The following is a 57,671-nucleotide window of genomic DNA, read 5'->3' as shown; positions in this document are numbered from 1 at the left end:
GCCGTCACCAGCGCAGCACCGCCGTCCTCCCCCTTCTTTGCAGGGGCGGGAGCCACTTTGCCCGCACCGCCCTGCCAGACCAACCGGCACGAGAGCGGACAAAATGTCGCAAACGGTGTTCAGCAGGAGTCTGTTGCATCGGCTCCGTTCTCCCACTGAGCCCTTCTAATATGTACGCGAACGTGGTCCCTGTTGTGTTGCTCTTTTACTGCCTTATGAAAAGCTCAGCCCTGACCTGAATTATTCATGAAGCAGAACCGCACGCTCGTGAAAAGCAACAAAATTGGACGCGGATACTTTCGTGTGATCTGCGGATGTCCTTCAGCTTCGATCCCGTATGGCCCGCACGATCGCCGGGGAAATCAAGGCTGCGACGTCGGCAAGGGCCCTGGCCGAGCTCTCCCGCGATCTCTGCTTCAGCGCTTGCGCCGGATCTTCCGTTAGGGAGTATCATGTAATAATTGAATTGAACGGCGGCGCGGGGAACATCGGTATCGACCGATCAATCCCCATGAACCCAAAATGGCCGGTGACGACATGTCATCGAATTAACCAAATTACCGGATTGAGATGGCCGCAACCAAGAAAACACGAAGAAAAAAAACCGCTCCTCTGAGCATTGGCTTGACCGCACCTCAAACCCGGACGGTATCCGACGCCGGACTGGAAGAAATCCGGCACACCGTCGAAGCCGACGGAGGTGCAGTTCTGGGAGCATACTCGGAACCATTCGGGGGGAAGCCCGTGCTCCTGGCTGCCCTCCCCATCAACAAGATTGAACCGACGCCCTATCAGCGCGACGCGTCGGAGACACACATCAAGCGATTGATGGACGTCATCGAAAAGATCGGGCGATTCCTCGATCCGGTCATTGCGATCCCGCAGCGTGGCGGCGGTTACTGGACACCCAACGGGAATCATCGGCTTCAAGCCCTCCGCAAGCTTGGTGCGCGCTCCATCACTGCGCTCCTGGTTCCTGAAATGGAGGTGGCATTCAAGATCCTCGCCCTCAACACGGAGAAGGCGCACAACCTGAAGGAGAAGTCACTTGAGACGATTCGAATGGCCCGGGCTCTTGCCGGCAAGTCGGTTAGAGAATCCGATTACGCGTTCGAGTTCGAGGAACCCGCTTTCCTGACGCTCGGGCCTTGTTACGAGAAACGCCCGCGATTCAGCGGCAGCGCATACCTGCCGGTTCTGAAACGCATCGAGGAGTTTTCCGACAAGCCACTCGGGCATGCGATCCGAAAGCGGGAGGAGAGGGCGGCTGCGCTCCTGGCTCTCGACGATCAGGTTACGGCAATTGTGAAAAAACTGCAGGCCCGGGGCTTCACGAGCCCTTACCTGAAGGTGTTTGTAATCGCACGAATTAACCCGATCCGCTTCTCCAAGGCCCAGTCGTTCGATTTCGATGAAGTGCTGTCGAAAATGGAGGCTGCCGCCGGACGCTTGAACATCGACAAGGTCAGGGAAGAAGACATCGCGCGCAGCGGCGGCCCCGCAGGGGTCGATTGATCTTATTGGGAACAGCGGTAAATTTGCAGTTGCGTTTCGATGCCTGTCACCACATGAAATGGGAGGTGGCGTGATGTGGACAAACGATAGCCGTCGGGAGTTCCTCAGAGTGTCAACCGGGATCGGAGCCGGTCTGATCCTGATTGGTTGTGGAAGCGGCACCAGAACGGAATCCGGTGGTGAGACGAATCCGCCCAAGGCGGCTGGGGCAGAAAAAGGTGGCGAGGTTACTGCCACCGAAGATTTAATGCGGGAACACGGCGTGTTGCGCCGGGCGCTGCTCGTGTATACGGCCGTGGCGCCGAGATTACGAAGGAATCTCTCCGGAGTCCCGCCGGAAGCTCTTCAAAAGACGGCCAGGCTGTTTCGCGCCTTTGGCGAGGAATACCACGAGAGGATGCTCGAAGAGGCTTACATTTTTCCCGCGGTAAAAAAAGCGGGCGGACCGGCGGCGGCGTACACCGACATTTTGATTGCTCAACATCAGCGCGGGCGCGAGATCACGGATTACATCATTGCGGTCACCCAGGGAGCGAAACTGGACAAGGGCAAGGCGGACGTGTGCGCGCAGGCACTCGATTCCTTCGTGCTGATGTACCGCAATCACGCAGCGCGCGAGGACACGATTGTCTTTCCGGCATGGAAGCAGACGCTCACGGCGCAGCAGTTGGATGAATTCGGCGACAAATTCGAAGAGATCGAGCATCGGCAGTTCGGCGCGGACGGCTTTGAGGATGCTGTCAGGCAGATCAGTGATATCGAAGGCAGCCTTGGTCTGTCCGATCTCTCACAGTTCACGGCTCCGCCCCCGCCGAAACTGTGACGGCTTCCTGGCTGTTTCTTCTTTTTGACCACTACCCTGCGATTCTTGGCGCGCGCTATCTGGAGCTTCTGAAGCGCCATTGTGACATTCGTTTACCCAAGGGGTGATCCGCAGTCAGGCATCATGGTGTGCTTGATGCCGGATACGACAAGATGTCAACTCGATTCAATCCCTTGAAGCAAGCTCCAGCCCACTGGGCGGCTATCGTCAAAGAGATGGGCGCGTGTTCTCGGCCGAAAGAGAGTTCCTGCTACTACCCGTGTCTCATTTTTCCTTCAACACATTCACCGGGTAGAGGATGGTGGCATCCTGGTTCAGGCGCAGCATGAGCAGATTGACCGCGCGGGAAGCCGTGAATTTAAGCATGCGACCACCGTATTCCGGATAAAAATTTTCCACCAGAGAGATATACTTGGCGTAAGGGTTCAGATCCTCTGCAAGAGTGACTGTCTGTGTTTCCACTCCTTCCGGAGTCAGAAGCGAGGCCGTGATCTTTACGGATTCTGAATTTGGATTGATGATCGCAACGCCGTCCACGATCTTGCTCCATTCTTCAGGATAAACAAGGTACTCAGTTCCCGATTCCCTGTTTTCATTTACCTGTGCGGAGGGGCCTTCACCGGTTTCCACCTTGTAGGTCGCGGTCACTCTACTACTGTCCGGCCCGCAGATACTGAAATGGCTGACAGCCAGGTCGGGAAACAATTCAGCCGCTGAGAACTCCTGCAAGCCCTTCCCCTGGACCACTACCGTCTGATTGAGGAGCGCATTGCCGTTCTCGTCATACGGTCGGATCTCCACGACTGCAGGATCAGCGGCTAGATTATTAATCAGGAATCGGGTAGTGAACCCGGAGCCCACGGGAGTGACATGCGTGATCCAGCGGGTCTGGTCGCAATTGCCGTATCCGGTGTTCTGGTAGTTGATCCATGACAATGCCGCGGACGCCACTGTATCCCGCCCTTCAGCAACGTCGTGGGGTGCCAGCCAGACCGGAAAGTCCACCTTTAACTCTTCATGGGTCAGATACTGCCCTTTACGAGAGACCAGATAAGCATCGCTCGGGGCATTGCGCATGTACCAGCCCGCGAGAGTCGATACTGTGACTGGAGAATTAAAGGCGGCAGCAGTGGAGCGACCAAATAACTTGGCTCTCGGATGGAATGCCATCCGCAGCGCATTCTGGTCTCCGGAGCTGACGGCGCCAGGCCCCACGAGCACGGCGATTGGCTTGTCAAATGTGTTGTCCGGATTTCCGATAATGTCGTATCTAGGTTCGGTAGCCCAATTTTCGGCCATGGCATAATGATCAGTGCTGTTGGCCCGCTGCGCCCAACCAATGGTGCTGATGCGATCCTTAAACAAAAGCGGCAGCGTTGGATCGATCAGGAACATGTTCCCCCCGTAATTCGTCCGAAAATCAATGATCAAACCTTCAGTCCCGGGATTGTTAACAATCGTCTGCACTGCCGCGTATAAATCATTGGCAACGGTATTTCCGGACCAACCCATGACATAGATATAGCCGACATTAGTATTTTGGATGTATCCCCAGCTCACATATTTTCCAATGCTGACATCGTTTGCCGTCAGCATGGGAACTCCCGGGACGGGCAGCTGCTCCGTGGCAAAGACGTTCATGGTTTGGCCTGCCAGCATACTGGTCGGCAGATGCACGATTTCACCGGTATCCTTTTTCCGGATATCGATGGTATCGAACAGGTGCCAGTTATCTCCGGCACTCATCAGCAATGAATGTTCAAAGGCGGAAGGGCTGCTCCCCCACCAGGACCCGGTCACCGGCAACTCCGCTGCCAGCAACGCTGGATAGAGATCACCCCAGCGGATGCCGTCATAGCCAAGAACGATGTCTCCAGGTTTCAGCCCCAACGATTGGTTACTGGCCGTGTTATAGACCAGCAATGATTTGTCACTGAGAGGAGTCAGCCCGGCGCCGAAGTGTGAGTCACTTCCCCAGCCGCCAATGTAGAATAGGGGCGTGCCGGGAGGCAGCTGTGTCTGATAATTTACCAGCAGATCGGAGACCCTGGTATGGGATTCCTGAAGGCTGATAGAGAGCTGATTCATGATGGCAGCGAAACGGCCTCGGCTGACTCCGGCAGCGATCTCCGGGCGGTATCTGTCTCGCAGAGCATGCCAATCCACTGAGAGATGGTGAAAGCAGGCAAACTTTTCATCGATGGTCTGCCAGAACTGATCAAAAATCTGGAGTTTTTGATCCGTGGGCAGACCCGGACCCCATGTCTGGTCAATAAGGGTACTCCATTCGTTGCTTGAGGAAAACCTGATGGCGTTCATTAACTGAAGCTTCTGATCCACGTCCAGGCTGCGACTCCTTGCCTGATCGCCAATCGCTCGCAAGGCGCTGGTTCTGAAATAGAAACCAATGCCCGTCTGAGCCAGAGGCGGACGATAGGTCCGGGGGATGAATTGCCATGCGGCGAAATCATTGAGATCCGCTGGATTCTGGGCCAAAGCCGGGACGGCGGGAAGGAAGATCCACAGCAACAGCGCCCACAGCACCCAGCGGCAGCCCGATGCCGGTGCGCGTTGGTCAGAAGAGCTGTTGCTGCCAGGAGATTCATTACTGCGTTTGGATGCAATCCTCTTGAAGGCAGGCATCTCACATTCCTCCGATTCATTATCCGAAATGGGTGGCGTTCTCTGTTCGCACTGCTTCCGCTACGTTTGTCACAAACATGCCGTGTCTTGCTCCCACCATGTCATTGACTGCGGCATCGGGCATCACCGAGCATGGTGGACCGTCGGGCGCCCGGTCGGCCGCCATCTGCCCGGCCCTGGTTCCGGTGGCGATGTAGTCCAGTGTCGTGATGATTCTCCCGGATCTGGTCGGCTGGCGAACGTTTCGGCAACGGCATGTATGATCTTCCGACCAGCGTCCCTGATCTGTTTCTCAGAAAGGGAATTCTGGTTCAATCGTTTGGCCGGGGTCTTGCCCTCACTCGGCTGCTGGATCAGGAATCGCCACCCCACATTCGCCTCCAGCCCAGGAATCGGCGGACAGGAAAGACAAAAGCTGTGGTCGTGACGAAGAATGATCAGCCGCCGGACCAAAATGACAGAAATTCTAACGTCAATGGTTTTAGATGCCGGGAGGCCGTCCGAGGGTCACATTTCCATCGCAGAATAATGATGAAAAATCAAAACCGCAGAGCGATTAACTGGTTCACTTCGCAAGCGGGCCGACAACAGTCAGGCAATGAGGTCAGCAGGGAATTCAGGGACAGCCGCCAAAACCTCGAAATTCCATCACCGAGGCGGCAGCTTGGCGAAGCACTCTCAATGATGCAGCGAATTGCTCGAACCATCATCTCCGGTCGGCCGTACCGTCATGAGTTCCCGCGCCCCAATTTCGAGGTTATGGCGGCTGTCCCCTAGCCCGGATTGTTCATGAATGTGCAACCAAAATGCAGTTTTAAACGCGGAAAAACGCTGACCGGCGCCGCCCGTTCGGTTTCGGTCGGCGCGCCGTTCTGCTTCATTTGAACTCAGCAGGGTCCCTTACGGGTGAGCGAAGGCGACCGATTGGCAAATGCGGTCAAAGACGCGAAGGCGGTCCGGCAGGGGAGGGCGACTGGCCACGTACTGATTTGAATGGCGCGCTTCAGTCGAGGGCATCAAAGAGCCGGCCGGCGGCCTCCCAGGCAAGAAAATCGGCATCCGTTCCCAGCGTTGTGGAAACCCGGGGCGGCGGCAGACGCTCGGGTGGATGCCAGAGCTTGAGGTGGCGCAGGATTCTTTCGATGACGAGGGCAAGCTGGCGACGCTCCCATGTCTTACCGCTTAAGTCACACAACCCGAGTCGATGGGTAAACGCAGAATGGATAAGCGTCCCCGGGTTCCTACCTTTTTTTAAAGATGCAGGTCATTGAACTACCCTGATCTCTACTTACCAGGCAGCAATAGCTGAGGCTATCGTTCAAATACTGTTTTTCGCCATCGGTCATATACCTGCTTTCGATCCTTCCGGTGCGATTGAAATGGTCAATCATCGTCAATGTCGTATTTCCCTGGGCCGGTTCTGCTCCGTAGCCGTCGAGAAGAGAGGTATGCACATCCTCGATGATGTAGTATCCGCCCGGCCGGACATATGGGAACAGGAATGCAAAACTAACCTGTTGCTGCTGCATCGCGTGGCCGCCGTCATCGAGGATGAGATCGAAGTCCGACCCGTTCACATGTATGAATGCCGCCAGCTGTTTCCTGTCGGATTGATCGGCGATGAAGGTCTTGATTCTGCCTGAATTGAGATGGGATGCATCAAGGATATCGAGTCCATAAATGACGGCCTGCGGGAAATAATCTGCGAACATCTTCAACGATGCGCCTTCCCCAATTCCGATCTCGGCAATCTTTCGGGCCGACCGCTTCATGGGGAGAAAAAAGCGCTCGTAGGTTTCGGTGTAATGATGCAAAAGAGATCCCTTGTCCGTCTTGTACTTGTCTGCCAGCTGCGTCAGCTCATCGGACAGCTGTTGCCTGCTTGCGCACCCGCCAACTGACAAAACGCAGAGAACCACCCCAAGAATCCACGCAAGACTTGTGCTCGCTTTCGCATTCACGTGCCATTCTCCCTTCGATTGCCGATGGTTTACAACCTTATAGACCAGTTCGCAGCGCACTGTAAAGACAAGCTGCGGGAATTTTTGGGACTGGCTACTCGACTCCCAAATTCCTGCTGTTGCCGGTAAATCCCTTTTCAGCTTACGCGCAGGAATTCCCGAAGTATGAGTTCTTCGGCGGCGGTACTTTCGCCCGCCTGGGAGGGGCCAATTGGTTTGGCTATGATATATCCGGCGCTAAAAACCTGAATCGCTTCCTCGGCATCGCCGTGGATGTCGGCCGGTTCGATTGGTCGGATACGCAAAAGGGAAGCGGGTTAACCTGGAATCAGAAGAGGCACATCTATACCTTTTGGGCTGGTCCCCGCGTGACGAGCAGGGATGCGGGAAAACTGGCGCCCTTCCTTCACCTGATGCTGGGGGTCGCGCGCAATCATTACTCTTACCGCGAGACCCTGGGTACTCTGGTATTCGCCGACGCCATGACGGATACCCGGTCTGCAATGATGTTTGGAGGTGGGATCGATGTCAGGCTGAAGGGCCCGCTGGCCGTGCGCGCCATCCAGGCTGACTACACGGGATTACGCATGCCGGGAAGCACTTTCGCGCCGGCTCTATGGGAGAAGGGCCTGCGCCTCTCTTTCGGGCTCAACCTTCGACTCGGCAGCGCGCCACAGTAGCCCCAAAGCGCCCCGGGCTGTACTCCCGGTTCCGGATTTGTGGGTTCCCCATGACTCAACCAGCATGCAAGGAGTGATGCAGGCGTTGCAGGCCTTGAGCGGCACCGGCATCACTGCTCGCGGCTCAGGAGCCAGATCTCCGAAGAAACATCAATGCTGTTGGTGGTCACAAGCCACTTCCCATCCCGAGAAACATCGAATGGCTTATTGGTCCCGATCAGTTTCAGCGGAACAAGGACGCGCGTGTCGCCTCCCTCGGCCGGAACAAAACGGATCTGTTGGTTGCCATCAGGGCCCACTGCCACGAATCCGATCGATTTGCCGTCGGGTAGCCACACCGGCCAGCCGCCGCTCCGGGTGACACGGCGCTGGCCTGTTCCGTCCGGAGCAATTACGAATATACCACCAGAATACCCGCGGTCTGGACTGAACGCGATCAGTTGGCCGTCAGGGGACCATCGGGGCACGGCTGAAGGCGAATTCGTCACGCGCCGCGCCGGGCCTCCGGAAAGCGCTGTCACAAAGACGTGTGCAGTTCTTTGCTCTGTGCGGGTGAATGCCATCCATTGCCCGTCGGGCGACAAGTCCGCATAGGCATCGTCTTCCTGCAGTGTCGGAGTCAGGGCAACGGACGGGCCGCCGTTGCGCGGGACTTTCCAGATCCGATCGGGTCCCGGACTCCAGGTGTTGTAGGTCAGAGCGCTCCCATCGGCCGTGTAACGGGGATAGATTTCAGGCAGCGATCCTGAAGTAATCTGGCGAGGCGTGCCTCCTGACACAGGCATGGACCAGATGTGCCACGAACCGTCCGACTCGGAGCGAGTGAAGGCGATTTCCAGGCCATCGGGGGAAAATGAAGGAGCCCACAGTATCTCCGAGTATGTCAACAACTCCCTGGGCTCGTTCTCTTTCAATGCGCATACTAAAATGGCAGAGCGCGTCCGTGAATTGAGGAACGCGATGGTACCATCGCGCGCCAGGGTCGGAGAGCGGTCCTGCCCCGCTCCCGTCGTGAGCTGAACCGGCGAACTCCCGTCGAGATTCACCTGCCAGAGATTCGTCGCACCGCCGCGATTGGATTCGTGAACTATGGCTTTACCGTCGTATGTAAAGACCGGTTCGTCGCTGATCACTCCCGCGGGGTCTTGGCATATTCGTCGGGGGGGCCCGCCGCCGGCAGGCACAAGCCAGATTTCTCCATAGACTCCGCCGAGGCTGCGGACTACCGCCAGCTGTGTCTCGTCGGGGGACCAGGCAGGCGATTTCAGGAATGGGTAGTCTCCGTCCCCTCGCATTATGATGTGGATATCCGATCCATCGCGCGCCGCCGTGGCAAGGGCCGTGGGTTCGCCGGGTGCCATCAGGATAAAAGCCAACCTTTTGCCGCTTGGGGACCATGCGGGTTGCCTCGCATTGGGAATGAGGACGCGCGGTGCACCCCCGAGAGTGGGAATCACGGAAATCTCGGATTCCTCGCTCCCCTTGGGCAGGCAAGTGAACGCGACAAGTTCTCCGTCGGGGGAAAATGACGGTTCTGATTTCTGCGCGCCGTCGTCCGTGAGACGCACTCGCGCCCCGCCCGCGACCCTGCTTACATACAAATCCACGCGGCCATTTTCTTCCGCGGCAAAAGCCAGCATCTTTCCGTCAGGAGAAATTGCTGGGTCACGAGTTGGAGCCAGGGAGGAATAGAACAACGTAAGTCTTCCCCCGCGCCCAGTGGTCCTACGATCCGGCAGCCATCGTGTGAAAAATGAGATCATGACCACCGCAACCAGAATGATGACAGTGCCTGCTGCAAAATAGCGCAGTCTCTTCTGCACCTTATTTACCGGGTTTACCTGCGTACGGCGGAAAGAGATGTCGCCGGCAGCGGTTGCGCCCGAGCGTCTCTCTATGCTTAAGAGGTCCTGGTAAAGCTCAGCAGCGCTCTGATAGCGCTTTCGCTGATCCTTCTCGAGGGCCTTGTAAATAACCTTCGCCAGCTCAGGCTGAATTTGAGGATTCAGTGTTTCTAATGCCGCCGGATCCCAGTTCAGTATGGCATCGAAAGTGACTGCCGGAGTGTTTCCTGCAAACGGATGTTTGCCGGAAGCGAGCTGGTAGAGCACCGCGCCGGCGGAGAACAGGTCGGTACGCTGATCCACGTTGAGCCCGCGAGCCTGTTCGGGCGACATGTATGCGACGGTGCCGACGGCCATCCCCGGACTGGTGAGCGTTCCTTCCGGTGCTCCGGCCGTGGGGGTGGCCGATCCGAAAGCTGCAGCGGGATCGCAAGGTGAGGCGAGCTTGACCAGCCCGAAGTCGAGCAGTTTTATCTGACCGCGTCGCGTTACATAAATATTGGCGGGCTTGATGTCACGGTGAATTATTCCCTTGGCGTGGGCTGCTTCGAGCGCGTCGGCAATCTGCATGCCGATCTTGATCACCTGCTCTTGCGGCATAGGACCGGCAAACTCCGGACCTGCCAGCGTTCCGCCCTCGAGCAGTTCCATAACGATAAACGGGCGTCCTTCATGCTCGCCAATGTCGTAGACGGTGCAGATATTCGGGTGGTTCAGGGCCGATGCCGCCTTCGCTTCGCGCTTGAATCGCCCAAGGACTTCGTCATTGGCGGGCAGCGCTTTGGACAGGATCTTCAGTGCCACCGGGCGTTCAAGGCGCGTGTCCCGCGCCAGGTAGACCGCACCCATGCCGCCGGCACCCAGTTCCTCGACGACAAGGTAATGTCCGATGGTTTGGCCGATCATTGCCTTAATCTCTCGAATGACGAATCCCGAACTCCCGCTCCACGTGATCAGCGCACAATTCTGCCTGCGATTTGCGGCCAGCGAACAAGTGACTCCAATGATCCATTGATACGGATTTCGAGTGTTCCTGCATCCTAGCCGCTCGAAAGCCGCCAGCGAAACTATCGTTTCGACGGCGTTCAGGGGATAGACAACATCCGGGCGGCCGGAAATCCGACCGCGATCGCGACAATCCCGAGTGCTCGTGTGGTACATGCTCTCATGGTTCCTCCTTTACGGGCAACTACTTCCTTGGATCGAGGCCATTTCGGTGCGGTGAGACTGATTTATCGCGCCAGTTGTTTGGAGCCATTCTATAACATCAGTGAGGAGTACGAATGAGCAGGGGGCGCCAGGCTTTATGCATCCATGCCTCTGTTACAGGAGAGTCTGCGCCCTCGAACTCGGTCTCGGTGCGCGTGAAATAGGCGCTGATTCGCTGCCACGGCGTCCCATTACCAGCTCTGTGAAGAAGCATCGCCACGAATGACACGGATTCAAATCCAAAGAATTCGTGCCGTTTGTGCTTTTCGTGGCTGCTATTTATTTCCTGATGTATTTCTCGGGATTCTTATCGAATTTCTGTTTGCAGTCGTCGGAACAGAAGTAGTAGGTGCGGCCGCCATGGGCACTGGTTTTGCCGGCGGCCGTCGCCTTGTGCTCGCGGACATTCATCCCGCACACCGGATCTGTGGCCGGTTCGCCGTAGATGCCTGCCGCGGCAGCCTTCATGCGGCTTTCGGAGTCGATCAGGAAGGTTCCCGAGACCGCGACGCGCTCGCCCGGCTTGAGCCCGCTGACAATTTCGACATTGTCGCCAAGGCGCCAACCGGTCTCGACGCGACGTGGTTCGAATACGCCATTTCCGCGGGCCACGAACACCGTCTTATGAAGGCCGGTATCGAGAAGCGCATCCCCCGGAACGGTAATCGCTTCGGGCAGGCGGACTGGAACCTCGATGTCGACGAACATATCGGGCCGAAGCGCATAACCTGGATTATCGGTCTCGAGACGAATCTTATTGGTGCGTGAAGCCGGATCAAATTGCGGCAGGACATCGCTGACGCTGGCACGGAAGCTCAGCCCCTGATCAGGAAGATTTACTCTTACGGTCGACCCGTGCTTGAAAGATTGCGCCTCGCATCCGAAGACGTCCGCGACGATCCATACGTGACTCAGATCGGCGATCCTGTAAAGCTCCGTTCCCTTCTCGAAGCGCTGCCCGAGAGTGATGTTCCTGGCAATGATGAAGCCCGCCGCGGTTGCCCTGATTTCGATGATGCTGGAGCCTTCCCTGGTGTGCCTGATCTCATCCAGCTGGCAGTCGCTCATACCCAGGTTACGGAGGGCGTTCCGGTACCCCTCGATAGTAGCATCGGTCAGATCGAGCTGCTCTTTGGTCTCCTTGGCACTGGCCTGAAACCGGTCGAGCGAGCTCAAACCATAAAGATAGGCCTTCATCGCCGAGAAAGACTCCGGCGCATAAATGTTGGCCAGCACCTGGTCCTTCTTGACCAGGCTGCCGGTAGTGACGGGAAGGGTCTCCCGCACCCACCCGTCCACGGCCGCATTGATGCGGTAGATGCGGGTTTCGTCGGGTACGACCCGCCCCAGGACTCTGATGCTTTGGCTCCCGGCTGCCATCTTGACGGTGGCCAGCTTTACGCCGATCAGCTGTTGCCTTTCCGGGCTAACCTGGATGGTCCCCGGCGGCGAGATGCTTTCCTCGGTTCCCTCCCTCGAGCCGGCATCGTCCGCATAGACCGGCTCGAGCTGCATGCCGCAGTCGGGAGCGATCCCCGGTTTGTCGGACTTGTATGCAGGATGCATGGGGTCGTGATAGTACAGGATCCGGCGGCCGGCCGCTGCTGGATTGGCACCGGCGGAGTGCTTTGAATACCATGTACCGGCAAGGAATGAGCCGGCTATTACCAGGAATAAAAAAATTGCATATCGAGGTTTCCACATATCCGATTTCCCTCGCGCCTGTCTCCGCGCCGCAGGCTCCTTGAAGTGCGGCGGCATGCCGCCGCTTTGGAGATTACGAAAGCTGAAAGCGGCGTTGCGCCGCCACACTCCAAGGCCGCACCGTTGTCGCAACTAGGTCACTACCAGCGCGTGCATCATGTCATGTTCTTCATGCTCGAGGATATGGCAGTGCCACACATACTCGACGCCGCCGGTCCGTGGGCTTGCAGGCGTCGGAATGACAACGCCTGCCGCGGTCTTGATCTGCGCCTGCGACAGGTCAAACTTCATGATGACCCGGGTCACTGTTCCCGGATACATCGGCACCGTCTCCTTCCACCCCGTCTCATTCGGTTCAGGCGGGATTACCGGGCCGGTGGGCAGATAAGGCGGGCCACTGGTGACATTCACTACCTGCCGGTTGATAATCTGGACGTTCACCAGGTGGAAGTGCATCGGGTGCGTATCGCCGGTGGTGTTAAAAACCTCCCAGATTTCCGTACTGCCCGCACTGACATTCTCTGCGGTGGCGCCCACATTTTTCCCGTTCCCAGGGCCATCAATATAGGCTGCGTACCCAAAATAGGGCGAGCCCAAGGGTGCCGCCTCATTGCCGAGGATCTGGACGAGCCGCCCATAGGCGTCGAAATACTCGTTCAGGCTTTTAAAGCGGCGTGGAATGTTTCCCGGGACATTGGCACGGCCCGGCCGTACAAAGAGCGGGTCGATTCCTTTGGTCAAGTCGGTCGAGGTGTTGATCTTCAGAGGCGCATCGCTGCCTGTGGCAGCGACAACCTTGAAGCGCATGAGGACCCGTGTGTTGGGGCCATACCCGGCTTGCGTGGTTCCGTTGACCGGATTGCCGACTCCAAACAACCCGCTCCCGACATTCCAGCCCGGGAAGTAGTCGTTGCGATCATCCCCGCTCGGGAACGGCGCGGGTGCATCGGAGTAGAGAATGAGGCTCTGCCCCGCGTATCCTGAGAAATCGATCAGGAGGTCGGGCCGTTCCGCGGGAGCCACGATCAACGATTTTTGAACTTTGGACGGGTCGACGGACCCGGTCACCGGATCGGGCTGTCCCGGTGGAAGTTGGAACGGAATGTTGCTTGGTATCAGCGCCGGCCGCGCCAGGAACCCCCCCTCAGTCCCGATCTGCAGATATGCCGCCTTCCCAGATAGCTGTGCGTCGCTGCTGTTCCTCCAGATGAATGGCATGTTGGTCGGTATGCCGCTGCGGTCCAACGTGATCCCGTTGGGGCTGCCGTCATCCACGTAAAGCTGCAGGTTGAGGAACCGGGCGTTACAGGCGTTCAGAAGCCGCAGCCGATAGCGGCGCGCCTCGACTCTAGCCTCGGGGAAAACGGTTCCATTAACTAGCATCGTGTCTCCGAAGAACTCGGGAATTGATGATGGATCGGGAAGAGTGAGACCACCTGCCCCCAAATCCCAGCGCCCAATGCCGCTGTTCTGGTTGGGCTCATAGGTATGGGCATACCACAGACTGCCCGGGCTCGTGGCCACGTGCGCGACTATGTTGTTCCAAAGTTTGTCTTTCTGGTTGATATCGTTGCCGACGAAAATCTTGTCCTGGAAAACCAGCGGGATCTCATTGCCTCCGGCCTCGATGTAGTTCGGCAAACCGGCGTTAATGAGACTCGCTTCAAATGAATCCCGGATCAGCATTGCCGAAGCAATTCCGGCATAGGCGTTCAGCCGTGTGATGCCGACCGCATGGTCGTGATACCACATGAACCGCGCGCTCTGGTTCAGAGGGTAGTAATATTCGGCCTCGTTATCCGCGGCTCCCGGATTCAAGGTTTGGTTGTTGAGAAAACTCGCGCCATGCAGCCCATCGGGATTCCACCAGTCAAACGGCCCTCCGTCGCTGATCCAAGGGACCAGACCGCCGTGCAAGTGGGTGGCCGTCCGATTGATCGCCTGGTTCGCGCCCGGGATGGTGGTATCGACAGGTATGATGTGTCTGTATACGATGTTGCTGAATAGTTGGTTCCGGAACGTGATCTGGATTGGTCCCGCCTCTCTATGGGCCACGATGATCCCGCCCAGGTGAGTGGGAGTGACGTTCCCCCCCAGTCCGATCGTCGGAACAAAGCCCCAAAAGGTTGTCGGGAACATCCTTGCCGCAGGCGGAGTGATCTGGTCCTGGAACTGCTGGATGCCAATAGTGTAATGGGTTACGCCGGTAACCGGCGCCGGTGTAGGATCAGCCAGAGCCACTGGAATGCCTCCGGGACCCACGCCGCGCAGCCTGGTCTTGAACAGCGGAATCCGCGGGCTCTGGTAAAACGCGTAGGCATTGCGCAGGCTTGCTTTGTACGCAAGAAGCCCTGCCGCGCCAATTGCGGTCGTCCTGACAAACTCACGTCTTGTGAGTTTCAAACCTCTCATGAATCTCATAGGTTCTCTCCTCGGGATGTCGGCCACCCCTCCCGTCAGTCCTGCTCAGTTCACCGCACTCGCGGTTTGAGGAGAACATTTCTGCTGGTTGACGATTCGAAGAAAGACAGTTCATACGTCTTGATTCACAATCGATACAATGAGAACCGTGCTCAGTGCCAAAATCTAAGCGGAGGAAGGATACCCCCGCATTCTGGCCTGTGCACCCGTTCTCCCGTATGAAGACAAGCTTCATTATCACGACTGAGTAACATGGGTAGAACGCTAAAGGTAGCAAGTAGCTGACAGTCTCTGTCAACTGGTTGACATTTGATTCCTAAGGCGCCGGTTAAGAAAGAGACCTCGCACAAACAAAAGCCTGCCACGGATAATTTCATGGAGACTGTGCTGCGGGACAAGAACTCCCGGTGCTTTTAGAGGTGCGGGCAAACGGCCTGGTTGCCACTCGAGTTCTGATCCTGCTGGTTCGAGAACAAAGGCCCCAGGCAAGGCGTTTAGAACTGCACGCAGCGAGCGGGCAGTCTATGTGAATGCCCTGGCTGACCCTCGAAGGAAATCGCCGTCGACTAGGAATCATCCTAGTTCCAAATGGGCAAGCCATATGTTGAAATGAGGATGTCCCTTCATTGACCGGCTGAGGCCGGGCGGTTCTTGGAAAGCGAAACGATCGTAACCTGGCAGGTGGATTTCTCGAATCGGAAGCGATAGAAGGCGGATGTCCCCGACGATCTGATTCGGTCGGAAGTCCAGGCGCAGGACGGTCACCCGATGCGCGACATCGGGTGGGAGTTATCGATAGCTTTCTTAGGATTCTCTAACCGATCAGGGTCCGCTCGCTTGGCACTGAGTTTGAAGGCATATGCCTATGAGAGACGCGGAAAATGGCGGCAGTTCCGCTCGCTGCGTTGACTGCGCAGCGCAGGCGAAGTGCAACTTCTTCTCGTCCCCCATTGTCCAGGCAGTCACCGAGAGGGGATTCTACGGCCGGGGTTACCTGATCGTCCAGCAAGGCGAGGTCGCCCGCGAAGTCTTCATGGTGAGGGCAGGATGGCTCCGCTTGTCGCACGTGTCGGCGTCCGGCAAGGCCGTCGCGGACCTGGTCGGTCCGGGAACCCTGCTGGGTGTGCCGGAAGTTGTGACCGGAACTCCTCACAAGAACAGCGTTGAAACCCTCGAAGAATGCGATCTTGAGTGGGTGAACGCCGACGCATTTCTTTCACTCCTCACGACGAGTCCGCTGCTCTCCCTGGAACTGCTGAAGACGGTCAGTCAGCAGGTCCTGAAGTTGGCGAGCCGGCTCAATGACCATGCCGGCGGGCTGCCGTCCGGCCGACGGCTGCTGCTCGCCCTTCGGGAAATCTCGGAGAATTGCGGTGCCCTAACGCCCCAAGGCGTCAGGATCAGGCTCCCCTTGTCGATGCAGGATCTGGCCGACAAAGTCGGCTGCTCGCGGCAATGGATCTGGAAAATGCTGGGCGAGCTCGAAGCCGAAGGATATCTCCGGCGTAAAGGGAGTTGGATCACTCTCCTGGCGGCCAGCGCCAATGCCCGGTCAAAGCTGGGAAAATCCGCCTAGACCCGTTACTCATCAACCGTCCTATAGTGCGAGCGCGGGGACGGGAAGTGCGTTCGCAGTCGGTGCGACGGACCGCATTAAATAGGAGTCCGCTCATGATCCTCTATCGGATTCTCCTGGCTTTGGTGTGTATGGCAGTGGCTGTCAATGCGCAAACGAGTGCCCCGAAAGTAGGAGAGCACGCGCCTCCGCTGGCGCTGGAGACGATTCTGTCGTCGCAGCCGGCCGGCTCGCCTACCTGGGATTCGCTCCGGGGGAAGGCTGTTGTCCTGGAGTTCTGGGCCACCTGGTGCGGACCATGCATCGAGCAAATCCCTCACCTGAACGAACTGGCCGCAAAGCTCGCCGGCCGTCCGGTCCAGTTCCTCTCGATCACTGATGAAGACCGGGATAAGGTAGCAAAATTCCTGGCGACGCGCCCGATCTCAGGGTGGGTTGCGCTGAATCCGAGCCGCTCGCAGTTCAAGGCCTACGATGTAATAGGAATTCCGCACACGGTTCTCGTGGATCGGAATGGCAGGATCGCAGGCATCACCCATCCACAGCAGGTGACAGAAGCCGTGTTAAAGGATTTGATTGCGGGAAAGACGATAAAGCTTGCGCCCCCAATTTTGTCTACCATGCCTGATCTGAGACAGGATTCGACCGTGGCGCTACTGGATATCCTGATCAAGGCTCCTAGCGGGAAGCCAGCAGCCGTTCCATTTTGGACTTGACCATCATCCACGCAAGATCCGCACCACCGAGCTTGCCTCGCGTCTTTCCGAGTTGAATCAGGGACCGGATTCCATCCTTGGGCACTCGGGGTTGCTCCGACACAGGTTTCCGCGCCAGCGTCAGGGAGTCCGTGGGACAGGTGGAGACACAGAGGCCGCAACCGATGCACCGATCGGAATTCAGCGCCACCCTTTCGCTTTCCAGCTGCAGAGCGCCCATCTGGCAGCGGGTCGTGCAGGCGCCGCAACCGATGCAGGACTCGGATCTGGCCACTGCCCTGAAGGGAGAGGAAACCAGTTCGGCGGGCCGGGGATAAGTCTTGAGGCTCCCCAGCACGCCGCAGCAACAGCCACAGCAGCAGCAGATGTTCGTAGGCTCCTGAGCATTGCCTGGCTGCAGCACAAGTCCGGCCTCATCCGCGCGGGCGAGGATGTCGAGAGCCTCCTCCCGTCCTATGGGCCTTCCCAATCCGTTGCGCTGATACAAGTCGGCGCCCAACCCGAAAACCAGACAGGCTTCCCCGAGTTTACTGCAGCCTTCGCCGGCCATGCCCCGCTCGCGCCTGCAGATGCAGGGAGCCACCACAATCTTGCTTGCCCTGCGCACCAGCTCCTCCGCCCTTTCATACGGGAGAATGGTCAGCTGATGGTCCAGGCTGCGGTTTACCGGGATCGTGCGCAATTGCGGGAACTTCCAGGCTTCACGGAACAACACCGGGAGGTATTCATTGAATTCCCGGACGAGTTCCGGGTCGAGGCTGTTCACGTGGAATTCCCAGATGCCGATGACAAATTGAGCGGCCATGTATAGGGCCGGCTTCGCCTCGGGGCAAAGGCCGATGATCAGCCCCTTCCGGGCCATCCCGGCCAGGCGCTGTTCCGCCTCGGCACGTCCGATTCTGGCGCGCCGCGAAATCACGCCGGCTTCTTCAGGGATCAGGCTTACATGTACGGCGAGCTCGGCTTCCTCCGGAGTGAACAGTCTGCGCAGTATGCGCAATTCCACGCCGCTTTCCGTTGGAGGAAATCCGCCGGGAAGGTTGTCCAGGTGGCCGGCAAGCTTCTGGTAAACGTCGGTCATCATTTCCATCCGATCTCGGAGCAACTGGTTGTCCCCGGTTTAAGGTTGGCCATACGGACGGGGCCCATTATAGGGCGCCGGTCCGCTCTCTGCCAGCTGAATGCAGCCTGGTCTGCGGAACATCCAGAATCAGAGAGGAAGGCCGGTCAGACAGGGCATCCCACTTGGGCTCTGGCGGCGGCGTGCGGACATTCTCTACTTCGGACGGGACGGCCTGGTACTCGATCGAGCGTGCGTGCGTGTCGAGCAAGATGGTTACCATGTTGGGGATTTCGAGCGGCGGATCAGTCGGCGAGATTCGGCCCAGGCTGTATGCCACCAGGGGGCTGGGGCTCTTGCGATACCAGAAATACAGCGCCGCCGGCCTGCCATCGCGCAACTTCTCCCACCGGGAGGGCGAGAAATCGTGATTCGCGACATAGTCCAGGAACTCGTCATTGCGGCCAAATCCAAATGCGCTGTCGGCCGGTGGTTTGAGGAAACCCAGGTTCTTCGCGATCGTGGCGGCGCGATCGGCGAGGATCTGCGGAGACAACTCGAATGGCGTGAGACGGTGCAGCATGCCCCGCGACGAAGGAATCATGAGCAGAAGGCACAGAACCAGTGCCGCCAGGCAAGCCACCGCCACGGCCGGCCTCAGGGCTCCTTGCATCGGTGACGCCGCCACCATCTCGGGGGAAGGGGTTTCACCGGCTGCCAGTGCCTCCGCCAGCGGATCCCGTCCTGGGAGCGCCGCGGCGATCTGGAATGCCGATGGCCTTGCATTGGGATCTTTGTCCAGGCAGCGCAGAATGATGCTCTCGACCGAGGAGTGGATGCCCTTGGCCAGGCTTGATGGCCGAGCCAGGACGTTCCGCTCGCGGAGCCGGTCAAGTTCCGGGAAACTGTCGGCCTTGAATGCCCGCTGGCCGGTAAAGATCTCATACAGGACCAGGCCAAGGGCATAGACGTCACTCTTGACCGAGGCCTCCTGGCCCGCAAGTTGCTCAGGAGCCATGTAGGCCGGAGTGCCCGCACGAAGGACGTCGCCGGGCCGCTGGCTGGCCAAAGCCGCCAGACCGAAATCCGTGATGCGCGCCCGGCCGCGCCCGTCGATCATTCTGAGCGCGTATTCCTCGATGCCCGGATTCCGCCCCTCCCGCGCAGCGCAGGTAAATTCCTCGGCGAGTTGCGCGAGCAGCGCATCTTCGGAAGTGACCGCCTCAAGCTCCTTCCCGCACGACGGGCAGCTTGGCCTGCCGACCGCTACGATGGCTGCACAAGATGGGCATCGGGTCATGGGCGGCTATTGTAGCACTACTCATCATTGATCATTCAGGATAGTGCCATTTGATAAAGCCTGTACTTCTTATATAGCACGCCGCCAATTTCCGCGTCGAACTTATTAATCAGATCGTTATCCTCGAGATTCCAGCCAAGTTCGCACCATGCGTATCTGCCATTTGCTCTCACCATTGTCTCATGGAATATTTCCGCTATGAGACCCGTCTTCCGGTATTCGGGCAGACAGCCGCCGACAAGGGCTCTGCAGCCTCTGATATTCCGCTTGTACCATAAAAACTTGACCATTCCCCAGAGGTTCATTTTCCCGTTAAGCTTTTTTAGGACTTCGTTGGCATTCGGGACTGTGAGCCCGACTCCGGCAGGCTTGCCATCCAATTCGGCAATTATGATCAAATCCGGATCATAAAACGGTCTCAGGCTTGCTGCGGACAAATCCATCTCCTCGTCTGTCATGGGAACAAAACCCCAGTTATTCTCCCAGGCGAGGTTATAGACTGTTTTTATGATCTCTACATCCCGCTTGAAGTTCTTTGGATCAATGGAACGGAGAACAAATGGGGAGCTTTTTTTCGCCCTTTCCATGATCTTCTCGATCCTCGCAGGTATCGAGGTCGCAGACCCTTTCAGGAATGCAAATAGATCTTTTGCCTTTATAAAACCGTACTTTTCTGAATACTCAAGATAGTATTCGGGATTGTACGGCATCATGAGCGCGGGGTCTTTGTCAAAGCCTTCCAGCAGGAAGCCATATTCGTCGTTGGAACTAGGACTCGCGGGCCCTCGCATAAAGGCACACCCTCTGGCCCTGCACCAGACCGCCGCTGCGTCAAACAAAGCTCTGGCTACATCGTACTTTTCTGTAGTTTCGAAAAAGCCGAAGAATCCCGCCTTCTCATTGTGAACCCTATCGTGGTTGTCATCTCTTATCGCAGCGATTCTTCCGGCGACATTGCGGTCGCTGATGGCGATATAGAGCTCTCTTTCCGCATGGTTCCAGAACGGGTTTTTCCCGGGAGTGACCAATCTTTCAACTTCATTCTTCAGTGGCGGGACCCAGTGGGGATACTGTTTATAAATCTTCCAGGGCAAATCGATAAACTCTGCGAGTTCCTTTTTGGTTTCGACTTTTTTTACTTCTATGGGCATGGTGTTTTCCTGAGGATCGCCCTCCGCATCAATCCCTGGATCCTGTGCAGTGATGCATAAAGTTAAAAAAATCTAATTAGAGTGCGTTCGAGGATCGAATCCCGCTGACGACGAACGTGCGGCGCGGAAAAAGTAGGGATCCGGCGTAATCTGCTGGCGCTTCCGGTGTCCGCCATCCTTGGGATGATACACAAAAACAATGCCGCGGGGTGCCGACTTTGTGAAAATATTTCACGGATTCCCCGAGCGCGGGCACAGGAGGCTGTGCGAGTAGCGCTTTGGCATCGCGGCACGGCGGGGGCGGGCCGGTCCAGGTCGCTCGCGAATCACTTCGCTCATGATTTTCCGCGGCGAGACGCGTCCGTAGAGGCCGTCAATACCTGCAGGATCCAGCCTCATCGCCATATGCGCGCAGGAGCGCTTCATCGGCCTGGAAGAAGTGGTCGGAGGGCGCCAGGATGTAACCGCCGCCCTGTCCGGCCTCTTCGAAGCAGGCGCGCACTGCCCGGCGGGTTTCTTCCGGTGTGCAGGCAACGAAGTGGTGGAACTGGTCGAAGCCGCCGATCATGCAGACGCGCCGGCCGATGCGCTGCTTCGCTTGGCGCAGATCGGCGTCTCCGCCCATCGATCGCGGTGTGAACGTCTCCATCGCGTCGGGTCCCATTTCGACGAGTCGCTCGAGTATGGGCATCATCCCGCCACATGTGTGATACACGATGCGCAGGCCGGCCTGGTGCGCGGCGGCGATGAGCGGTATGTCAAACGGGGCGACGAAGCGATCGAATAGCGCCGGGGAGATGACCGTAGAGGAGGCGTCGCCGCCGCCGAGTTCGAGAAGATCAAAGGGCGCACCCAGCGCCGATTCGATCCAGACGAGCTTGCGGTGCTGAAGGATGGCCAGCAACTCGGTTACCCACGCGGGATCATCGAATGTCTCCACAATCAGCTCCTCGATGCCGAAGAGCACGGCTGCGTCCTGCCAGCAGCCCGGCTGGCCGTAGATCGGGAAGCCGGGGACGGCACCGCGCACGATGCCGCGCGCGCCGAAGGCGGCGGCCTCACGTTGCACCTGCTCGGTATCGCAGAGAGGGATGGGTGCATAACGTGCGATCAGGTCGATGTCGTTCTTCTTTTTGATCAGGCGCTCCCTCACCCAATCTGTCCGCCCATCGTTCTGAAGCACCATGGAAAGCGAGCCGTGCGGGGTGATAATGTGGAAACGCGTTGTGAGGTAGTGGGGAGCCGGGAGGTCCTCGCGCTCGACCCGCCAGTCTCTGACAGATCCCGTCGCATCGCGGCGCAGGCCCGTAACCCAACGGATCGCGTCGAGGCCGAAGCGGTCGAAGAATTCTCGCTCACTGATGCCGCCCCTACCCGCCAGGAACGACGGCATCAGGTGATGCGTCGTCGCCGGCAGGCGATCCGGCACCTGCCGATCCAATGCCGCAAGAAGGCGCTCTCGAGAATTCATCGATTTCCCGCTGGAAGCCACGAAACACACGGAAGATTGTTGTCGTGTTCCGGTTACTGTTCAGTCACTGCATGATGCGGCCTGCCATGCGCATCATGTAGTCGTGATCTATGAACGGATCGTCATCGATATGGCGCTCCATGAGCGCGATACGCCTCCGCAGCAGCTCCTTGAGATTGCGGCCGTGCATGAGCGGCGTCTCGCCAAAATCGGTCGTCGTCATGAATTCGACGCCCGAATCGAACAGGCGCAGCAGCGCCTCGCTGTTCGCTATCTCCATGCGCATCATATTGCCGAGCAGCACCCGGTGCCTGCGCTTTCCAGCCGCGGACTTGGCCTCCATCCATCCGTAAACACCCGCAATCCATGCCGCCACGTTGCGCTGCGTCATGATCCAGCAGCGGAGGGCCTTCAGCCGGACGGTCTGGTCCTCGATCACGTTGGCCTTCCCCAGAATCGCACCGGCCCTACCCGCCGCGGATTCCAGCAGCCCGATCGCTTTGTCCAGAGCAGGCCAGACGCCCCCGTCAATCCGCGCCACGTCGAGACGGCTTTTCTCTGCGGTGGTCAGCCGAAAGAGGACGTCGCGGCTCAGGTCGACGTTGTTCGGGTTGTGCGGCGTCGTACACATGAAGTCTTCATAGTACGCCCGATCCTTCCGCGGAATTGCCTCGATATTCGGCACCAACGGCCGCACCCACAGGCGGTACCACGTAAAGCCGATCGTCGAATACAGCGTGGAGATATTGGGAAAGGCGAGCATCGCTTCCTCTGCCAGACTCCAGGCACGCAGCAGCATCGGCGCCAGCTCTCTGCCGGCCCAGCGGCGCGCAAGTCCTTCCACCTCCTTGTCCATCTTCGTTGCCGGGTCGAGCTGGAACCGCCTGAGCACTTCATGATTGATGTTCCAGGGTACGAGTTCGGGCGGAAAGGTCCCGCCGATCTGGGCGAGGTGACGCACGCCGTTGTTACGGAGCAGCTTCAGGCGGCGGTGTGTCAGCCGAGGATACGGAACCCCGATGAGCGGAGCGAACATCTGGTGTGGTCCGGCTGCAAAGTAGAAATGGACGTCGGCGGAGCGGCCTTCGAGTTCGGCCATCTGCATCCGTTCGCGCCTGGCAAATCGGAGTTGGTAGACGGATCCGCCGTTGATCTGCTTGGAGTCGGGATAGCGCGGGTGCGTGTACGGCATATCCCAGCCGCGCGCTATGAGCGAAGCCGTCTCGACATCGACGCCCGTCTCGAGCCCGCGCCAGATAGTGTCGTGCTCGCCATAGAACGATTCGAGGCGGGTGATGACGCGGAAGTCCGGGTTGACCCGTCGTGCGGCATCTCGCAGCCCGCGGAAAAAAGTGAGCGCCCATTCTCCTGCAACCCGCGCGATCTCCGCGTCGTCCTTCCACTCGCGGATCATATAGGCGCCGCCGTTGCGTCCCACATAGAGCGACTTCGTGTGTTCGAAGCCGGAGCCGCTGTCATTGGTCCAGATTGTGAGGTAACCCAGCTCAGGGACCTCGCGGAGCAGCTTTGTGATCATCTCGGCGTAGTGCTCCCGCACGAGCGGGTGGGTGATGGTCAGCGTAAAGCGAGGCTTGAAGGAGCGGAACGGGTGATCCACGCGGGCGCCACGCAGCATGGGATAACGCGTGAAGAACTCCTCGGGGACGGTCCGCGGTTCGAAGCACAGCAGTCCCGGCACGAGGCCGAATTTGCGCGCGAGGGCTGCGTTCTCCTTCAGATAGGCGAGGTTCGCCGAGAGGTAGTAGAACGGATAGAGGCCCTTGTTCAACTTCGAGTAGACGAACTGATCGAGCGCTGGACAATAGGTGTAAAACATCGGGTACACCTCTCCCTTCGGTCCCCTCTCAAACCCCATGGGGAAGGCGAGGCCGTTCACTTCCAGGTGGGTGAAACCGCACTCAGCCAGGCGGCGCACGTAGGTCTCGCGGCTCAGGCCGTGTTGAATGCGGCCTTCCTGTGTGAGGAAGAGGTCGTAGCAGGGACGGTTCCACGAAAACGCCGGTGTGAGCGTGAGGCCATCCTCGAGTTCTTTCAAATCGTGGTCGGCAAGAACGTCAAGCATGTACGAAACGGCGGCGAAGAGAAAGCGGTTGTGAGTGGCGGAGAGCATGCCTGATCCATCCCGGCGCAGCCGGATCACGACCCGCTCGTGCTCAGCGCCTCTGGACCGTTCCGGTGCGTCCACGAGTTGGAAAAGGCCGGCCGACCGGCGCCCAGTGATCCGCCCGCGCCTGACTACGGTCGCGCCGCTGCGGCATGCGATAGCTCGGGCGGCCGTCTCAAACACCTCGGATGCATCAGCCTGTATCAGGACCTGGCGGATCATCTTCAACGCTTCAGCAACAGTCATAGTCAATCCCTGGGCTTTCTGTCATGAGCCTCCGAGACTTGGAGTCTCAGGGTCTTTGAGTTTTTGAGGCCAGGATTAGGTGCCATCCCAAGGACCCCAGGACTCGCAGGCTCCAAGGAGCGCACGACTCGCGGGCAATATTCAACGAAACGGAATCTCAAATTGGGCAGTTCCTCGGACGGCGGCATCAAAATCCGCGTAACGGCTCTGCTCAACCGTCACGGCGTGGAACGGCACGTCATGCCCGTTGCATCGGACTGCCCGTGGTTCCGCTCCGGCTGGCAACAGCACGTGCAATCCGGCTTCCGATCCATCTGCATCGACCGTGAGCACGATCTTGTCCGGCAGCACGCGCACCTGGTAGGCGATGCCGCGCTCCGAGCATTCGTAGCCGACTGAAACTTCCGCCTCCTCGATGCCGGCCGCCGGCCAGCGCGGCGAGATTTCCACACAGTCAAATCCCCGGCCTCGATCCACGACCCCTGCCAGGCCTTCTGTCAGTGCCCAGCACATCGCACTCGATCCCCAGCCGTCTGTCGGAGACGCTTCCGGACTCGTGCTGGTCTCTATGCTGCTCGGCCTGCCGTCCGGAAAATACCAGAGGTAGGTTGAGCCCGTTTTCGACACCAGGTCGAAATACCGGCGCAGGATGTCCACGCCGTATGCCTCGAACCCGTGCCCGAGCGCAGCCCGCGCCAGCTCTCCTCCGACGAGCGGCATGATGCCGCCGTTGCAGTACGCGCCACGCACGAGGCGCTCATCGCCGAACACTCCGTCGGGAAACGGCGGGTCGATTGAGAACCACTCGGCGAACGCCCGGCGTTCATCCCGCCTGCGCTGATACTCGCGCAGGATCGAGACCGCTTGCTCGTGGGTTGCCGCCCCGCGATTGATATCCATCGGATTGCTCAGGCTGAGCTGCTCCGCTTCGTCCACGCCGGGGATCACGGCGTCAGTAATCTTTACGAAGTGGGTGTAGAAACGGCCGTTCCAACAAATCCGGTTCAGATTGTCGCGCAAGGTTGCAGCGCGCGCCTCCCACTCGCCAGCCCGCGCCTGCTCGCCGAACCGCCGCCATAACGCCGCCATGATGAGAAACGCTTGATAGTAGCCGCTGTTGTCGCCGTGCAGGATGCCCCAGAACGTGTCGTCGGTGATCTGAAACTGGAGCCAGTCATGTCGGCCTGCCGTGTAAGCGAAGTCCCAGGTGTCGATCGTGTAGGCCCGCTTCACCAGGCCGCGGATGCGGTCCCAGTACCACGGGTGCGATGTGATGTAGGCCAGCGCCTTCTCCATCCGGGGCATCAGCTGTCGAATCCAGGCATCGTCGCCCGTTGCCTGCCACGCGAGCCACGCGGCCTTGACGAAGCGGTACTCGACATCGGCTTCGACCGGCACGCGCACGTACTTGGTCCAGTTCTCCCGTTCGCTCGGCAGCTTCTCCGGGAAGGTAGTGAAGTAATCGAAGATGCGGCCGCTCTCCGCCTGGGTCTCCGAGAAGTGCCGGATGGCGCTGGTCACGTCGCGCTCGAAGTATCGGAACGTCCGCATCATGTCGCCATGGTCGCGGATCCAGATCGAGCGCGTGTCCGCCGACCTGTACCCCCGGATGCGCTGCCCGTCGATTGACAGATCCAGGATGTCGCGCTCGAGGAACGAGCGCACGAGCGGATACAATTCGTCGAACTCGCGCCGGCCGGTCCGGATTCGGGTCTCACTTGCCACGGGTGTCAATCCTCACGGTGTCGCGCCAGTAACGCACCTTGTCGACGCCGCCGGTATCGGTCGACGCGTCGAAAGGCAAGCCGTGGAACGACTGGCCGTTCTGAAAGAGCACCTGCTCACCGCGCTGCGCTCTCGTCATATTGACAATGGTGTACGAGAGTTCTCCCTTGTTTTCCGAAGCGAACACCAGGTCACCGTCCGTTTCTAGCGATCCGTACGCGATCTTCCCTTTTTCATAGACATACCGCGGCCGGCGCCAGTCCCGCGCGATGTCCATGCGCAGGTCGTTCTTGACGCCGACGGTGATCACGCGGCCTCCGGCTTCGATCCTCACAGCCATGCCCGTGCGCGCGGGGACGGTCTCGATGAAGCGCAGGCGGTCCACCAGGGTCGAAGGCGATTGGTCTTTCCCGTGCGGGACAAGGACGGTTACGAAGCCCTCGGTGTGGGTCGGCTCGAAATGACTGGCGGTCATCTGGTAAATCGTCTGTTCATCCTGGTAGTGCCGCTTCACCGGTTCGATGCCTTCGAGCCGGTAATGGGTCTGTGGGAAGCAGATGAGCAACCGCCGATCGGTCGGGAGCTTCTCGGTGCCGATCACGTCGTACACGGTGTCATACCAGTGCTCGCCGCGTGCCAGGATCTGCCGCGTGTGCCAGAGGTTTGCCAGCGTGAAGTACTCCGCGGTCGCTGACTTGAAGATGTCGAAGACGACGAACATTTCCGGGTCCTTCACATACACTACCACCCGATCTGAATCATATTTCCAGCCATCGTCGATGAGCCGGGTCCGGCTGTAGTCGAACTCGGGCAATGCCAGGAAGTCGACCTTTCTGGTCCGAATCGGACGATACGAGCCCGCGTCACGCAGGAACTCGAAGAGCGGTTGCGCCGGCACCGGCTCCTTCGTGCTGTAACGCTGTTCGCCCTCCTTCTGACCCATGAAGATCTTTTCCGGGCGCACTATCAGCCGGTTGTGGAAGTAGTCCTGCCGATAGGCACCGAATGGCCCGCTCGGCATGTAGTCGCGGTACCCGCCGTCGTGAAGCAGCACCGACCCGCCCGACATGAGGAGGACGACGCTGTTTTCATCGGCATGGCCGTGGGTCATCTTCTCTTCCTCGACCGGGATCGAATCACGCAGATAATCGCGGAAGTTCAGGCCGCCGTCCCCCTCGTCACGGTAATTGAGGAGGAGGTAGGTCGCATCGGGCCTCCAGCCGTTGCGGAACACAACTTTCTTGCCCTGCACGTCCTCCATGACCTCCCCACTCAATGTTGCCGGCGGGGTGGCCGCCACATCGTCGCGGCCCCAGCGATACGCGTCGAGCAGGAAGCAGCCGAGGCCCGCGCTCGTAGGATTTTTGAAATCGACGAACTTCGCCGCGATCGCTTGCGCGGCCCATTTCATCGTCGGCTCGTTCAGCCGTGCAGCCGCGGCCTCGAAGAAGACCAGGAAGTGCTGCCAGTTCGACGTCCACTGGGCGTCGCCGAAATCGGGCACGACAGCCGCCGGCGACATCAGATTCAGGAAGTAGTGGGTGTAGTAATAAAACTCGGGTGTCTTGAAGAGCTCGTCCATGCGACCGAGCGCGTCGGAGTAGCCGAGCAGCGCGTAGACCCAGACGCCGTGATAGATGGTCGCGTCTTCGATCTCCCAGTTGCCCCAGTTATCGTCGCCGAGCGCCCGGCGCTGGGTCTCATAGGCGGCCGCGCGCGGATGGTTCTTCATGGCCCGTACGGCCCACGCCAGCGATTCGGCGCGCAACATCGTCCGGTTCATCGTGCCCCACTCGGATGTCTGCAGCAGATAGTCCATGCTGTGCGCGACCAGCGATTCCACCGCGACCGCTTCGGCGGTTGAGAGCTTTCCCAGGCGGTGAAGCGTATCGTAGGCCCGCACGAACCGCATCACGACAAAAAAGTCAGGCAGCGCCGGCACGCCGTTCGAGTAGTCGGGTCGCTTCCTGGCAGCCGACTCCGGGAACTGTGAGCGGTAGTCGCCATAGGTGAGCAGCACGTTTTTCGCGCGCTCGGCGTAGACAGCATTGCCCTCCTTCTCGAAGAGATAGGAGTAGATGAGAGCCATATCGATCAGGCCGCCGGGGGCCCGATAGCCGAAGGGGCTTTCCGGATCAAAAGTCGCGCGCCACTGCTTGAGGATTTCGCCCTGGTGATCCCACGTCCAATCGGCGGCCGCGCGGGCGTATTGGAGGTAGCGATCGCGAGGGATGACCGGCGCGGCTCGAACCGTCGTGCCCTGCGGAACTGCGGATGACGCGTGGTGAAGCAGCAACGGCGGCACTGCCAAGGCCGATAACAGGACCAGAGCGAAGACTGTTCCCTTGTGCGCCTGCATCATCGCCTACTCCTCCTTTCCTGTCCTCGAAAAGAACCGCAGCCTTACGCAGATGAACGCGGATCGTGGCAAGGACCGGGCCGCGATGGGCCTTTATCTGCGATCAATATTCTCTGAGCCTCGTCCTGGTCTCTCCAGGCGCGGAAGACCGCGAATACATTCTCGGGCTTTGCCCCGGGGCCGAACTCGCACTGGGCGATCACACCTCCGTTCGCATACAAGTTCGCACGCGCTTCACTGACGGCGCGTCGCACTTCGTCCGTCGATCCGAAGGCGAGCAGTTCCTGACGGTCCATCTCCCCCCAGAAGGTGATCCGGCCGCGGAATCGCCGACCCAGGTCCACCGCCCCCATGCACTTGATCTGGCTGTTGAGCGCATTCACACCGACCTCGATGAGGTCGGGAATGATGTCGGTGATATAGCCGTCCGAGTGCATGAACACGTACTTGCCGTGACGGCGGGCGATCTCGTTGTATTCGCGGTAAAAGGGCTTGAAAATCCGGCGCCAGAGGTCCGGCGCGATCATCATGCGTTGCTGTGTGCCCCAGTCGTCCATCAACACGATGGCGTCGACTTCGGTCCGAGCCCACGCCTCGACCTCTCTCAGATAGTGGTTGTGGATGCGTCCCAACAGGTGGAACAACTCGGGCGGCTGCTCTGCCAGGTCCATCAAAGCCTGCTCCATAGTACGGATGAAGGTGAGGCGTTCGAACGGACGCACCAGGGTGCCGGCGAGCACGAAGCGGTCGGTGTTCCGGCAGAAGCCGTTGACACCCCCGCGGTCGACAGCCAAGGTGGCGTCCGGCGTACGGAAATGATCAAGATCATCCCAGCCGCGGACAACCGGCTCCTTGACGATTCCGATGACGCCCCCGTGGATGTTCGTAAATCGGCAGCCCCACTCATCGATATAAATGCCCCTCTCGTAGCGATTGCCGACGATCGGCAGCGGCGCGCGATAGAGCGCCGGCGCGGTCACGATGTCATCCGGAAACTCAGCACGCAGTTTCGCAACCGCGGCGGGGTAATGCTGTTCCGCCCACGGCAAAATCCAGATCTGCCGCGGCACCGCCGGCGGCGAGGCGAACTCGAGAGTGCGTCGCACCAGCTCACGCGAGGTCATGATGCTCCACCCGGGAAACAGCGGTAATCGGAGAGACTGACCGACCGGCCTGCGACCGCCCACGCGACACCGGTTTCGCGGGGAAGCTTCCCCTGGCGATAGCAACACAGGAGGGTGTCGTCGAGGCCGGCGACGATCATGCGCCCGGGCGCCCCCTCCCGGCGCACCTGCATAACCGGGAACGATGGAATTTCAAACACCGAGTCATGCATGCCGTTGACGCAGAGCGTCTGCGCCATGGCGGCCTCGGGGCCGCAGGCGATCGTGCCCTCACCCCTCACGTAGTCAATGGCGGCGACCAGTTTCCGGAACTGCGATGTGTCATCCGGCGCGCCGTAGGACTTGAGGTTTCCCTTGCGGTCCAGAGCCACGATCTCACCCCCCTCCTCGCCGCAGGTGATAACCGCCTCCTCGAACTCAAAGTGGAAACGCGGGTCAATGGCCCGCTCAGTCGCGTGGGATGCGTAAAACAGCAGCTCGGTGCCATTCTCGGTCAGCACCCGGCACGCAGCCGTGTCGGCACTCTCGATCGAATTGGCCCGGTACATCTCGGCCTGCACCGATCGCGGCTGCGCGCTCAGGTGCATTTCAGACCCAAGGACGAAGAGGAGATTGTGAAGGAAATGCGCCATCGCGTTGTTCGCGGGGCTATCGAGCACCCAGCGTCCCGTAGGCTGATCCAGGAGACGGCCGGCCCAGTCGTTGCGGCCGTAGTAACCCGAGTCCCGGGGCCAGCAACAGAGCGTCGAGAGCCGCCTGGGGCACCCGAAGAGGCCGGCCAGGATGTCGCGCTTGAGTGCGAGTATCGCTCTGGAGTACGACCACTGGTAGCCGATCATGACCCAGCGGCCGGAGTGGTCCCTGCCCTCGACGAGTTCCCGGGCCTCCTGGATCGTCGCTCCCAGCGGCTTGTCGCAGAGGACCGAAGACCCGCGAGACAGCGCAACGAGGCTCTGCGGCACATGCCAGTGAATCGGCGAGGAGATCACGGCCAGATCGGCGTGGTGGCCTTCCTCATAGAACTCGTCGATGGACGAACAGGCCGGAATGCCAAAGTGGCTCACAACCGGCCACAGCAGCGAGCGCTCTGCCATCGGGTCCACAACACCCGCTAGTCGGCAACGCGAGGGCGGCAGCTCATCGAGCAGAGTCTTCAGATAATGGAATCCGTAGCCGCCAATGGCGACCATCAGAACGGTTACGGGCTCAGCGTCTTCTCCTGGCATATTGATAGCAGTTTGCTTTCCTTGGTGCGGGCAGAATATCATCGGTTGGGACTGAAATCATCCGGAATCATCCCGGCCCGGGGGTGTGATGAAGGAGGTTTCCAATGGCAGGATGCAACCAGGGAGGAAGAGCCGCCACCGCTGCGCAAACCGTAGCAATGGAAACGTATGCTCGGCACAGTTTTAACTATCTCTGTGAGATGGTTGACAAAGACGCGCAGCCTTATTTCAACATCTTCTGGACTACACCGGCCGAAGCCGCCCACGACTGGCCCGACTTCGGCGACGTGATGAGCCGGCAATTCCAGGCCGCCATCATGGCCCGATGTATGACAGGACAACAGGTGGGTATCGAGTCCAGGTGGCGCGAGAAGCTGGAGTCCTATCTCGATCCAGCCACGGGTCTGCTCTTCAGACCCAAGACCCACTATTCGAAGCACGTGGCCGATAGCGGCGACCAGGCGCTGACGCTCTATGCCCTGGCGACCGCATTCGCAGATCAGCCTGAGCCGGCGATGGAGCGACGCATCCACACCATGGTCGAGACGCTGCTGGGGCAGAGAAGGTCCGGCAAGCGTGACGACCTCAACGGTTTCATCCTCAAGAGTCTGATGGCCGCCGGTCGGTATGCCCCCCCGGCGGCAGCGCTGGAGCTGGCGGGCATGGTCGTGAGCGATACATTCATTCAAAAACCCGAGTTCCTCCCTGGCAACACTCTCCGCCAGGGCGCACACATGCACAGCAGCCTGCGCACCCTGCTAGGCACCGCTGATTACGCCATCTACATGCGGGATGCGGTGCTCCTGAATCGTATCAATGAGCTGTATCGCCACGTCCGGTCCCTGGGGACGCGGTTTGGTTTCCTGCCTGAGGTGGTCGGACGCCGCGGAGACGTGATCTCCTGCGAGACCTGCGCCCTGATGGATTACATCGGATTGGGCGTCACGCTTGCCAACCACGGCCATCCTGAGTACTGGGGCGACGTCGAACGCACCGCCCGCAACCATCTCATCGAGAGCCAGCTTGCCGATGGCTCCTGGCTGGTCTCCGATCCGTCGCAGCCCGATACCGCTCAGTTCACCTGGCGCGACATTGACCGGCGCATGCTTGGCGGCTATGCGGGCTGGACTTCACCCAACCACTTCCTTGCTGCGCAGGAATCGCTCAAAGCCCATTGGGGCGGCCCCGAGTTGAAGAATAAGGTCCGGGCCTTCCAGAACTGCTGCGGAGGTTCGGGCACCCACGCCCTGTTCATCGTCTGGAAGAATGCGGCGCGTTTCTTCGACGACTGCCTTTACGTGAACATGCACCTGGACAAGCTGCTGCCCCAGGCCGAGATCCGCTGTTTGCAGCCCTACCGGGGCGAGTTGACCATCCGACTCAAGCAAGACTGCCGCGTGCACGTCCGAGTCCCCGACTTTGCCGGCGCCGCCGACATCCATGCTGAATCCGACAGGGGAGGTCTCGGGGTCGATGTTCGGGGCAACTATCTCGATTTCGGCCGGCGGCCGGCTGCCGATCTGATCACCCTCACTTACCCTCTGGAAATTCGCGAAGAGGAATCAACTGTCGGCAATCCCGGTTTCAAGCAGTACCGCTATCGGGTGACCTGGAAGGGCGACACCGTGGTGAGGATGCAACCGCTCGAAAATAGCGATGCGACCGGTTACTCCGACTCCGATCAATGCCAGGTGCCGATCTACTATGGCGCGGAAGGGCCGGGCCCGTTATATCGCCGCGACCAGATGCTCCAGGACATCAGCCCTGAGCCGGCGCGCATCCACCTCGATCGCGGCGCGCTGGATTTCTGGTTTCTGGCGTGATGAGAGTCCAGAGTCACCCACGATTCGCATAGCGCATTCTGGTGCGCGGGCACGCTGGTTCGATGTTCTTCTCTCACCGGCAACTCCCTGATCGATCCGGATGAGTTTCCCGTAATCGAGCGCTGGCCGAATTTCCCTTGCGCCGCGAGCGCTCCCGAGATAGAAATGCCTGCACGCATAAGGATCACAGCAAATGTACCTTTGGGGCATTCATGTCGTCGATCTGAGCATCATCGCGCTATACGTCGTGGTGATGGTGTGGCTGGGAAAGCGGGTATCAAAAAAAACCAGGAGTGAAAGGGAATTTTATCTCGCCGGCCGCAATCTCGGCAAATTCTATCAGTTTTTCCTCAATCTCGGATGCTCCACCAATGCGGATCAGGCGGTAGCGGTCTCGCGCGAGATCTACCGGCAGGGCATCGGCGGAATGTGGATCCAGTTTCTTGTTCTCTTTCTCACCCCCTTTTATTGGTTCACGACGCTGTTCTTCCGTCGCGTCCGGTTGACGACGATTGGCGATTATTTCACGGAACGCTATAACAGTCGTTTTCTCGGCGCAGGTTATGCCGTGTTCATGTTGGCGCTTTCGCTGGTCGGTAGCGGTGTCGGCTATATGGTCGCGGGCAAGACCATGGTTGCGATGGCGCCGAAACCGTTCGAGGAATGCACACCGGCCGAGCAGGCCAGCATCCGACAATTTGAAGAGTTCCAGGTGCTCGAAGCGCAGAAAGCGAACGGATTATCCGACGAGCGGCAAGCGCGATATAATGAATTGCGGGAGAAGAACAAAAAAGGCGAACTCAAATCGTTCGTATCCTATATCAGTCCGGTGTTTTTCTACTTCATGTTTGCGATTGTCGTTGCCGTCTACACCATGCTGGGAGGCTTCCGTGCCGCTGCGTTGACTGATGCCGTGCAGGGAATGTTGATCATCACATTCTCCGTGATGTTGATCCCGGTCGGATTAATAAGAATAGGCGGCTTCGCCCAGCTCCATGCGAAGGTGCCAGACTACATGTTCAACCTGTTCGGCTCGGCGACCTTGAGCGAATATGCCTGGTATACCGTGCTGGCGATGGTTTTGTCCAACCTGGTGTCGATTGTGGCCGTGGTTTCGGGGATGCAGACCGCCGGATCGGCCAGGAACGAGTACACTGCGCGCATCGGCATGATCGGCGGGATGTTCGCCAAGCGCATCCTGATGCTGTTCTGGGCACTTGCCGGATTGCTGGCTGTCGGGATGTACGCAGGGAAACTGAATGACCCGGACATGATCTGGGGATATATGACGAAAGACCTGCTGGCACCTGGGGCGATCGGCTTGATGCTGGTGGGGGTCCTTGCGGCCAATATGTCTGCCTTAGCCGCCGGCGCGGTCTCATACGCGGCGCTCTTCACAAATAACCTGTACAAACCACGCTATGCCGGCAAATCCGACAGGCATTATCTGAGGGTCGGCCGCATCGTCATTGCCGCCTCCTTGCTGGGTGGAATCGGTGTGGCGCTGCTCGTGAACAATCTGCTCGAGCTGTTCCAATATATCATTTCAATTCCGGCAATTTTCGGCGCTTCCATTTGGCTCGGATTTCTCTGGCGGCGCGTGACCAGGTGGGCGGTCATCATACAAGTGGCCCTCTGTATCGTGATATATGCGATCATACCAAATCTCTTCCAGCAGGTGGACGCGATTAAATATAGCCGTTCGTTTCTGCAGGAAACGAAACAACAATCGATGGTGGTAACCGTGCAGGCGCTGGCGCAGGATGTGAGCGAAGGGCGCGCCGCGGCGACAGGACAATTAATACAAAAAGATCATGTGATTCCTCCCGTGGGTATCCTGTTCGAGCGGGTGGCGAGGATAGACCCGGAAAATCCGCAATCGGCTAAGGTCGGGTTGGGCCGTTTTCACGCGGAAATCTGGATTCTTTCCTGGTTCGGCATCGATTTCTCGGGCTTCAGGAAATCACAGCTGGTGGCTGTCCGATTTTTCTTTGATGCGTTTTTCCCCTTTGTGCTGCTGTTCCTGATCTCATTCCTGACCCGACCTGCGCCAAGAGTGGTGCTCGACCGGTTCTTTGCCAGATTGCACACTCCGGTACAGCCGACTCATGAGGAAGATGAGAAAGTAGTAGCGGAATCGTATGCGCATCCGGCTAGATTCGAAAAGGAAAAGCTGATCCCGGGGTCACAATGGGAGGTTCTGAGACCGGCGTGGTCCGATTACGTCGGATTCGGGGGGTGCTGGCTGCTTGTGGGCTTGGTGATTGTTTTGTTGTGGGTAATGGTTTCAATCAGATAATGAGTACCATGGCGGAAGGGAAGTCGGTTCCCGAACGACTGCCGGTCGGCAGGGAAGATGAGAGGAATTGTGAGTCGGTTCCGCATAGGCATTGACAATTACGGGTTATATCCGCTGCGACTGGATCCGCTGCAGACAATGCAGTGGGCACTGGACCACGGAGCCGAGGGTGTACAGTTTTCCGGCTTGGAGCCCTGCTTTCAGGCAATGGCCGACAGGACTTATCTTCGGGAACTCGCCTCCTTTGCCAGAGAGAACGGCATGTACCTGGAATGGGGCGGCGCTCAACATGTCCCACGGGACATGAGCAACTGGGACAAGAAAGAGCTGCTCGAATCCAATCGCAAAATTGCTGAACAGGCGGCCACGATGGGAACCCGCGTCATTCGCTCCTGTTCCGGCGGCTTGATGAGGTGGCAACCCGATTGCCCGATGACGGAAACTCTGGTGCAGGAGATGACGGGTGCGCTGCTCGCACAGAAGCAGATGCTGCTTGATCATAACGTGGTGCTCGCCATAGAAACACATTTCGAGTTCACCTCGTTCGAGCTGGTGCGATTGTTTGAGAGGTGTGAGGCATTCCCGGGCGAGTGGTTGGGTATCTGCCTGGATACAATGAATTGCCTCACCATGCTGGAAGACCCTGTTTGTGCGACCCGCCGGTTGCTTCCATGGGTCGTTTGCACCCATATCAAGGATGGCGGTATTTCGTTGATCCCTGCAGGGCTGCTTTCATTTCCCGTTCCGGCCGGCCTGGGCGTAGTTGATTTCCAGGCAATCCTGCAGTTGCTGAGATCACTGTCAGCCGACGTGAATCTGTCGGTTGAAGGACATGGCGGCAGTTTTCTATTGCCGATTTTTGATGCGAGTTTCTTAAGCAAGTTTCCTGACTTGACAGCCGCAGAACTATCGCGGCTGATCAGATTGTCGCAATTGACCGCCGAGAAGTCGATGTCAGGAGGCTGTATGGTCGAGCGGGACCGATGGCCTGATGTGTGCGAACAGCGAATGGCAGGTGACATTCTAGCTTTGAGAAGGATTGTTTCTTCAGTCGGATAACTTATTCCAGGCGAAGCGATGCGCAGGCACGAACCGTTCCGCTATCATAATTCTGTCGAACTGCTGAAAAAGGCGCAGGAATTGGGCGTATCCCTTCCGTTTCAGGAATCGATTGCACCCCTGTTTGCGGCATTCCATATCGGTGATCAAAAGGTTGCCAACCGTATTGCTGTCCAGCCGATGGAAGGATTCGACGGCACGCCGGCCGGAGCTCCAGGGGAGCTGACATGGCGCCGGTACCGCAGATATTCTGAGGGAGGAAGCGGCCTAATATGGTTTGAGGCGTGCAGTGTTTCCGATCCTGGACGATCCAATCCCAGGCAATTGACACTGACCGGGAAAACACGCACTGAGTATCTGCGGCTTGTGGAAATGGCCAGAAATACCGCTCGCAAACGTTTCGGCGCTTCCCACGAACCATATCTAGTCCTGCAGCTTACCCATTCTGGTCGTTTCAGCAGGCGGGAAAACAGATCGAAACCCAAGGTGACTTGCTACAATCCTTTTTTGGACAAATCGCGGGGCGAGGTTGAGCTCTTCCGCGACGCAGAACTGGTCGAAATCGGAGACCAATTCATCGCTGCGGCGATTCTTGCTCATCAGGCCGGTTTCAATGCGGTGGATATCAAGGCGTGCCACGGCTATCTGCTGCACGAGTTGCTTTCAGCATTCACCCGGACGGACAGTTTGTATGGAGGCGGGTTTGAAGGCCGGACTCGCTTGCTGCTGGACATCGTGAGGCGAATTCGTGAAGCGGTTCCGCGGCTTGATCTTGCCGTGCGTTTAAATGCGACGGACGGGATCCCTTATCCTTACGGGTTCGGAGTGGACCAGGGCGCAGAAGCGAAACCGGATTTGGCGGAGCCCTTGCGATTACAGCAATTGTTGATTGATGCCGGCTGTGTCCTGTTCAATATCACGGCTTCCGTTCCTGCCCTCTCTCCACATATCGGGAGGCCTTTTGAGCGCCCAGCCAGAGGTGCGAAATGTCCTGATATACATCCGCTCAGCAGCGTCTGTTCCTTGATCCAATTGGCGGCGGTCTTCCAGGATGCTCACCCCTCATTGCCTGTGGTCGGCACCGGATACTCGTGGCTGCGCCGGTTTTGGCCCAATGTCGGTGCGGCGGTTATCGCCCAAGGGGGTGCATCGTTCATCGGTCTCGGAAGAAGTTCATTTGCATATCCCGACGCTGCGGTCGACCTGATGAATCTGGGGAAACTCGATCCTGCCAAATGCTGTATTACATGCTCCTGCTGCACCGACTTGATGAGGAACAATCAGGTTGCCGGATGCGTGATTCGCGATCGAACGATCTATAAAGGGGCGTACGCAAACATCAAGAAATAGGGAATGGCAGATGCGGGCGAGTACGGTATTGATACAAGGGATTCAATTCCCGGTATTTTCCGTTAACACGCTGGTGGTCGGCAGCGGTGCTGCCGCGCTCAAGGCTTCCCTCAGCCTGTGGGAGCGGAGCCAGAATGCCCTGGCGATCGTCACGGAGAAATGGGGCGGCGGCACATCAAACAATTCGGGTTCAGACAAACAGACCTATTACAAACTCTCCCTGTCTGGCTCAGCTCCGGATTCTCCGCTGGAGATGGCCGGCGACCTTTTCGCCGGCGGCTGTATGCATGGCGATATCGCGTTATGCGAAGCGCAACATTCCGCTCAGGCGTTCTTTGAATTGGTGCAGTTAGGCGTTCCTTTTCCTCACGACCGCTACGGGGGCTATCCCGGATACAGAACCGACCATGATCCCCGGGGACGTGCGACCTCGGCCGGTCCGCTCACCTCCCGTCATATGTTCGAAGCGTTGGCGAAGCGCGTCAGGGATCATGGCATCCCGATTTTCGATCGGCACCAGGTAATCGCCCTTTTGGTGGCACAGGGCCAGAAGCGCAAGAGCGTTATCGGGGCCGTCGCTCTTGATCTCGACGGACTCGAGAGCCCCGGCTACGGCCTGGTCCTGTTCAATGCGGTGAACGTCATTCTGGGCACCGGAGGGCCCGGCGGTCTGTATGAAATGTCGGTATACCCCGAGGACCAGATCGGATCGATCGGGATTGCCCTCCAGATCGGTGCGATTGCCCAGAATCTTACCGAGTCTCAATTCGGTTTGGCATCCCTCAAGCATCGATGGAATGTGTCCGGCTCATACCAGCAGGTGATACCGCGCTATGTGTCCACGGATATGGACGGCAAAGGAGAATGCGATTTTCTGGTTGAGCATTTCCCTGATATGGGAACGATGGCGAGCGCGATATTCCGCAAAGGGTATCAGTGGCCCTTTGATCCGAGAAGGATCGCCGGCTTTGGTTCCTCGCTCATCGACCTTGCCGTATATCAGGAAACCATCCTGCGCGGGCGGAAGGCCTTCCTGGATTTCAGGCATAATCCCTCGCCCGGAGGAACATTGGCCGAGTTCGACTTATCCGATGTTTCTTCGGAGGCGAAGGAATATCTCAAAAGATCCCATGCCCTGCAAGCGACACCCATCGAACGGCTTGCCCGTTTGAACCCGAGGGCAATAGATCTATATCGGGACCACGGCATCGATTTGGCCAGGGAGTATCTGGAAATCGGCGTGTGCGCTCAGCACAACAATGGAGGACTGCGCGCCAATCACTGGTGGGAATCGAATATCAGCCACCTTTTCCCCGTCGGCGAAGTCAATGGTACCCACGGTGTCTATCGTCCCGGCGGCGCCGCGTTGAATGCGGGTCAGGTCGGTGCTCTGCGCGCAGCGATGTACATCGCGCGGAAATATCGATCTGCACCGGCCGATGTTCCGCAATTCGTTTCGGACGCACAGTCGCAGATTGCCGGCATGCTTGAGCGGATCAATCGATGGTTGTCCGTTCCAAGGCAGGCGGGTCAACGCACGTGCACCGAATATGGCCACGAGATCAGGCAGCGGATGAGTCGACACGGCGCTCAGATGCGAAATCCCGATGAAATCCGAGGTGCGATTGAGAACGCCTGGCTTGCCTTTAAAGAAATCAAATCGAACTCCCAAATTGATGATCGAAGGGAAGTGCCGCTTGCATTCAGGACGGTTGAACTCGCATTGACGCACGCTGTGTATCTCGAAGCAATCGGCGAGTATCTGGATCGGGGAGGTAAGAGCCGCGGCTCGTATCTGGTACTGGGCCGGGACGGCGAGCTATCGTGCGGGGACATCGGCGACAGTTGGCGATTTTCAATGGTCGAAAGCGAAGCGTTCGTGAGCCGTCACATCCTGGAACTCGAGATCGATTCCGATTATCGGATTCACAAAAGTTGGGTTCCTGTCCGGCCGATTCCGAAGGTCAACGATTGGTTCGAAAATGTCTGGAAGGACTATCTGGACGGAAAACTATTTGAAGAAACCGAGTCGTAGCCTATGACTGAAACCAATCATGATAAGGGCATTGCAGCAAGAGCGGTAGCCGTCGTTACCGGCGGCGCGCGGGGCATCGGAAGAGCGATCGGCATCGAGTTGGCGCGGAGTGGTTATGACATCGCTGCAATCGACGTCGCCTGGCAGGATCAAGACGATGCGGATACGCTGCGGAGCCTGGAAACAGAACTGGAGCGAAGTGGCGCAGGGTTTTTGCGTCTGCATGGTGATATTGCGGATCTGGGTGCCCATGATGAACTGGTCGGTTCCCTCGTGGACCATACGGGCAGGATCGATCTGCTGGTGAACAATGCAGGCGTAGCGCCTCTGACACGATGCGATATCCTTGATCTGACCCCTGAGAGTTTCGACCGGGTGCTCGCAACCAATCTGCGAGGAACTTTCTTTTTCACTCAACGGATCGCCAGATTGATGATCGGCGCGCGTGCTGCACCTGCAAGACGGCCTCCATGCATCATTTTCATCACGTCGGTTTCTGCTGCGGTTTCATCTCTCAGCCGGGCGGAATACTGCATATCAAAGGCAGGCCTGAGCATGTCGGCGCAGCTTTTTGCCGATCGGCTTTCGGCCCATGACATCCTCGTTTTTGAGATTCGTCCCGGAATTATCTTGACCGCAATGACAGCACCTGTCAGAGAGAAATATGACCGGCTGATCAGTGAGGGGCTGATTCCCCAGAAGCGCTGGGGATCTCCGGAAGATGTGGCGAAAGCAGTTGCCGCACTTGCCGGCGGCGCGTTCGATTTTTCGACCGGCGCCGTGATCGAGGTCAGCGGAGGCATGAACATTCGAAGACTGTAGATGCCCATGAGGCGGTGTGGATTCAGAGTCCCAGGGTCTTTGAGTCTTTGAGCCGGCTTTCACGCGCTCCACATCAAAGGCTCAAATAAAAAACGCGGATACCCATGTGTACCAGCAAGGCCTGGTCGTCTTTTTTCCCGGAGAGCAGCAAAACAGGCGGGCAGAATGATCAATGTCGAAGAGCATGTTTATCACGATGATCCGAACGTGGGTCCTCCTGACGTAAGGACTCGGTTGCGTGATGTCCGCTATTTTTTTATCGGTAACGGATTGATACAAGGTGCGGTTCAGCATGCACCGGCCGGCGAAGGTTCTCCTTACGGTCTGTTGGTGATGAACCCGCGGGAACTCGGAATGAAGAGGGAAGCGCTCTCCTTCGATCCGGATACGGGTATTGAAAAAACGATGCTGTGCATCTGCCGGGGCGGGATCGATTTTCCTTTGGAGAGAACGGATTTGAGTGTCAGCTGGGATAATGACCTTGAATTGCCCCGCGTTCGGGTGGATTGGAGGACAGAGGGGCTGGAGATATCCGAGCTGTTTTATTGTCCTGATCGTTCCACCCCGCGCATCGCCCGTGAAATCCGATTGCTGAATCCGCTGCCTGTTCCAATGCTTTACTCGATCGCAACCGGAATCCGGTCCCAATCGATCTTCCGAAGCGTCCATCTGAATGCAAGATGTGAAAAGGAGCTACTCATCCTCTATTCGATCGACGAAAGCGGGCGGAGAATTGAATTGGAATTCAAGGATCCAAAACCCTCGGATCGCGAGAGCGCTCTATATTGGAGTGAGGCTGCGCAAATACGGTTGGCATCAGCTTCCATCGATCACCTGTTTCAAACCGCCGCCCGGCAATTGCCGGCGGTGATTTCCAGAACCGGCAGGATCGACGCCGGCATCTGGCAATACAACCGGGAATGGGTTCGCGATCAGTCCTTCATGATACACGCGATCATTCTGTGCGGTCACTTTCGGCTTGCCAGAGTAATGCTGACGCGATTACTGCGGGAGTTCATTTCCGACGAGGGATCCGCCGTTGATTCCAGTGAAATACGCGAACCTGCCGACGCTGAACTGGACCAGAATGGAACGCTGCTGCACGTACTCTCTGAGTATGTGCTCTGGACCGGAGATCTCAGCATTGTGGAATCGAACTGGAATCGGATTTTCCTCACGGCCGAGTTTCCCTTACGGCCGGTTTTTCGTGAGCCGGTTTCGGGATTGCTGTTCAATCAACGGGATTACTGGGAGCGGCACAGTATTTACGGCATCGAGCCCGGTATTGAGTTGATGTATCAGGTATTCGTTTCGATCGGGTTGGCGGCCGCCGCCAACCTGGCGCGGAAAATCGGGAAATTTCCGGAAGCGGAGCGTTGGCAGTCGGAGGCGGAGCGATTGAAAGACATGGTTTTGCACCATCCAACTCATGCACTGGTCTGCGAACGGGGACTTTTCAAGCGCCGAGGAATCGATGGTTCCATCCAGGAGTTCATCGTTCCAAAGGCGAATGCCGGCCTGCCGGAGCAGGTGGGACTTGCTCGCGATATTCCACACCCGCTTGATCCTGACAGTGCGTCGGCACTGCCAATCGTACTCGGTTTTGTTTCTCCGGAATCTCAGATTGCCCGCACAACCATGGATCAACTGGAAGCTTTATGGAATCAAGGTTGGAAGATGGGTGGGTATGGCCGCTATCACATGGATTCCGATCCCGATTCTGCCGGGCCGTGGCCATTTGCCTCCCTCTACATTGCCCGAGCCTACCTGGAGCTGCGTGAGTATGAGAAAGTCCAGCGCGTGATCGATTGGCTGGCTTCGTTGCCTCAATATCCGGCGGGCGCCTTTTTCGAGATGTATGGCAATCGAATTGCGCCACCCTACGCGCAAAACGGGATCGTGCCCTGGAATTGGGCTGAAGTCGTCATGCTGGTCGTCAAAAACATAATGGGATTCCAGCCGGAGGAGAACTCAATCCGAATTCGTCCGCGCTTGCTTCCGGGATTGAACTATGTCGAGGGAAGCATGCCATTCCGGGAGCGCCGCATAGGATTCACCTTCTCCCAGGATGACCTGATCGATAGACCGCAATTTCATATCAACTCGAGTCCGGTCAAGGCGGATGGCGAATCTGTGAGGATTCCCTTTGTAGGTGAAGACATCTTTATAGAGGGAAGGATCCCGCAAGGCGCATGAATGGATATGAATAAAACCTCGGAAAAGAAACTCTACCTCGTCTGTAACGCCCACCTGGACCCGGTATGGTTATGGAATTGGGAAGAAGGGCTGGCCGAGACGCTGTCGACATTCCGGATGGCCGCGCGTTTTTGCGAGGAGTTCGACAGCTTCGTGTTTTGTCACAACGAGGCGTTGCTCTATCTATGGGTGGAGGAACACGAGCCGGAACTGTTTCGCAGGATCCAACAACTGGTTGCCGCAAAGAAATGGCACATCATGGGGGGCTGGTACCTGCAGCCAGACTGCAATCTTCCGTGTGGCGAATCGTTCGTGCGCCAGATTTTGGCCGGCAAACGATACTTTCTGAAAAAGTTCGGGGTCGAACCGACGGTCGGGGTAAACCTGGATCCATTCGGGCACTCACGCGGCTTAGTGCAGATTCTCGTCAAATCCGGTTACCGGGGATACCTGTTTTGCCGGCCGGGAGAAAGCACATTTGCGCTGGATAATCCCGACTTTGTCTGGGTGGGATATAACAGATCGGAGATACTCTGCCATCGTCCGCCGGACCATTACAATTCTGAATCGGGCAAGGCCGGTGCGAAGGTTCAAAAATGGCTCGATGCAAATTCCGATCGGTGCGTCGGCTTGTTGCTGTGGGGAATCGGTAATCATGGTGGCGGCCCGTCGCGCGAGGATTTACTGCAGATCGCTCGTCTGCGATCGGAAGAAACCCGGCGAACCATCGAACACGGGACCCCTGAAGAATACTTTGACTGGCTGCAATCCCGTGTGGATTCGTTGAATCGTGTCAGGACAGGATTGAATCCCTGGGGAGTAGGTTGCTATACCTCCATGGCGCGGGTCAAAGGCAAGCACCGCCAACTCGAGAATGCTTTCTTCATGACCGAGCGCATGGCGATGAATGCGTTTCTGCAAATTGGTGCCGACTACCCCCAACCTGAGCTTCGCCGGGCCCTGGAGGAATTGCTATTCTGCGAATTTCACGATTCACTATCCGGCACATCAGTCGCCGAAGTGGAAGAATCGGTGCTGCAGAAACTCCACCATAGCCTGGAAATTCTTGCTCGAGTCCGCGCAGACGTATTCTTCAAATTCCTGTCCGGACAACCGGAAGCGGGCGATGGGGAATTTCCCATCTTTGTCTATAATTCGCACCCGCATGATGGTGAGGATACCGTTATTTGTGAGTTTCAGCCTCCAGAACCGAATTTCGATAAGTCCACTTTCTGGAGGCCCGAACTATTTGACGAGCATGGCAACACCATACCTGTTCAGCTTGAAAAAGAGAGCTGTAATATCGCAATCGACCAACGGAAGCGGATCGTTTTCACAAGCCCGCTGCGTGCCTCTGCGATGCACCGATTTTCCTGCCGATTGCGCAAAGTGCCTGTTCTGAATCCTGTGGCAGAGAGGGTCCCGGCAGATGTCGCCAATCTGGTGTTTCAAAACGAGGACTGCCTTGTGGAAATCAACGGTAGTACCGGATTGATCGACCGTTATCGGGTGCGGGGTGAGGAGGTGCTGCGTCACGGCGCATTTTTGCCCATGGTCATGAGAGACAACGCCGATCCCTGGGGAATGAACGTAAGCTCGTTCCGTAATCGCACTGGGATCTTTCGATTAATGACCGGTCAAGAAGCAGCGGAATTTAGCGGCGTCGATTCAGAGACTCTCCCTCCGGTTCGGGTGATCGAACGCGGGCCGGTGCGAAGCGTTGTCGAAGTTATGCTTCGATACAATTTCTCCCGAATGCTGCTACGCTACCGTATTCCTGCGAGAGGAAGTGAGATTGAACTGGAAGTGCGTGTATTCTGGGAGGAGAAGGACCGGATGCTCAAGCTTTCGATCCCGACTCATTATCATGACGGCCGGTGTTTTGGACAGGTGCCATACGGTGTGGAGGAGTTCGCACCCGATGGAGATGAGCAGGTTGCCCAAAAATGGCTGGCAATTCAATCCGCGAATCAGGAATACGCCCTGACAGTGATCAATGATCGAACCTACGGTTTTGATTTCAAAGATGGGGAACTGCGTCTCTCACTGCTTCGATCTGCGGCCTATTCCGGACACCCGATAAATGACCTCACGCCGATTGTGCGGCAGGATCGTTTCGAAGCCCGCATGGATCAGGGAGAGCACAAGTTTACCTTCTGGATGAATTGTGGCCCGGCGCATGATCGATTTGAGCGGATATCTAAGGAAGCCGGCTTTAAAAATGAGCCGTGTCTCGCACTTTGTGTGTTTCCTTCCGGAGGAGGGGAGATGCCCGTCGCTGGAATTCGCTTGTCAAATCCGGCAATACAGCTCGGGGCGTGGAAGTTGTCCGAAGACGGAAAGCACATCATTCTGCGTCTCTTTGAAACAACCGGCCGCCCCCAGCCCGTGATCGTCACAATTCCGGCTCTGGCCATAGAACATCCCATTGAACTGCGCGCATTCGAGCTGAAATCTTTTGCCGTTGATCGGTCCGCCAGGACCTTCCATGAAGTTGACTTGATGGAACGTTCCTCTACGTAATTATGCTTACCACTGAGAGAGGACTCAATCGCCTTTATAGAGATAGGGGACGGCGAACGTCCAGAGGAGGACGGCGATATAGGCAACACCTTTGTCACTTAGTTGAAAATCCAGAATGTTTGCGCCAATCGCATAGACCCAGATTACGAACGATACCGCCGAGACCCCCACGCCCCACCACTGAACCCTTTTGGCTGGTTCGCTCGTGCCCAAGATGCGACTGACAAACACAAGCGCCAGACAAATGAGCGACCAGATTCCGAGCCATTTTTCGGCGTAGCCCTTGCCCGCGACGAAGATGCCGATGACTTCGGATGGAATCAATTTGACAAGCCGCGCCATGTACATGTCGCCTGGGGCTTGTCTGCCTTCCGTTACATCGGCACCAGCTGTTTGTAACTTGCGAATCCGAAGCGGCGCTCGCATGATTCCTCCTTCTTGAAGGATTGTGATCCAATTGGATCGGTCGACGTTCTGCGTTATTTATCAGGATTTCGCCCGGAGCCTTGCAGCGGAGTAAGCTGCGAGGAGATCGGCTTCATATGGCAACAAATCCCCCCTTGAACATGTTCAACGCTCCATTCAATGCTTTCTCAGATCGGGCGGCCGGGGAGAGGAAGCGCAGCTTTCGCAATGCCCGGGGCGGGCTTGAACTCGATGATGTTCGGCAAGCCCCCCTCGTCCGGCACTCTCATCCGGTGGGTTCGAATGTCCTGATCTCAGGATGCCCTTGTGCAATCACGAAATACACAAATTCCGTTTCGTGTATTTCGTGGCTTCTGAGTTACCGGGGATTATTTCCGCGACGGCTGTCCGATCTTGACGAGCACGGCGCCATGCCGGGGCACGGTTGCCGAGAACTCATTGCTCGCGCTGCCGAGATTCTTTTGCAGCCACAGGTCGCGCACCGGCTGACTGCCTTTCAGACCCAGGTCGGAGAACCTGGCTGTGACTCGGGTCGCCTCGGGACCACGGTTGAACAAGCCGACAGCCATGGTCCCGTCCGAGAGCGGCCGCGCCCAGATTTCGGTCCGGCCGTCGCCGACGATGCGTCCGGCCGGTCTGCCGAGCACATCCTGGCTTACGGCCAACACCTCGCGATTGCCCAGCAGATCGATGGTGAAACGCTCGAGCCGGGACATGTCCGCGCCTATCAGCATCGGGGCCGCCTGCAGAGTCCACAGCGTGATATGCGTGATCTGCTCGTTCGGCGTCAGCCTGCTGTCGCGGAGGTCGCGCCCCCAGCCGACCTTTCCCACCACGAGCATATCCGTGTCGTTCCAGTGGCCCGGCCCTGCGTACTTCTCGCGCCCGGTCTGGGCAAAACCGATGCCCGCCATGCTGGACCACGTGTCGGTGATGTCGCCGGTCATACGCCAGAGGTTGCCTCCCACCTGCTCTCCCCATTCCCACACATTCCCCGCGCCATACTGGCAAAGGCTGTAGACGACATCACGGGAGAGTTTGTCGAGCGCGGAGCGCATCACCCGATAGGGCTTCTGGCGATCTTCGAGGGTCGGATTCGGCGCGATCTCGCTGTAGGAGCACCAGTCGTACTTCAGGTAATCGAAGCCCCACTTCGCGTACGTCGCCGCATCCTGTTCCTCGTGCTGCCAGCTGCCGGCGTACTTCTGCTGGCAGGTGCGCGGCCCGGGAGATGAGTAGATGCCGATCTTCAGCCCCTTGCTGTGAACGTAGTCGGCGAGCGCCTTCATATCAGGAAACTTCTCGTTGGTGGTGATCTCGCCGTTGGCGTCGCGGGATCCCTCCCACGCGTCATCGATGTTGATGTAAGTGTAGCCCTGCGCCGCCAGTCCGCTGCTCACCATGCCGTCAGCGGCCGCACGCACCTTCGCGTCGTCAACGACACCACCCCAGACGTTCCACGAATTCCATCCCAGCGGCGGTGTCAGCGCCAGCGTGCGGTCACCACCGACGATCGTCAGCGTACTCGTCGCCTTCCCCCTGGGACCGTTCACAGTCAGCTCGACGACGGTTTTTCCCGCCTGCTTCAATGTACCCGTAATGATGCCTGTCTTCGGATCGAGAGTGAGGCCGGTGGGCAGATTCTTTGCCGCGAAAGTCAGCGGCCCGTCGCCCGAGGCGGGGATCAGGAAGAGGAAGGGCCGGCCCGGCGTTGCACCGGTAACGCGCGGTTCATTTATGCTGGTCTGCGGGGTTCGGCTTGGCGCGATGGCAGGCGGAGGCTCGATCGGCAAAACAATCGTCTCCGGCCGCCCTTGGGTTCCTTCTGCGAGCACGATCAACGCGCCGCCCCAGTCTGCGGAGTCGTCACGCGTGCCGTCGCCGCCGTCGCCCACCGCAAGTATCAGGCGCTTGGCGCCTCTCAGATCAACGGAGAGCAGTTTGGGCGCATCACCGCTCTTCATGAGCCCCGAATCGGCAGCCTTCTTGCCGTCGATCCACACATCGAAGGTCACCGAGCCCTGGCCGGACTTGCGCTCATCGTCGATGCCGACCATGGCCATGAACCGGATCGCCTGTCCTTTGAGATCGATCGCCAGGTCCGCGTTGGCCTGAAGCGGGACGGCGTGCGGGTAGACGGCGCCGCCGAGCGAGAAGGTCAGGGGCGGAGGCGGTGTTGCCTGGCCGCGTGCTGCGCGAGGCCGGCGGATGGATGCTCTGGCAAGGTCGAGACTGTCGACCCAGACCGCATTTGCCGGAGGGTCCGCCTTCTGAAGAACCGCGGCATCCTGGACGCCTGCCGACTTTAAGCCCAAGGTAGCTGTGAGTACCAGCTCGACACTTAGAATGAAGACGATTCTCGCCGTTTTCATAGAATTGTTCTCCCTGCCGCCTGCGTCCGAGCCCGGGTTCTTAGATCCACGACCGCGGTGAAGCGACGTTTTTCCCGCTCTGATCCTGAGTCTCGACACGCGATCCGCGTATCGAGTTGTGAGACTTATAAGACGTCCTATCTTGCCGTACAAGGGAATTGCGATGTCTTCCCGGATGGGAGTGATCTTCATGAAACTGTCATTGTTTCAGCAAAGGATCCGGCCTCAGCTCAAGCGTTCCGGTCGCCGTGCTGTTGCCGAGTGTGAGCCTCAGCGAGTAGGTGCCCGGCACCGGACGAGCGGTACCGGCGCCTCTTTGACCCCCGCTCTCCGACGCGGTGGCACCAGCACCACCGGCACCGCGCCCGCCGCGCTGGCCTTGGGGCGTGCCGCCCGCTGCTCCGTCGAAGCGCCCGTCCCAGGCGTACCGGATGATGCCCGGCCTGGCCGGGACTGCGAGCTTGCGCGACCGGCCATCGGGGCTCGTGATCTCGACCGTGGCCGTGCCGGTCGCGCCGGCTCCCAGATAGAAGGTGATGAGCGGCGTGTTCACGAGATGCGTGCGATCGCGCTGAGCCAGGTTGATCTGTTGAACATACGGCGGATTCTGGCCCGCGTAGGTGTTATCGCCCATTTGGCCGGTGCGGCTTTGATCCTCCCAGATCGTCGCCGGACGTTGAACGAACAGATGCGCCGGCTTGGCCGCGAGCGCCGGGCGCCACTCCTCGAGCGCGGTGATGTCGTCGAGGATGTAGATGCCGCGCCCGTGCGTGCCGATGATGACGTCCCGGTCGCGCGGATGAATGACGATGTCATACACTGCAACGGTCGGCAGGCCATTCATCATCGGGCGCCATGAGTGCCCTCGGTCCAACGACACCTGCAATCCGAACTCGGTGCCTACGAACAGCAGGTCCGGGTTCCTTGCGTCTTCTTCCACAACGTAGACCGGCTGACCGGGTGCGAGGCCGGCCGACAGGCTCACCCACGTCTTGCCTCCGTCGGTGGTTCTGAATAACCACGCCGCGCGGTTGTCGCTTCTGTGGCCGTCGAAAGAGACGTACGCTGTATTCGCATCGACGGCCGACGCCGCCACGCGGCTCACACACAACCCCTTCGGCACGTCCGGAATAGCCGCGTCGACCTCGGTCCAGTTCGCGCCGCCATCGCGCGTCACCCAGACATTGCCGTCGTCGGTGCCTGCCCAGATCAGCCCCCTGGCCACCGGCGACTCGGAAATCGAGTAGATCGTTGCGTAGGCCTCTGCGCCCGTATTTTCAGGTGTGAGCCCGCCCGAGCCCCGCTGATTCCTGGCAGGATCGTTTTTCGTCAGGTCAGGGCTGACGATCTGCCATGTCAGGCCCTTGTCTGTGGTCTTCAGCAGATAGTTGGTGCCGTAATACACGACCTTGGGATCGTGCGGCGAGATGATGAAAGGAGTCGTCCAATTGAATCGGAGCGCCTGAGAGGCGTCTGGCGCGGATGGATCCTTGCCCGTCCTCTCCTGGAAGTTGACGATGTTGCGCGGCGTCGCCCGGCGTGCCGTGTCCGTGTGGCTGATAGGATCCACGACCCGGAACGAGCCTTGAGTCCCCTCCGAATACACCGTGCGCCAGTCGGTGGGATCGATCGCCACGTACTGGCCGTCGTCCCAGTGCATCTTCCATGCGGCATCGTTGCGGATGCCGAGGGCATCGCGGGTAAAGCTCCTGGTCGCCCACGAGCCGTTGTCCTGCAACCCGCCATAGACGGCATACGGCTCGCGCAGGTCGGCGTTGACCTTGTAGAACTGCGCAATCGGCAGGTTGTCAAAAAAGATGAACGTCGCACCGTGATCATGCGTGAGCGCCAGCCCCTTGTCGTCGCCAAGGTAGAAGCGATCCTTGATTGCCGGATCGATCCACATTGCGTGGTGATCGTAGTTCGGCCCGAATGGGGCCGGCGCCTGTGCGAAAGTCTTGCCGCCGTCCTTCGACCACTGAAAGCTCGTCGTCAATACGTACACCAGCTGATCGTCCGAGGGGTTGATGCGAATCTGGCTGTAGTAGAACGGGCGGTTATTGTACCGGTTGAGGTATTGCCAGCTCTCGCCGCCGTCCTCGGATCGATAGATACCCGAGCCGAGCTTGGTCATATCGGCGTATTCCGGGGATCCTCGCTGCGGCCGGAAGCCATGCTCGACGATCGCCATGATGATTTTTGGATTCTTACGATACACATTAATGCCAATGCGTCCCGTGTCGCCCGCCGGCAGCCCCTTCGTCAGTTTCTGCCATGTCCTGCCGCCGTCGGTCGTCTTGAAGATGCCGCCGTTCGGGCCGCCGCTGTCAAAGCGCCACGGCGTGCGCAGCCGCTGATAAAACGCAGCATAAAGCACTTCCGGGTTGCCGGGATCCATGGCGAGATCGGTTGCGCCGCTCTTGCCGTCGTTGGGCAAACCGTTCGTAAGTTTCTGCCACGTTCTGCCGCCGTCGACCGTCTTGAAGACCCCGCGATCGCCTGTATAGCCCCAGAGATTGCCGACGGCCGCAACATAGACGATGTCGGGATCGGCCGGATGCGTCACGACGCGTGCGATCTGGAAGGTGTCCTTGAGTCCGGCGTTTTGGAAGGTCTGGCCGCCGTCGCTCGACTTGTAGATGCCGTCGCCCCAGGCGACGCTATTGCGATTGTTGGCTTCGCCGGTGCCGACCCACAAGATCCGCGGGTCCTTCTGAAAGATCGCGATGTCGCCGATCGACGAGGCGCCGTAATGATCGAAGATGGGCGTCCAGGTTGTGCCGGCGTTGGTTGTTTTCCAGACGCCCCCTGATGCGGCTGCCGCGATAGCAAAGCGGAAGTCGGCATCGAGTGCCTCCACGTCCGTGATCCGGCCGCCGGCGGCGCCCGGCCCGATGCTCCGCCACTTATAGTCGGTAAGGAGGGTCGATATGAGATCGGGCGCCTGGGCCATGACGCGCGGTCCCTCAGCCGCCGCACTGAGCAAGATGGTGCCCACAATCGCTGAGATGATGTGAATGGACTTTTTCATGGTTACCCCCGGCGGGCTCGAATTCGTTTCATCGGCTTTCCCGCACGCCGCAGCATCGCGCAACGGTTATTGCGGGCCGATAATGATCCAAACGAAACGCATCTTGAATGTGCCGCCCGACTGTGGCGCTTCCTCCGCAGACCGCAAGCAGCGGTCAGATCAACTCCGCTGATGGTCCTGGTCCCGGCACCTGGCGGATTTTACACCCATAAGGTTGCCGCAGGTGTCGATTTTGCAAAAGAAACCGCGGGGAGGCCCCAAGCCGTCGTGGCGGCACAGGAGCGGTGGACCTGCAGCGGCCACCAGCAACAAGACTCCAATGAGGCCTCCAAGAACGAGGAACTTATGTGTGCCGTGTCGATGTGCTGAGATATTATTGGATCTATGAGAAAAATCTATATATTGATGTTTGCTGTGGTGACCGCCGCTGCAGCGGCTGCCGAGCCGGCCACTGAGCAGCACGAGGGGTTCATCCGGGAGATTGTCCGGCTCGAGGCCGAGTATGGCGGTCACCTGGGATTCATGGCCAAAAACCTCAACACCGGAGAAACCGTAGGCTATCGCGCCTCGGAACGATTTCCTGCCGCGAGCGCAATCAAGCTGCCCGTCATGGCAGCCTTCTTCCAAATGGTGGACGAGAAAAAAATCGATCCGGATACCGTCATCACTCTGGCCAAGGAAGACTTGAAGCCGGGCTCGGGGATTCTGCAACTCCTTTCCGAAGGGGATCGCATTGCCTTGCTCGACGCCGTCAAGCTCATGATTGTGCAGAGCGACAACACCGCAGCCAACCTTCTTCTCGACCATTTGGCGCCGACCCATGCCGAGCGTCTGCGCGTCGTCAATGAATTCCTGGTTCAGAAGGGGCTTAAAAACACCAGAATTTTGAATCGCCTGCTTTCGGTCGAAACCAAGCTGCACACTTCGGAGGCCCTGCGCTATGGCGTTGGTGTGTCAACGCCGGAAGACATGGTCATCCTGCTCGAAGCTCTGTACTCCAAGACCCTGGTCTCCCCTGCATCCTGCGATGCCATGCTCGACATTCTGAAGGAGCAGTTCTATCGCGAGATGATCCCAAGGTTTCTACCGGAAGAAGAATGCAAATACCTCCAGGTAGCTAATAAGACCGGTTCGATAAACGAAACCAAGGTCGATGTGGCATTGATCCTCTCTGAAAAGGCCGACATCGCACTCGCCATTTTCGTCGATAAGCATCCCGATCACCGCGGGGACATCGAGAACCGCGGGATTCTCCTGGGCGCAATGGTGTCGCGGGCTGTCTGGAACCATTTCACGGGCAGCACCGGATATCAGGAGAGAAACATTCCAGCAAACAATGTCGACTGGAACTCGTTTCCGGGTGGCCGCTGGGGGATCTATCGTTCCGTTGCCGCTCCCTTCCCGCATCAACAGAGGAAGCAGGGTTTTAAAGCTTCCAATGGCACCTTCTATCCCTATCATCCCCATTATGATGACAACAGCATCGTCGTGGTCGTTCCGGAATCGTACCAGGAAGCGACAGCGGGAACCAACGTTATTGTCCACTTTCACGGCCAGATGGACGACAACCTCGGCGCTCTGGAAAAGTATGAGATGCCCCGGGCCCTGGCTGCTCAAGACATCAATGCCATTCTGGTGTTGCCACAGGGGCCCTATCGCGCGAGAGATTCCTTCGGGGGAAAGATGGAAGACGAAGGCGGCCTGAAGCGTCTTGTCGAGGATGTGCTGTCGACGTTGAAAAACGAAAACGTCATCAAGACGGCCCGGCTGAACAAGCTGATCATCAGCGCAGACGGCGGGGGATACCGACCAGCAGCCAGCGCATTGAGGCGAGGCGGCCTTGAGGATCACGTCACGGATGTGTTCCTCTTTGACGCGTTACCTGGAAACTACGGAGCCTTCAGCGACTGGCTCGCCAGGGGGAATGGAATTCTATACGCCGCTTATACCAAGAACCTCGCCAAAGAGCACGCGAGTCTCGAACAAAGCACCAGGATTGAGGTGAGGAAACGCTTGCGCTTCACACCCACGTCGGTCAATCACGACGAGGTAATCCAGACGTTTTTGGAATCCTGGCTTAAAGAGCTCGATGCCCCCTGGAAAATGCGGGAGTAGGGGAAGCAAAAGTATGGGGACAAATCAGAAAACGCGACATACACGAAAGCCCGTTTCGTGTGTTTCATGTTTCTCGTGGTCCCATAAGCTGACCCGACAAATTGCATCCGGGATTTTTTTGGATAATTACGGATGATTTCCGCTGTCACCGATGGTATTCTCCTGCAATTGTGCTGAGGAAAACCACTATCCATTGAGGTCCCATATGCGTCGATTTTTTGGAGCCGTTGCCCTTCTGGGCATACTGCTGTTCACGCTGTCTTGGATCGAAGCTGCGCCGCAACAATCCGCGACCAAGAATAACAAAGCGTCGGCCGCCAAGGCGGTGAGCTACGGTAACGTGGATGCCGTCACCCAGGACGAGATGAAGGCGTACGACTACTTCCTTGCTTCCGATCAGCTGGAAGGGCGCAACCTGCCTTCGCGCGGCTATGACATTGCGGCGCTGTACATCGCCAGCCATCTCAAGGATTGGGGCGTGAAGCCGGGGGGCAGCACCACGGGTACGAACGGTCCTCTGCAGCCGTATTTCATGCCGATGGAATTGGTGAGCAACCAGCTGGATGCGGCGGGGATGAAACTCTCCCTGGCTATGCCTCAGCAGCAGGGACGCGGTGGCCGGGGCGGCGCTCCCGGAGGCGGCGGTCGCGGCGGGGCAGCGGCGCCAGCGGGCCCGCGGACTTTTGAATATGGCAGAGAATGGACCGTGGGCGCCGGTGGCGGCGGGTTCGGCGGCGGCCGCGGCGGCGGCGGAGCCACTCCGGCCGATATTGCAGACGCGCGCGTGGTTTTCGTCGGGAACGGCTATGTCATCAACAAGACCAGCGTCAATCCCTACCAGGGCATCGATGTTCGCGGCAAGATCATGGTGGTTGCCGGCATGCCTCCGGAACTGGTGGAAGCACAGCAGGCGGCATTGGCGGCGGCTCGTGGGGCCGCCGGCGGCGCACCGGGTGCAGCAGCAGCCGCCGGGGGCGGCCGGGGCGGTGTGGCTCCCAACCCGCTGGGGGAGGAGGGCACAGACTTCATGACGCCGCAAGGCTATGCCGCGAAAAACGGGGCGCTGGGCATCATCATGGTACCCACCTTCCAGCAGCTGACGGCCATGGCGAATCCGAACACGGGCGGCGGCCGCGGTCCGGGCCTCAACGGCCCGTCTTACCAGGTGGTAAAATTCGTGGCCGCACGGCCGGCTGCAGTCCCCACAATCACGGCCGGGATCGCGCTGGTCAACACGATTTTCCAGAACGAGAAGCTCGATGCGCAGGCGGTGTTTGAAGACGCCAGCCGCAATGCCAGACTGGAGTCGTTCGAACTCAGTCAGGAAAAGAAGCTTAGCCTCCGCATCGCCGTCAACAGCGACCACAACCACGCCGAAGATGTAATAGGTATCGTCGAGGGCGGCGATCCGGTGCTGAAGAACGAATATGTGGTCATGAGCGCTCACCTGGATCACCTCGGGATCAGCGCTCCGGATGCCAACGGAGACACGGTCTACAACGGGGCGGATGATGATGCGTCGGGCTGCGCGTCACTCATGGCTATGGCCCGCGTTTACGCGCAAGGGGCGGCGAAGGGGATTCGGCCCAAGCGCTCGATCATCTTCCTATGGATGGCGGGTGAAGAGAAGGGCTTGTGGGGCTCTCAGTATTTCTGTCAGTTCCCGCCCGTCGATATCACCAAGGTGGTGGCGGACCTCAACATGGATATGATCGGCCGCACCAAGACGCCGGGCTATGTGGATGCACCGAATGCCGTGCTGGCGGAGCCGAACGAGATCTTTGTCGTCGGCCCGAACATCAGCAGCGACGACCTGGAAAAAGTATTGGAAACCGTGAACGACAGCTATCAGAAGATGAGTATCAATCACTTCTACGACGTCACGGTTCCGGATGCCACTCACGACAACAAAGGCCCCGGGACCAGAGGGCAGGGCATCTTCACCCGCAGCGATCACTACAACTTTGCCAAGATGGGCATCCCGATCGCCTTTTTCACTACCGGCATCCATGTTGATTACCACAGGCTTACCGACAGTCCCGAAAAGCTCGACTACAAGGAAATGGAGGCGGCAACCAAGACTCTCGCCGCCGTCGGCTGGGTGCTTGCAAATACGGCCACACCCCCCAAGCTCAATGCCAACCTGCCGGAGCGGCTGGTCCGAGACATGAAGACCGCGAAAGACGCCGGCTGGGGGAAGCTGACTGCGGTTCTGCCGCCATTGCCCGGGATGCCGTTCTAGTCCCGGATGGCGCAGGAAAGCAAGAGGAGAACAATAGCGGGAAGAATGCGCCCTGGGGGAGACATCCCCCGGGGCGTTTGTTGTATGGGAAGCGAAGATGGCGCTTGCCTCATGATCCGGCCTGCTGCTGCCTGCCGGCCCCGAATGTCCGGATGGTCTCCAGGTAAGACTCGGGCAGGCCGATATCGAAGCGTTGCCCCTCCATGATCAGCCCAAGGAACCCGTCTTCGCGGCGCAGCCGGTCCAGCGCCGAGGTCAACTGGAACTCACCCCGTTCCCGAACGTTGTTCCGGATGTGTTCTTCGAGATAGTCGAAAACCTGCGGCTTGATAATGTACTGGCCGAAGACCGTCAGATACTCGTCTTGGGACAATCCCGCTACCCGCAAATTGCTGCGAGCGTAGTCCACGGTGGGTTTTTCGGAGAACTCGGTGATGCTCAGCAGGCGGTTCTCCTCCTGCCACACCCCTGTTGCGGTTCCGAAGTTTGCCAGTTGCGCTTCCGGCGTGCGGCGCAGCCCGACGACGCTCGTGCCGTGCCGGCCATAGCTGTCAATCAGCTGCCGCGCGCAGGAACGGTCGGAGTCGGAGCGATACAGGTGGTCGCCGAGCATGAGCAGGAATGGCTCATTGCCGACTTTCTCACGCGTGCAATAAACGGCGTGTCCGAAGCCCTCTTGGGCCGGCTGGACGGCAAATGAGATGTGATGCCCGATCTCCAGGATGCGGCGCGCGTATTCCTGGAAGTGGCCCGGCAACTTGTTGTAGTTTTCGATGGTCAGCTGTACGTTGAAGAACGCGCTGAAGTAGGCCAGGTCGCTTTCCTGGACGATGAGAATGACTTCCTCTACGCCTGCGCCAAGCGCCTCCTCGACCAGGTACAAGATCACCGGCTTGGCGATGCCGTCACGGTCGATGATCGGGAACAGCTCCTTCTTGCTGGCCTTGGAGGCAGGGAATAGGCGCGTGCCGAAACCTGCGGCTGGGATCACCGCCTTGCGCACTCTCTGGCCGGCGCGCAACGTCAGCGGCAGGCAAGTCATACCCAGGTCGCGTTCGATGATCTCGACCGCGGCCCGCTGGTCGTCCGGGCTGCGGGCGATGAGCTGAGCAGTGCCGTCACCCTGCGAGCCGACGCCCTTCCCGCCCCAGATGTGCGGCCCGAGCGGCCGGTAATGCAGCAGACGATGCAGGACGGGCGCAGTCAGTTCCTCGGGGCAGGCGGGGGTCGCGTAGCGATCGAAGAACTCCTGCGCTTCGACCATGAGTCTGCCCACCCGCTGGGCATCGGAGCTGTGCAACGCCTCGACCGCCTGCTGCACGATGCGCTTGTTGACCGGACCCAGGAGTTCTTGCACGCCCCGCTCCAGCTCGCTTTCGGCGAAGGGGTACGCATGGTTGAGCCGGGCAAGGATCTCCATGGTGTCCTTGTGCGCCCCCAGGTCCACGAGTACAAAATGCAGGTCTGCGCGCACGCTCAGTTCGGTCACATCGATCCGGTCGCCGTCATAAGTCATCAGGATGGGGCGGTTGCCGAACGCGCAGCCCTGATCCATCCTCCCGCAGCGTGACGGGGTGGTGATCTCGCCCTGGTAAGCCAGTTCCATCTCACCCCGTGTGGTCAGCTTGAGGTCGTAGACGCGATTGAAGGCGCGCGCAGCCAGGACGCAAACGGCCGCGCTCGATGAGAGCCCCTTTTTTATGGGCAAGTCGGTCCGGTAGTTGTTGATTACCAGCCCGCGCACGTGGTAGTTGGTCAGGACCTGGTAGGCAACCCCGGCGATGTAACTCCAGAAGCCGCCGCGCTGCGCTTCCTGCAACAGAACCTTGGGTTCCATCAGGATTTCGCAGGGACCGCTCTTTTCGCCCTGGGGCGTCACGGAGGTGAGCACCAGCGACGTCGGGTGTGGCTCCACCTCGGCATGAATGCCCTGGTCGGTACCGGTGATGATCGTATAGCCCTTCTCGATCTGCGAATTGACGCGCCGGTGCCCGCCGGCCCAGTCCGAGTGTTCACCGAAAAGACAAACGCGCCCCGGAACGAAAATCTTCATGGCGAGCTCCTTTATTCAATTCTTGCGGCTGAGCATAACAGCGCAGCCTGCAGGCCGCAACCAATTGAGAGCGTTGAACCGGGGGTGGCAAAGGGAGTAAAGGGGGGTCGTGCCGCCGCACTTCAAAGGGCTTTGAGCGCGCAGCAGAGCAAAGATCATGCGGTCTTACTCAGCCGACATGGCGATAAGAGTGGCATCGTCCTGGAACTCCCCGCCACTGAACTCGGCTACAGCCTGCATGACCTGCCTCTGCAGGTCCCGTGCGCCAAGGCGGTGAAGTCGCTTCAGGAGTTCGATCAGGCGGGGCTCGCCGAACTCCTCGCCGTCGGAGTTTCTGACCTCCGTGACACCATCCGTGTACAGGAACACACGGTCGCCGGAAACAAATTCGACCTCCTTTTGCTCATAGCTCCAGTCGCGAAAAACCCCAAGGACCGCTCCTCCTT

Annotated in this window: 35 protein-coding genes (1 of these 35 only partly in view); 15 read left to right on the top strand and 20 right to left on the bottom strand. The window is 58.6% G+C overall.

Annotated features, from left to right (window positions below; translation table 11 throughout):
- Positions 1-570 precede the first annotated feature (570 nt).
- Together LAP85_08335 and LAP85_08330 are read left to right on the top strand one after the other, a co-directional pair.
- On the top strand, positions 571-1,515 hold the full coding sequence (locus LAP85_08335) for a ParB/RepB/Spo0J family partition protein (GenBank protein ID MBZ5496396.1): 945 nt from the start codon (positions 571-573) through the stop codon (positions 1,513-1,515).
- 73 nt (positions 1,516-1,588) lie between these two features.
- Positions 1,589-2,338 carry a hemerythrin domain-containing protein gene (locus tag LAP85_08330; protein MBZ5496395.1) on the top strand — a complete coding sequence of 250 codons (750 nt, stop codon included), beginning with the start codon at positions 1,589-1,591 and terminating at the stop codon, positions 2,336-2,338.
- Between the two features lie 264 nt (positions 2,339-2,602).
- Here LAP85_08330 and LAP85_08325 read toward each other — a convergent pair whose 3' ends face one another.
- The 3 genes from LAP85_08325 to LAP85_08315 form a co-directional block, all read right to left on the bottom strand.
- A complete protein-coding gene (locus tag LAP85_08325; protein MBZ5496394.1) occupies positions 2,603-4,981 on the bottom strand; it encodes a hypothetical protein in 2,379 nt (792 codons plus the stop codon).
- Between the two features lie 1,003 nt (positions 4,982-5,984).
- Positions 5,985-6,176: a hypothetical protein gene (locus LAP85_08320; GenBank protein ID MBZ5496393.1), complete on the bottom strand. Its 192-nt coding sequence runs from the start codon at positions 6,174-6,176 to the stop codon at positions 5,985-5,987.
- Between the two features lie 46 nt (positions 6,177-6,222).
- The gene (locus LAP85_08315) at positions 6,223-6,942 is read right to left on the bottom strand and encodes a class I SAM-dependent methyltransferase (GenBank protein MBZ5496392.1); all 720 of its coding nucleotides are present in this window, start codon (positions 6,940-6,942) and stop codon (positions 6,223-6,225) included.
- A 119-nt stretch (positions 6,943-7,061) separates the two neighbouring features.
- Between LAP85_08315 and LAP85_08310 the strand changes: the two genes are divergently transcribed.
- Positions 7,062-7,622, top strand: a complete 561-nt coding sequence (locus LAP85_08310; protein MBZ5496391.1) for a hypothetical protein — start codon at positions 7,062-7,064, stop codon at positions 7,620-7,622.
- A gap of 110 nt (positions 7,623-7,732) precedes the next feature.
- Here the strand turns inward: LAP85_08310 and LAP85_08305 are convergent, their stop codons facing one another.
- The 3 genes from LAP85_08305 to LAP85_08295 form a co-directional block, all read right to left on the bottom strand.
- A complete protein-coding gene (locus LAP85_08305; GenBank protein MBZ5496390.1) occupies positions 7,733-10,627 on the bottom strand; it encodes a protein kinase in 2,895 nt (964 codons plus the stop codon).
- Positions 10,628-10,954: 327 nt separating this feature from the next.
- Positions 10,955-12,379 carry an efflux RND transporter periplasmic adaptor subunit gene (locus tag LAP85_08300; protein ID MBZ5496389.1) on the bottom strand — a complete coding sequence of 475 codons (1,425 nt, stop codon included), beginning with the start codon at positions 12,377-12,379 and terminating at the stop codon, positions 10,955-10,957.
- Between the two features lie 132 nt (positions 12,380-12,511).
- The gene (locus tag LAP85_08295) at positions 12,512-14,791 is read right to left on the bottom strand and encodes a multicopper oxidase domain-containing protein (GenBank protein ID MBZ5496388.1); all 2,280 of its coding nucleotides are present in this window, start codon (positions 14,789-14,791) and stop codon (positions 12,512-12,514) included.
- Positions 14,792-15,665: 874 nt separating this feature from the next.
- Here LAP85_08295 and LAP85_08290 point away from each other — a divergent pair.
- Both LAP85_08290 and LAP85_08285 read left to right on the top strand, forming a co-directional pair.
- Positions 15,666-16,376 carry a Crp/Fnr family transcriptional regulator gene (locus tag LAP85_08290; GenBank protein MBZ5496387.1) on the top strand — a complete coding sequence of 237 codons (711 nt, stop codon included), beginning with the start codon at positions 15,666-15,668 and terminating at the stop codon, positions 16,374-16,376.
- A 95-nt stretch (positions 16,377-16,471) separates the two neighbouring features.
- Positions 16,472-17,092, top strand: a complete 621-nt coding sequence (locus tag LAP85_08285; GenBank protein ID MBZ5496386.1) for a TlpA family protein disulfide reductase — start codon at positions 16,472-16,474, stop codon at positions 17,090-17,092.
- Here LAP85_08285 and LAP85_08280 read toward each other — a convergent pair.
- From LAP85_08280 to LAP85_08240, 9 genes are all read right to left on the bottom strand, one after another.
- The gene (locus LAP85_08280; protein ID MBZ5496385.1) at positions 17,055-18,176 is read right to left on the bottom strand and encodes a 4Fe-4S binding protein; all 1,122 of its coding nucleotides are present in this window, start codon (positions 18,174-18,176) and stop codon (positions 17,055-17,057) included. The two genes, LAP85_08285 and LAP85_08280, sit on opposite strands and share 38 nt — an antisense overlap.
- 64 nt (positions 18,177-18,240) lie before the next feature.
- A complete protein-coding gene (locus LAP85_08275) occupies positions 18,241-19,452 on the bottom strand; it encodes a protein kinase (GenBank protein ID MBZ5496384.1) in 1,212 nt (403 codons plus the stop codon).
- A 35-nt stretch (positions 19,453-19,487) separates the two neighbouring features.
- Positions 19,488-20,603, bottom strand: coding sequence for a hypothetical protein (locus LAP85_08270; GenBank protein MBZ5496383.1), 1,116 nt, complete (start codon positions 20,601-20,603; stop codon positions 19,488-19,490).
- Between the two features lie 373 nt (positions 20,604-20,976).
- Positions 20,977-22,074: a hypothetical protein gene (locus LAP85_08265; protein ID MBZ5496382.1), complete on the bottom strand. Its 1,098-nt coding sequence runs from the start codon at positions 22,072-22,074 to the stop codon at positions 20,977-20,979.
- A 64-nt stretch (positions 22,075-22,138) separates the two neighbouring features.
- Positions 22,139-24,445 carry a hypothetical protein gene (locus LAP85_08260; GenBank protein MBZ5496381.1) on the bottom strand — a complete coding sequence of 769 codons (2,307 nt, stop codon included), beginning with the start codon at positions 24,443-24,445 and terminating at the stop codon, positions 22,139-22,141.
- A gap of 141 nt (positions 24,446-24,586) precedes the next feature.
- Positions 24,587-26,170, bottom strand: coding sequence for a hypothetical protein (locus LAP85_08255; protein ID MBZ5496380.1), 1,584 nt, complete (start codon positions 26,168-26,170; stop codon positions 24,587-24,589).
- On the bottom strand, positions 26,160-28,532 hold the full coding sequence (locus tag LAP85_08250; protein ID MBZ5496379.1) for a hypothetical protein: 2,373 nt from the start codon (positions 28,530-28,532) through the stop codon (positions 26,160-26,162). The genes LAP85_08255 and LAP85_08250 overlap by 11 nt, the downstream gene beginning before the upstream one ends.
- Positions 28,533-28,573: 41 nt before the next feature.
- The gene (locus LAP85_08245; GenBank protein MBZ5496378.1) at positions 28,574-29,653 is read right to left on the bottom strand and encodes a methyltransferase; all 1,080 of its coding nucleotides are present in this window, start codon (positions 29,651-29,653) and stop codon (positions 28,574-28,576) included.
- Positions 29,650-30,879, bottom strand: a complete 1,230-nt coding sequence (locus LAP85_08240) for a Gfo/Idh/MocA family oxidoreductase (GenBank protein MBZ5496377.1) — start codon at positions 30,877-30,879, stop codon at positions 29,650-29,652. The genes LAP85_08245 and LAP85_08240 overlap by 4 nt, the downstream gene beginning before the upstream one ends.
- A gap of 104 nt (positions 30,880-30,983) precedes the next feature.
- Between LAP85_08240 and LAP85_08235 the strand changes: the two genes are divergently transcribed.
- The 8 genes from LAP85_08235 to LAP85_08200 all read left to right on the top strand — a co-directional run bounded on the left by LAP85_08235 (position 30,984) and on the right by LAP85_08200 (position 44,986).
- A complete protein-coding gene (locus LAP85_08235; GenBank protein MBZ5496376.1) occupies positions 30,984-32,702 on the top strand; it encodes a hypothetical protein in 1,719 nt (572 codons plus the stop codon).
- A 193-nt stretch (positions 32,703-32,895) separates the two neighbouring features.
- Entirely contained in the window at positions 32,896-35,001 is a 2,106-nt protein-coding gene (locus LAP85_08230; GenBank protein MBZ5496375.1) for a sodium:solute symporter family protein, read from the top strand.
- 69 nt (positions 35,002-35,070) lie between these two features.
- Positions 35,071-36,060 carry a sugar phosphate isomerase/epimerase gene (locus tag LAP85_08225; GenBank protein ID MBZ5496374.1) on the top strand — a complete coding sequence of 330 codons (990 nt, stop codon included), beginning with the start codon at positions 35,071-35,073 and terminating at the stop codon, positions 36,058-36,060.
- Between the two features lie 18 nt (positions 36,061-36,078).
- Positions 36,079-37,410, top strand: coding sequence for a hypothetical protein (locus LAP85_08220; protein MBZ5496373.1), 1,332 nt, complete (start codon positions 36,079-36,081; stop codon positions 37,408-37,410).
- A 10-nt stretch (positions 37,411-37,420) separates the two neighbouring features.
- Positions 37,421-39,445, top strand: a complete 2,025-nt coding sequence (locus LAP85_08215) for an FAD-binding protein (GenBank protein ID MBZ5496372.1) — start codon at positions 37,421-37,423, stop codon at positions 39,443-39,445.
- Between the two features lie 3 nt (positions 39,446-39,448).
- Positions 39,449-40,267, top strand: coding sequence for a 3-ketoacyl-ACP reductase (locus LAP85_08210; GenBank protein MBZ5496371.1), 819 nt, complete (start codon positions 39,449-39,451; stop codon positions 40,265-40,267).
- Between the two features lie 165 nt (positions 40,268-40,432).
- Entirely contained in the window at positions 40,433-42,463 is a 2,031-nt protein-coding gene (locus LAP85_08205) for a hypothetical protein (GenBank protein MBZ5496370.1), read from the top strand.
- Entirely contained in the window at positions 42,464-44,986 is a 2,523-nt protein-coding gene (locus tag LAP85_08200) for an alpha-mannosidase (protein MBZ5496369.1), read from the top strand.
- 24 nt (positions 44,987-45,010) lie between these two features.
- On the opposite strand, the gene LAP85_08195 is transcribed toward LAP85_08200, so the two are convergent.
- From LAP85_08195 to LAP85_08185, 3 genes are all read right to left on the bottom strand, one after another.
- Complete coding sequence (locus LAP85_08195; protein MBZ5496368.1) at positions 45,011-45,412, bottom strand: hypothetical protein; 402 nt, start codon at positions 45,410-45,412, stop codon at positions 45,011-45,013.
- A 368-nt stretch (positions 45,413-45,780) separates the two neighbouring features.
- The gene (locus LAP85_08190; GenBank protein MBZ5496367.1) at positions 45,781-47,784 is read right to left on the bottom strand and encodes an NPCBM/NEW2 domain-containing protein; all 2,004 of its coding nucleotides are present in this window, start codon (positions 47,782-47,784) and stop codon (positions 45,781-45,783) included.
- Positions 47,785-47,983: 199 nt separating this feature from the next.
- Complete coding sequence (locus LAP85_08185) at positions 47,984-50,815, bottom strand: hypothetical protein (GenBank protein ID MBZ5496366.1); 2,832 nt, start codon at positions 50,813-50,815, stop codon at positions 47,984-47,986.
- A gap of 384 nt (positions 50,816-51,199) precedes the next feature.
- Here LAP85_08185 and LAP85_08180 point away from each other — a divergent pair, with 384 nt between their 5' ends.
- Both LAP85_08180 and LAP85_08175 read left to right on the top strand, forming a co-directional pair.
- Entirely contained in the window at positions 51,200-52,930 is a 1,731-nt protein-coding gene (locus LAP85_08180; protein ID MBZ5496365.1) for a class A beta-lactamase-related serine hydrolase, read from the top strand.
- Between the two features lie 205 nt (positions 52,931-53,135).
- On the top strand, positions 53,136-55,172 hold the full coding sequence (locus LAP85_08175; protein ID MBZ5496364.1) for a M28 family peptidase: 2,037 nt from the start codon (positions 53,136-53,138) through the stop codon (positions 55,170-55,172).
- A 109-nt stretch (positions 55,173-55,281) separates the two neighbouring features.
- Here the strand turns inward: LAP85_08175 and LAP85_08170 are convergent, their stop codons facing one another.
- Entirely contained in the window at positions 55,282-57,225 is a 1,944-nt protein-coding gene (locus LAP85_08170; GenBank protein ID MBZ5496363.1) for a GHMP kinase, read from the bottom strand.
- A 165-nt stretch (positions 57,226-57,390) separates the two neighbouring features.
- Positions 57,391-57,671, bottom strand: the 3' portion of a protein-coding gene (locus LAP85_08165) for a SpoIIE family protein phosphatase (GenBank protein ID MBZ5496362.1). 1,351 nt of this gene lie beyond the right edge of the window; the window shows 281 of its 1,632 coding nt (coding positions 1,352-1,632); the start codon falls outside the window, past its right edge; the stop codon is at positions 57,391-57,393.

The sequence above is a fragment of the Terriglobia bacterium genome (assembly GCA_020072565.1).
In the GTDB taxonomy this organism is placed as follows: Bacteria; Acidobacteriota; UBA6911; order UBA6911; family UBA6911; genus JAFNAG01.
This window is presented reverse-complemented; position numbering and strand designations above follow the sequence as displayed.

Bases quoted from the DNA above. Each gene is read 5' to 3' on its own strand.
- LAP85_08335 (MBZ5496396.1), top strand. From the start codon at position 571: ATGGCCGCAACCAAGAAAACACGAAGAAAAAAAACCGCTCCTCTGAGC.
- LAP85_08330 (MBZ5496395.1), top strand. From the start codon at position 1,589: ATGTGGACAAACGATAGCCGTCGGGAGTTCCTCAGAGTGTCAACCGGG.
- LAP85_08325 (MBZ5496394.1), bottom strand. From the start codon at position 4,981: ATGCCTGCCTTCAAGAGGATTGCATCCAAACGCAGTAATGAATCTCCT.
- LAP85_08305 (MBZ5496390.1), bottom strand. From the start codon at position 10,627: ATGTACCACACGAGCACTCGGGATTGTCGCGATCGCGGTCGGATTTCC.
- LAP85_08300 (MBZ5496389.1), bottom strand. From the start codon at position 12,379: ATGTGGAAACCTCGATATGCAATTTTTTTATTCCTGGTAATAGCCGGC.
- LAP85_08295 (MBZ5496388.1), bottom strand. From the start codon at position 14,791: ATGAGAGGTTTGAAACTCACAAGACGTGAGTTTGTCAGGACGACCGCA.
- LAP85_08290 (MBZ5496387.1), top strand. From the start codon at position 15,666: ATGAGAGACGCGGAAAATGGCGGCAGTTCCGCTCGCTGCGTTGACTGC.
- LAP85_08285 (MBZ5496386.1), top strand. From the start codon at position 16,472: ATGATCCTCTATCGGATTCTCCTGGCTTTGGTGTGTATGGCAGTGGCT.
- LAP85_08280 (MBZ5496385.1), bottom strand. From the start codon at position 18,176: ATGATGACCGACGTTTACCAGAAGCTTGCCGGCCACCTGGACAACCTT.
- LAP85_08275 (MBZ5496384.1), bottom strand. From the start codon at position 19,452: ATGACCCGATGCCCATCTTGTGCAGCCATCGTAGCGGTCGGCAGGCCA.
- LAP85_08270 (MBZ5496383.1), bottom strand. From the start codon at position 20,603: ATGCCCATAGAAGTAAAAAAAGTCGAAACCAAAAAGGAACTCGCAGAG.
- LAP85_08265 (MBZ5496382.1), bottom strand. From the start codon at position 22,074: ATGAATTCTCGAGAGCGCCTTCTTGCGGCATTGGATCGGCAGGTGCCG.
- LAP85_08260 (MBZ5496381.1), bottom strand. From the start codon at position 24,445: ATGACTGTTGCTGAAGCGTTGAAGATGATCCGCCAGGTCCTGATACAG.
- LAP85_08250 (MBZ5496379.1), bottom strand. From the start codon at position 28,532: ATGATGCAGGCGCACAAGGGAACAGTCTTCGCTCTGGTCCTGTTATCG.
- LAP85_08245 (MBZ5496378.1), bottom strand. From the start codon at position 29,653: ATGACCTCGCGTGAGCTGGTGCGACGCACTCTCGAGTTCGCCTCGCCG.
- LAP85_08240 (MBZ5496377.1), bottom strand. From the start codon at position 30,879: ATGCCAGGAGAAGACGCTGAGCCCGTAACCGTTCTGATGGTCGCCATT.
- LAP85_08235 (MBZ5496376.1), top strand. From the start codon at position 30,984: ATGGCAGGATGCAACCAGGGAGGAAGAGCCGCCACCGCTGCGCAAACC.
- LAP85_08230 (MBZ5496375.1), top strand. From the start codon at position 32,896: ATGTACCTTTGGGGCATTCATGTCGTCGATCTGAGCATCATCGCGCTA.
- LAP85_08220 (MBZ5496373.1), top strand. From the start codon at position 36,079: ATGCGCAGGCACGAACCGTTCCGCTATCATAATTCTGTCGAACTGCTG.
- LAP85_08215 (MBZ5496372.1), top strand. From the start codon at position 37,421: ATGCGGGCGAGTACGGTATTGATACAAGGGATTCAATTCCCGGTATTT.
- LAP85_08210 (MBZ5496371.1), top strand. From the start codon at position 39,449: ATGACTGAAACCAATCATGATAAGGGCATTGCAGCAAGAGCGGTAGCC.
- LAP85_08205 (MBZ5496370.1), top strand. From the start codon at position 40,433: ATGATCAATGTCGAAGAGCATGTTTATCACGATGATCCGAACGTGGGT.
- LAP85_08200 (MBZ5496369.1), top strand. From the start codon at position 42,464: ATGGATATGAATAAAACCTCGGAAAAGAAACTCTACCTCGTCTGTAAC.
- LAP85_08195 (MBZ5496368.1), bottom strand. From the start codon at position 45,412: ATGCGAGCGCCGCTTCGGATTCGCAAGTTACAAACAGCTGGTGCCGAT.
- LAP85_08190 (MBZ5496367.1), bottom strand. From the start codon at position 47,784: ATGAAAACGGCGAGAATCGTCTTCATTCTAAGTGTCGAGCTGGTACTC.
- LAP85_08185 (MBZ5496366.1), bottom strand. From the start codon at position 50,815: ATGAAAAAGTCCATTCACATCATCTCAGCGATTGTGGGCACCATCTTG.
- LAP85_08180 (MBZ5496365.1), top strand. From the start codon at position 51,200: ATGAGAAAAATCTATATATTGATGTTTGCTGTGGTGACCGCCGCTGCA.
- LAP85_08175 (MBZ5496364.1), top strand. From the start codon at position 53,136: ATGCGTCGATTTTTTGGAGCCGTTGCCCTTCTGGGCATACTGCTGTTC.
- LAP85_08170 (MBZ5496363.1), bottom strand. From the start codon at position 57,225: ATGAAGATTTTCGTTCCGGGGCGCGTTTGTCTTTTCGGTGAACACTCG.